General features: G+C 61.0%; 51 protein-coding genes (1 of these 51 only partly in view). 26 read left to right on the top strand and 25 right to left on the bottom strand.

Translation table 11 applies throughout. The features are described 5' to 3' along the window. A protein-coding gene (locus tag AC0J41_RS24110) for a threonine aldolase family protein (RefSeq protein WP_025108555.1) crosses the window boundary here: on the bottom strand, positions 1–765 show its 5' portion. The gene continues 276 nt to the left of window position 1, outside the view; only the first 765 of its 1,041 coding nucleotides appear in the window; the start codon lies at positions 763–765; the stop codon falls past the left edge of the window. Between the two features lie 126 nt (positions 766–891). Between AC0J41_RS24110 and AC0J41_RS24105 the strand changes: the two genes are divergently transcribed. The 8 genes from AC0J41_RS24105 to fdhA all read left to right on the top strand — a co-directional run bounded on the left by AC0J41_RS24105 (position 892) and on the right by fdhA (position 10,948). Beyond that, complete coding sequence (locus AC0J41_RS24105) at positions 892–1,602, top strand: TraX family protein (protein ID WP_473013779.1); 711 nt, start codon at positions 892–894, stop codon at positions 1,600–1,602. A gap of 285 nt (positions 1,603–1,887) precedes the next feature. Then, on the top strand, positions 1,888–3,141 hold the full coding sequence (glyA, locus tag AC0J41_RS24100; RefSeq protein ID WP_003228965.1) for a serine hydroxymethyltransferase: 1,254 nt from the start codon (positions 1,888–1,890) through the stop codon (positions 3,139–3,141). A gap of 20 nt (positions 3,142–3,161) precedes the next feature. Continuing rightward, entirely contained in the window at positions 3,162–4,412 is a 1,251-nt protein-coding gene (locus AC0J41_RS24095; RefSeq protein ID WP_003206307.1) for a sarcosine oxidase subunit beta, read from the top strand. 14 nt (positions 4,413–4,426) lie between these two features. Beyond that, positions 4,427–4,756: a sarcosine oxidase subunit delta gene (locus tag AC0J41_RS24090; RefSeq protein ID WP_473013778.1), complete on the top strand. Its 330-nt coding sequence runs from the start codon at positions 4,427–4,429 to the stop codon at positions 4,754–4,756. Beyond that, the gene (locus AC0J41_RS24085) at positions 4,753–7,770 is read left to right on the top strand and encodes a sarcosine oxidase subunit alpha (protein WP_473013777.1); all 3,018 of its coding nucleotides are present in this window, start codon (positions 4,753–4,755) and stop codon (positions 7,768–7,770) included. The genes AC0J41_RS24090 and AC0J41_RS24085 overlap by 4 nt, the downstream gene beginning before the upstream one ends. A gap of 144 nt (positions 7,771–7,914) precedes the next feature. Next, positions 7,915–8,547, top strand: a complete 633-nt coding sequence (locus AC0J41_RS24080; RefSeq protein WP_025108558.1) for a sarcosine oxidase subunit gamma — start codon at positions 7,915–7,917, stop codon at positions 8,545–8,547. Positions 8,548–8,685: 138 nt separating this feature from the next. Then, complete coding sequence (purU, locus tag AC0J41_RS24075; RefSeq protein ID WP_025108559.1) at positions 8,686–9,543, top strand: formyltetrahydrofolate deformylase; 858 nt, start codon at positions 8,686–8,688, stop codon at positions 9,541–9,543. 205 nt (positions 9,544–9,748) lie between these two features. Continuing rightward, positions 9,749–10,948: a formaldehyde dehydrogenase, glutathione-independent gene (gene fdhA / locus AC0J41_RS24070; protein WP_007962594.1), complete on the top strand. Its 1,200-nt coding sequence runs from the start codon at positions 9,749–9,751 to the stop codon at positions 10,946–10,948. Between the two features lie 63 nt (positions 10,949–11,011). Here the strand turns inward: fdhA and AC0J41_RS24065 are convergent, their stop codons facing one another. From AC0J41_RS24065 to AC0J41_RS24055, 3 genes are all read right to left on the bottom strand, one after another. Beyond that, positions 11,012–11,353 (bottom strand): hypothetical protein, encoded by a 342-nt coding sequence (locus AC0J41_RS24065; protein WP_473013776.1) that lies wholly within the window; start codon positions 11,351–11,353, stop codon positions 11,012–11,014. Between the two features lie 133 nt (positions 11,354–11,486). Continuing rightward, complete coding sequence (locus AC0J41_RS24060; RefSeq protein WP_473013775.1) at positions 11,487–12,161, bottom strand: anti-sigma factor; 675 nt, start codon at positions 12,159–12,161, stop codon at positions 11,487–11,489. Further along, complete coding sequence (locus tag AC0J41_RS24055) at positions 12,158–12,793, bottom strand: RNA polymerase sigma factor (RefSeq protein ID WP_473013774.1); 636 nt, start codon at positions 12,791–12,793, stop codon at positions 12,158–12,160. Before AC0J41_RS24055 ends, AC0J41_RS24060 begins: the two co-directional genes overlap by 4 nt. Before the next feature lie 147 nt (positions 12,794–12,940). Here AC0J41_RS24055 and AC0J41_RS24050 point away from each other — a divergent pair, with 147 nt between their 5' ends. Beyond that, entirely contained in the window at positions 12,941–13,498 is a 558-nt protein-coding gene (locus AC0J41_RS24050) for a DUF2780 domain-containing protein (RefSeq protein WP_025108562.1), read from the top strand. A gap of 1 nt (position 13,499) precedes the next feature. On the opposite strand, the gene AC0J41_RS24045 is transcribed toward AC0J41_RS24050, so the two are convergent. Next, positions 13,500–14,387 carry an acyltransferase gene (locus tag AC0J41_RS24045; RefSeq protein WP_473013773.1) on the bottom strand — a complete coding sequence of 296 codons (888 nt, stop codon included), beginning with the start codon at positions 14,385–14,387 and terminating at the stop codon, positions 13,500–13,502. Positions 14,388–14,697: 310 nt separating this feature from the next. Between AC0J41_RS24045 and rloA2 the strand changes: the two genes are divergently transcribed. The 3 genes from rloA2 (at position 14,698) to creC (ending at position 17,368) form a co-directional block, all read left to right on the top strand. Further along, a complete protein-coding gene (rloA2, locus tag AC0J41_RS24040; protein WP_025108564.1) occupies positions 14,698–15,201 on the top strand; it encodes a retropepsin-like aspartic peptidase RloA2 in 504 nt (167 codons plus the stop codon). Between the two features lie 68 nt (positions 15,202–15,269). Then, a complete protein-coding gene (gene creB, locus AC0J41_RS24035; protein WP_025108565.1) occupies positions 15,270–15,950 on the top strand; it encodes a two-component system response regulator CreB in 681 nt (226 codons plus the stop codon). Beyond that, on the top strand, positions 15,950–17,368 hold the full coding sequence (gene creC / locus AC0J41_RS24030; RefSeq protein WP_473013772.1) for a two-component system sensor histidine kinase CreC: 1,419 nt from the start codon (positions 15,950–15,952) through the stop codon (positions 17,366–17,368). Before creB ends, creC begins: the two co-directional genes overlap by 1 nt. A gap of 28 nt (positions 17,369–17,396) precedes the next feature. Here the strand turns inward: creC and AC0J41_RS24025 are convergent, their stop codons facing one another. Beyond that, complete coding sequence (locus AC0J41_RS24025; protein ID WP_473013771.1) at positions 17,397–18,407, bottom strand: acyltransferase family protein; 1,011 nt, start codon at positions 18,405–18,407, stop codon at positions 17,397–17,399. A gap of 139 nt (positions 18,408–18,546) precedes the next feature. Between AC0J41_RS24025 and creD the strand changes: the two genes are divergently transcribed. Further along, a complete protein-coding gene (gene creD / locus AC0J41_RS24020; RefSeq protein WP_473013770.1) occupies positions 18,547–19,917 on the top strand; it encodes a cell envelope integrity protein CreD in 1,371 nt (456 codons plus the stop codon). 205 nt (positions 19,918–20,122) lie between these two features. Here creD and AC0J41_RS24015 read toward each other — a convergent pair whose 3' ends face one another. The 8 genes from AC0J41_RS24015 to AC0J41_RS23980 all read right to left on the bottom strand — a co-directional run bounded on the left by AC0J41_RS24015 (position 20,123) and on the right by AC0J41_RS23980 (position 29,302). Further along, positions 20,123–20,752, bottom strand: coding sequence for a glutathione S-transferase (locus tag AC0J41_RS24015; protein WP_025108570.1), 630 nt, complete (start codon positions 20,750–20,752; stop codon positions 20,123–20,125). Between the two features lie 161 nt (positions 20,753–20,913). Continuing rightward, a complete protein-coding gene (locus AC0J41_RS24010; RefSeq protein WP_473013769.1) occupies positions 20,914–21,093 on the bottom strand; it encodes a hypothetical protein in 180 nt (59 codons plus the stop codon). Beyond that, positions 21,090–22,214, bottom strand: coding sequence for a PepSY-associated TM helix domain-containing protein (locus tag AC0J41_RS24005; RefSeq protein WP_473013768.1), 1,125 nt, complete (start codon positions 22,212–22,214; stop codon positions 21,090–21,092). Before AC0J41_RS24005 ends, AC0J41_RS24010 begins: the two co-directional genes overlap by 4 nt. A 74-nt stretch (positions 22,215–22,288) precedes the next feature. Then, on the bottom strand, positions 22,289–24,727 hold the full coding sequence (locus AC0J41_RS24000; RefSeq protein WP_473013767.1) for a TonB-dependent siderophore receptor: 2,439 nt from the start codon (positions 24,725–24,727) through the stop codon (positions 22,289–22,291). A 243-nt stretch (positions 24,728–24,970) separates the two neighbouring features. Continuing rightward, positions 24,971–25,942 (bottom strand): FecR domain-containing protein, encoded by a 972-nt coding sequence (locus tag AC0J41_RS23995; RefSeq protein ID WP_473013766.1) that lies wholly within the window; start codon positions 25,940–25,942, stop codon positions 24,971–24,973. Beyond that, positions 25,939–26,457 (bottom strand): RNA polymerase sigma factor, encoded by a 519-nt coding sequence (locus AC0J41_RS23990; RefSeq protein ID WP_473013765.1) that lies wholly within the window; start codon positions 26,455–26,457, stop codon positions 25,939–25,941. The genes AC0J41_RS23995 and AC0J41_RS23990 overlap by 4 nt, the downstream gene beginning before the upstream one ends. Positions 26,458–26,663: 206 nt before the next feature. Further along, on the bottom strand, positions 26,664–27,371 hold the full coding sequence (locus tag AC0J41_RS23985; RefSeq protein WP_473013764.1) for a 3'-5' exonuclease: 708 nt from the start codon (positions 27,369–27,371) through the stop codon (positions 26,664–26,666). Beyond that, positions 27,368–29,302, bottom strand: coding sequence for a putative nucleotidyltransferase substrate binding domain-containing protein (locus tag AC0J41_RS23980; protein ID WP_473013763.1), 1,935 nt, complete (start codon positions 29,300–29,302; stop codon positions 27,368–27,370). The genes AC0J41_RS23985 and AC0J41_RS23980 overlap by 4 nt, the downstream gene beginning before the upstream one ends. Before the next feature lie 259 nt (positions 29,303–29,561). On the opposite strand from AC0J41_RS23980, the gene AC0J41_RS23975 reads away from it, so the two are divergent. Continuing rightward, positions 29,562–30,014: a response regulator gene (locus AC0J41_RS23975; protein ID WP_025108578.1), complete on the top strand. Its 453-nt coding sequence runs from the start codon at positions 29,562–29,564 to the stop codon at positions 30,012–30,014. 121 nt (positions 30,015–30,135) lie between these two features. Here the strand turns inward: AC0J41_RS23975 and AC0J41_RS23970 are convergent, their stop codons facing one another. Next, on the bottom strand, positions 30,136–32,313 hold the full coding sequence (locus tag AC0J41_RS23970; RefSeq protein WP_473013762.1) for a malate synthase G: 2,178 nt from the start codon (positions 32,311–32,313) through the stop codon (positions 30,136–30,138). A 454-nt stretch (positions 32,314–32,767) separates the two neighbouring features. Here AC0J41_RS23970 and AC0J41_RS23965 point away from each other — a divergent pair, with 454 nt between their 5' ends. Continuing rightward, positions 32,768–33,286: a glycine cleavage system transcriptional repressor gene (locus AC0J41_RS23965; RefSeq protein ID WP_007966538.1), complete on the top strand. Its 519-nt coding sequence runs from the start codon at positions 32,768–32,770 to the stop codon at positions 33,284–33,286. A 223-nt stretch (positions 33,287–33,509) separates the two neighbouring features. Here the strand turns inward: AC0J41_RS23965 and rarD are convergent, their stop codons facing one another. The 5 genes from rarD to AC0J41_RS23940 all read right to left on the bottom strand — a co-directional run bounded on the left by rarD (position 33,510) and on the right by AC0J41_RS23940 (position 39,466). Next, positions 33,510–34,397, bottom strand: coding sequence for an EamA family transporter RarD (gene rarD / locus AC0J41_RS23960; protein WP_473013761.1), 888 nt, complete (start codon positions 34,395–34,397; stop codon positions 33,510–33,512). A gap of 196 nt (positions 34,398–34,593) precedes the next feature. After that, positions 34,594–35,568: a serine/threonine protein kinase gene (locus tag AC0J41_RS23955; protein ID WP_473013760.1), complete on the bottom strand. Its 975-nt coding sequence runs from the start codon at positions 35,566–35,568 to the stop codon at positions 34,594–34,596. Positions 35,569–35,791: 223 nt separating this feature from the next. Next, a complete protein-coding gene (locus AC0J41_RS23950; RefSeq protein WP_473013759.1) occupies positions 35,792–37,693 on the bottom strand; it encodes a PhoX family protein in 1,902 nt (633 codons plus the stop codon). Positions 37,694–37,764: 71 nt separating this feature from the next. Continuing rightward, positions 37,765–38,529, bottom strand: coding sequence for a TOBE domain-containing protein (locus tag AC0J41_RS23945; RefSeq protein WP_025108583.1), 765 nt, complete (start codon positions 38,527–38,529; stop codon positions 37,765–37,767). 196 nt (positions 38,530–38,725) lie between these two features. After that, on the bottom strand, positions 38,726–39,466 hold the full coding sequence (locus tag AC0J41_RS23940) for a phosphoribosyltransferase family protein (RefSeq protein ID WP_473013758.1): 741 nt from the start codon (positions 39,464–39,466) through the stop codon (positions 38,726–38,728). Positions 39,467–39,557: 91 nt separating this feature from the next. Between AC0J41_RS23940 and bioB the strand changes: the two genes are divergently transcribed. The 9 genes from bioB to AC0J41_RS23895 all read left to right on the top strand — a co-directional run bounded on the left by bioB (position 39,558) and on the right by AC0J41_RS23895 (position 50,119). Then, entirely contained in the window at positions 39,558–40,613 is a 1,056-nt protein-coding gene (gene bioB / locus AC0J41_RS23935; protein WP_064589529.1) for a biotin synthase BioB, read from the top strand. A 173-nt stretch (positions 40,614–40,786) separates the two neighbouring features. Beyond that, positions 40,787–41,965 carry an 8-amino-7-oxononanoate synthase gene (gene bioF / locus AC0J41_RS23930; protein ID WP_473013757.1) on the top strand — a complete coding sequence of 393 codons (1,179 nt, stop codon included), beginning with the start codon at positions 40,787–40,789 and terminating at the stop codon, positions 41,963–41,965. Next, positions 41,958–42,689, top strand: a complete 732-nt coding sequence (locus AC0J41_RS23925) for an alpha/beta fold hydrolase (RefSeq protein ID WP_473013756.1) — start codon at positions 41,958–41,960, stop codon at positions 42,687–42,689. The genes bioF and AC0J41_RS23925 overlap by 8 nt, the downstream gene beginning before the upstream one ends. Further along, positions 42,682–43,494 carry a malonyl-ACP O-methyltransferase BioC gene (bioC, locus tag AC0J41_RS23920; protein ID WP_473013755.1) on the top strand — a complete coding sequence of 271 codons (813 nt, stop codon included), beginning with the start codon at positions 42,682–42,684 and terminating at the stop codon, positions 43,492–43,494. Before AC0J41_RS23925 ends, bioC begins: the two co-directional genes overlap by 8 nt. Then, the gene (bioD, locus tag AC0J41_RS23915; protein ID WP_473013754.1) at positions 43,491–44,171 is read left to right on the top strand and encodes a dethiobiotin synthase; all 681 of its coding nucleotides are present in this window, start codon (positions 43,491–43,493) and stop codon (positions 44,169–44,171) included. Before bioC ends, bioD begins: the two co-directional genes overlap by 4 nt. A gap of 109 nt (positions 44,172–44,280) precedes the next feature. Next, entirely contained in the window at positions 44,281–44,577 is a 297-nt protein-coding gene (locus AC0J41_RS23910) for a hypothetical protein (protein WP_003228898.1), read from the top strand. Positions 44,578–44,853: 276 nt separating this feature from the next. Further along, positions 44,854–46,659: a phenylacyl-CoA dehydrogenase gene (locus AC0J41_RS23905; RefSeq protein ID WP_025108590.1), complete on the top strand. Its 1,806-nt coding sequence runs from the start codon at positions 44,854–44,856 to the stop codon at positions 46,657–46,659. Positions 46,660–46,851: 192 nt separating this feature from the next. Next, positions 46,852–48,141 carry a GGDEF domain-containing protein gene (locus tag AC0J41_RS23900; protein ID WP_025108591.1) on the top strand — a complete coding sequence of 430 codons (1,290 nt, stop codon included), beginning with the start codon at positions 46,852–46,854 and terminating at the stop codon, positions 48,139–48,141. A 199-nt stretch (positions 48,142–48,340) separates the two neighbouring features. Next, positions 48,341–50,119: an acyl-CoA dehydrogenase C-terminal domain-containing protein gene (locus AC0J41_RS23895; protein ID WP_473013753.1), complete on the top strand. Its 1,779-nt coding sequence runs from the start codon at positions 48,341–48,343 to the stop codon at positions 50,117–50,119. A 227-nt stretch (positions 50,120–50,346) separates the two neighbouring features. Here the strand turns inward: AC0J41_RS23895 and AC0J41_RS23890 are convergent, their stop codons facing one another. Next, on the bottom strand, positions 50,347–51,261 hold the full coding sequence (locus tag AC0J41_RS23890) for a LysR family transcriptional regulator (protein WP_025108593.1): 915 nt from the start codon (positions 51,259–51,261) through the stop codon (positions 50,347–50,349). Positions 51,262–51,430: 169 nt separating this feature from the next. Between AC0J41_RS23890 and AC0J41_RS23885 the strand changes: the two genes are divergently transcribed. Further along, positions 51,431–52,714: an aspartate aminotransferase family protein gene (locus AC0J41_RS23885; protein WP_473013752.1), complete on the top strand. Its 1,284-nt coding sequence runs from the start codon at positions 51,431–51,433 to the stop codon at positions 52,712–52,714. Positions 52,715–52,910: 196 nt separating this feature from the next. Next, the gene (locus AC0J41_RS23880) at positions 52,911–53,069 is read left to right on the top strand and encodes a YqaE/Pmp3 family membrane protein (RefSeq protein WP_003228885.1); all 159 of its coding nucleotides are present in this window, start codon (positions 52,911–52,913) and stop codon (positions 53,067–53,069) included. Between the two features lie 130 nt (positions 53,070–53,199). On the opposite strand, the gene AC0J41_RS23875 is transcribed toward AC0J41_RS23880, so the two are convergent. From AC0J41_RS23875 to pqqC, 4 genes are read right to left on the bottom strand one after another with little or no spacing between them, the layout of a single operon-like run. Beyond that, positions 53,200–55,011 (bottom strand): S9 family peptidase, encoded by a 1,812-nt coding sequence (locus AC0J41_RS23875; RefSeq protein WP_473013751.1) that lies wholly within the window; start codon positions 55,009–55,011, stop codon positions 53,200–53,202. Further along, positions 54,977–56,116 (bottom strand): pyrroloquinoline quinone biosynthesis protein PqqE, encoded by a 1,140-nt coding sequence (pqqE, locus tag AC0J41_RS23870; protein ID WP_473013750.1) that lies wholly within the window; start codon positions 56,114–56,116, stop codon positions 54,977–54,979. The genes AC0J41_RS23875 and pqqE overlap by 35 nt, the downstream gene beginning before the upstream one ends. Further along, positions 56,109–56,384 carry a pyrroloquinoline quinone biosynthesis peptide chaperone PqqD gene (gene pqqD, locus AC0J41_RS23865; RefSeq protein ID WP_025108597.1) on the bottom strand — a complete coding sequence of 92 codons (276 nt, stop codon included), beginning with the start codon at positions 56,382–56,384 and terminating at the stop codon, positions 56,109–56,111. The genes pqqE and pqqD overlap by 8 nt, the downstream gene beginning before the upstream one ends. Then, positions 56,381–57,133, bottom strand: a complete 753-nt coding sequence (gene pqqC / locus AC0J41_RS23860; protein WP_025108598.1) for a pyrroloquinoline-quinone synthase PqqC — start codon at positions 57,131–57,133, stop codon at positions 56,381–56,383. Before pqqC ends, pqqD begins: the two co-directional genes overlap by 4 nt. Between the last annotated feature and the right edge of the window lie 121 nt (positions 57,134–57,254).

Raw genomic sequence — 57,254 nt, 5'->3', positions numbered from 1 at the left:
GTCGTTTTCGAGAATGCCGACCCATGGCGCCGACAGGAAGCGCATTTTCGACGCCAGTTGTCCGGCCTGCTTGCAGCGGTAGTCGAAGTCTTCAGCCAGTTTGTGGTTGAAGAACAGAATGGCCTCACCCACCGCCATGCCGTTTTTCGTGCCGCCGAAGCACAGCACATCGACGCCGGCCTTCCAGGTCAGGTCGGCCGGCGAGCAGCCGAGGAAGGCGCAGGCGTTGGAGAAACGCGCGCCGTCCATGTGCAGGTGCAGGCCCAGTTCCTTGCAGGTGGCGCTGATGGCGCGGACTTCTTCCGGGGTGTAGACGCTGCCGACTTCAGTGGCCTGGGTCAGCGTTACAACGCGTGGTTTGGGATAGTGGATGTCCTGGCGTTTGAGCGCGACTTCACGGATCGACTGCGGGGTGATCTTGCCGTTTTCGGTGCCGGCGATCAGCAGTTTCGAACCGTTGGAGAAGAATTCCGGCGCGCCGCATTCGTCGGTTTCGACGTGGGCGGTTTCCGAGCAGATCACGCTGTGGTAACTCTGGCACAGCGACGACAGCGCCAGCGAGTTGGCGGCGGTGCCGTTGAAGGCGAAGAACACCTCGCAGTCGGTTTCGAACAGTTTGCGGAAATGATCGGACGCGCGTGCGGTCCACTCATCGTCACCATAGGCGCGCTGGTGGCCGTGGTTGGCCTGTTCCATGGCAGCCCAGGCTTCAGGGCAGATACCGGAGTAGTTGTCGCTGGCGAATTGTTGGCTCTTGTCGGTCATGGCCGGCTTCCGTGGTCGAGACTCTTGTGAAGGCTCGTGGTCAATGATGGTGCGCACTTTACCGAAGATCTTCCGGGGAGCACACGGGATGTCGCTGTCAGAAAATTACCAGTTGGCGACCCGATTATGCACGTGACTAAACGCGACGGCGCGCTGGATTTGCTCAAGTGGCTGGCGTTGTTGAGCATGCTGCTCGATCACCTGCGATATGTCGGGATCAGCGCCGATTGGCTGTATGTTCCGGGGCGGATGGCCTTCCCGTGGTTCTGTCTGGCGATGGCGGCGAATCTCGCGCGTGCCGGCGCGCAGAAAACGCAATGGCGCTATCTGGGCTGGCTGCTGCTGTTCAGTGCAGTCAGCGAGATTCCCTACCGCTGGTACATTCCTGATCCAGACACCTTGAACGTGATGCCCACGCTGGCGCTGGGGTTGCTGGTGGCGCGGGGCTGGCAGGATCGCACGCTGCTGTCGCGACTGTTGGGCGTCGGTGCCTTGGTGCTGGCGGCGCTGTTTTCGCAGTGGCTGATGTTCGGCGTGTCGGGTGTGCTGTTGCCGCTGGCGTTGCTGCTGGTGATTGGTCGGCGCTGGTATTTCAGTCTGCTGCCGGGGCTCGTGTGTCTGGCGGGCAATCAGTGGCAGGTGCTGTATGAGGCGGCGCAGTTCGGCAACTACGTGGCGGTGTTCGGCATCGCGGCATGTCTGATTGCGCCAATGCTCGGGCTGTTCTTGTTGCGACACGCCAGGTCTCTCCATCCGCCGCCCATGCGCCGTTGGGCCTACGCACTCTATCCCGCGCATTTCCTCTTGCTGCTTGCCATCCGCCAGCTCTTCACATAACCCCTGTGGGAGCGGGCTTGCTCGCGAAAGCGGTGGTTCAGTCAACGGAGAGGGTGAATGACAATCCGCCTTCGCGAGCAAGCCCGCTCCCACAGGGGATCTGCGCCGATTCGATGAATGTGTCGGGCAAGCCATTTCGAACCATGTCGTAAACGCACCTTTGCGTGGCGTCCGTAGGCATTTGAGCTGTCTGCGCCGGTCATACCATCGCATCAAAGGGCACTGTCGCAAGACCGCGGCCTGACCAAGACAAAATGGCGCACCGACGCCGCCGGGAGAGACGCGATGTTCAGCAAGCAAGACCAGATCCAGGGTTACGACGATGCACTGCTGGCGGCGATGAATGCCGAGGAGCAACGTCAGGAAGATCACATCGAGCTGATCGCGTCGGAAAACTACACCAGCAAACGCGTCATGGAAGCGCAAGGCAGCGGCCTGACCAACAAATACGCCGAAGGTTATCCGGGCAAGCGCTACTACGGCGGCTGCGAGCATGTGGATAAAGTCGAAGCGCTGGCCATCGAGCGCGCCAAGCAACTGTTCGGCGCCGATTACGCCAACGTCCAGCCGCACTCCGGTTCGTCGGCCAACAGTGCCGTGTACCTGGCGCTGATCCAGCCGGGCGACACCATCCTCGGCATGAGCCTGGCCCACGGCGGTCACCTGACCCACGGCGCCAAAGTGTCGTCCTCGGGCAAGCTGTACAACGCGGTGCAGTACGGCATCAACACCGACACCGGTTTGATCGATTACGACGAAGTCGAGCGTCTGGCCGTCGAGTGCAAGCCGAAGATGATCGTCGCCGGTTTCTCCGCCTACTCCAAGACCCTGGACTTCCCGCGCTTCCGGCAGATCGCCGACAAGGTTGGCGCATTGCTGTTCGTCGACATGGCCCACGTGGCCGGTCTGGTGGCCGCCGGTCTGTACCCGAACCCGCTGCCGTACGCCGACGTGGTCACCACCACGACTCACAAGACCCTGCGTGGTCCGCGTGGCGGGCTGATCCTGGCCAAGTCCAACGAAGAGATCGAGAAGAAGCTCAACGCGGCGGTATTCCCCGGCGCTCAGGGCGGCCCGCTGATGCACGTCATCGCCGGTAAAGCGGTGTGCTTCAAGGAAGCGCTGGAGCCAGGCTTCAAGGCTTATCAGCAACAAGTGATCGACAACGCCAAGGCCATGGCCAGCGTGTTTATCAAACGTGGCTACGATGTAGTGTCCGGCGGTACCGACAACCACCTGTTCCTGGTCAGCCTGATCCGTCAGGGCCTGACCGGTAAAGACGCCGACGCCGCCCTTGGCCGCGCGCACATCACCGTCAACAAGAACGCTGTGCCGAACGACCCGCAGTCGCCGTTCGTGACCTCGGGCCTGCGCATCGGCACCCCGGCAGTCACCACGCGTGGCTTCAAGGTTGCCCAGTGCGAAGTGCTGGCCGGCTGGATCTGCGACATCCTCGACAACCTCGGTGACGCCGATGTTGAAGCGAATGTGGCCAAGAACGTCGCGGCACTGTGCGCCGACTACCCGGTTTATCGCTGAGCGGTTTGGAGTAAATGACTATGCAACGCTATTCGGGCTTCGGCCTCTTCAAACACTCCCTCAGCCACCACGAAAACTGGCAGCGCATGTGGCGCACGCCCACGCCGAAGAAGGTCTACGACGTGGTCATCGTCGGCGGTGGCGGGCACGGTCTGGCAACCGCCTACTACCTGGCCAAGGAACACGGCATCACCAACGTGGCCGTGGTCGAGAAAGGCTGGCTGGGCGGCGGTAACACCGCGCGCAACACCACCATCGTGCGTTCCAACTACCTGTGGGACGAGTCGGCGCACCTCTACGAACACGCGATGAAACTCTGGGAAGGCCTGTCCCAGGACCTGAACTACAACGTGATGTTCTCCCAGCGCGGCGTCTACAACCTGTGCCACACCCTGCAGGACATCCGTGATTCCGAGCGTCGGGTCAGCGCCAACCGCCTCAACGGCGTCGACGGCGAGCTGCTCAATGCCAAGCAAGTGGCTGACGAAATTCCGTACCTCGACTGCTCGAAAAACACCCGTTACCCGGTGATGGGCGCAACCGTTCAGCGTCGCGGCGGCGTCGCTCGTCACGATGCCGTGGCCTGGGGCTTTGCCCGTGCCGCCGACGCCTTGGGCGTGGACTTGATCCAGCAGACTGAAGTGATCGGTTTCCGTAAGGAAAACGGTGTGTGCATCGGTGTTGAGACCAACAAGGGTTTCATCGGCGCCAAGCGCGTCGGCGTGGTCACCGCCGGTAACTCCGGGCACATGGCCAAACTCGCCGGTTTCCGTCTGCCGATCGAATCCCACCCGCTGCAGGCGCTGGTGTCCGAGCCGATCAAACCGATTATCGACAGCGTGATCATGTCCAACGCCGTGCACGGTTACATCAGCCAGTCCGACAAGGGCGACCTGGTGATCGGCGCCGGTATCGACGGCTACAACGGCTACGGCCAGCGCGGTTCGTACCCGGTGATCGAGCACACCATCCAGGCCATCGTCGAGATGTTCCCGGTGCTGTCGCGCGTACGCATGAACCGCCAGTGGGGCGGCATCGTCGACACCACCCCGGACGCTTGCCCGATCATTTCGAAAACCCCGGTACCGAACATGTTCTTCAACTGCGGTTGGGGCACCGGTGGCTTCAAGGCCACACCTGGCTCGGGCAACGTGTTTGCCGCAAGCCTGGCCAAGGGTGAAATGCACCCATTGGCTGCACCGTTCTCCATCGACCGTTTCCACAACGGCGCACTCATCGACGAACACGGCGCTGCTGCCGTCGCCCACTAACAGGAGAAATCCCCATGTTGCATATCTTCTGTCCTCACTGCGGCGAACTGCGCTCCGAAGAGGAATTCCACGCATCCGGTCAGGCGCACATTCCGCGCCCGCTCGACCCTGGCGCCTGCACTGATGAAGAGTGGGGCGACTACATGTTTTTCCGCGACAACCCGCGCGGTCTGCACCACGAGCTGTGGGATCACGTCGCCGGTTGCCGCCAGTACTTCAACGTCACCCGCGACACCGTGACCTACGAGATTCTCGAAACCTACAAGATCGGCACCAAGCCGCAATTCACCGACAAGGCTGACACTGCGAAAACAGCCACGCCGGCGCTGGGAGAGAAGGTATGAGCCAGACCAATCGCCTGTCCAACGGTGGACGGATCGACCGCAACAAAGTGCTGAGCTTCACCTTCAACGGTCAGAACTACAAAGGCTTCGAGGGCGACTCGCTGGCCTCGGCGCTGATCGCCAACGGCGTCGACATCATCGGCCGCAGCTTCAAGTATTCGCGTCCTCGCGGGATCTTCGCCGCTGGCGCCGAAGAGCCGAACGCGGTGCTGCAGATCGGTGCGACCGAAGCCACGCAGATTCCCAACGTGCGCGCCACGCAACAGGCGCTGTATCAAGGTTTGGTCGCCACCAGCACCAACGGCTGGCCGAGCGTCAACAACGACATGATGGGCATTCTCGGCAAGGTCGGCGGCAAGCTGATGCCACCGGGTTTCTACTACAAAACCTTCATGTACCCGCAATCGTTCTGGATGACTTACGAGAAGTACATTCGCAAGGCTGCCGGCCTGGGCCGCTCGCCGACCGAAGTCGATCCGGACACCTACGACTACATGAACCAGCACTGCGACGTGCTGATCGTCGGCGCCGGCCCTGCCGGTCTGGCGGCTGCCCTGGCCGCTGCGCGCAGCGGTGCCCGGGTGATTCTTGCCGATGAGCAAGAGGAGTTCGGCGGCAGCCTGCTTGATTCCCGCGAAAGCCTCGACGGCAAACCGGCGGTGGAGTGGGTTGCCAGCGTCATCGCTGAATTGAAGAACACCCCGGACGTGCTGCTGTTGCCGCGCGCCACGGTCAACGGCTACCACGACCACAACTTCCTGACCATTCACGAACGCCTCACCGATCACCTCGGTGACCGCGCGCCAATCGGCCAGGTGCGTCAGCGCATCCACCGCGTTCGCGCCAAGCGTGTGGTGTTGGCGACCGGTGCGCACGAACGTCCGCTGGTCTACGGCAACAACGACGTGCCGGGCAACATGCTCGCCGGTGCGGTCTCGACTTACGTACGCCGTTACGGCGTGGCGCCGGGCAAGAAACTGGTGCTGACCACCAACAACGATCACGCCTACCGCGTGGCACTCGATTGGCTCGACGCCAGTCTGCAAGTGGTGGCCATCGCTGATGCGCGCAGCAACCCGCGTGGTGCGCTGGTGGAAGAAGCCCGCGCCAAAGGTATCCGCATCCTCACCGGCAGCGCCGTGATCGAAGCCCGTGGCAGCAAACGCGTTACCGCTGCCCGCGTCGCCGCAATTGATGTCAAAGCACATGCCGTGACCAGTCCGGGCGAGTGGCTCGACTGCGACGTGATCGCCAGTTCCGGTGGTTACAGCCCGGTCGTTCACTTGGCATCGCACCTCGGCGGCAAGCCGACCTGGCGTGAAGACATCCTCGGTTTCGTACCGGGCGAAGCACCGCAGAAGCGCGTGTGTGTCGGCGGCATCAATGGCGTTTACGGCCTCGGTGATTCGCTGGCCGATGGTTTCGAAGGTGGCGCACGCGCTGCCAGTGAAGCCGGTTTCGGTGTGGTTGAAGGTACGCTGCCCAAAGCGCTGAGCCGTCTCGAAGAAGCGACCCTGGCGCTGTTCCAGGTGCCGCATGAGAAGGGCACCTCGCGTGCGCCGAAACAATTCGTCGACCTGCAGAACGACGTCACCGCCGCCGCCATCGAACTGGCGACCCGCGAAGGTTTCGAGTCGGTCGAACACGTCAAACGTTACACCGCGCTGGGCTTCGGCACCGATCAGGGCAAGCTTGGCAACGTCAACGGCCTGGCGATTGCCGCCCGTTCGCTGAACGTGACCATCCCGCAGATGGGCACCACGATGTTCCGCCCGAACTACACGCCGGTGACCTTCGGCGCTGTGGCCGGGCGTCATTGCGGGCACATCTTCGAACCGGTGCGTCACACCGCGCTGCATGCCTGGCATGTGAAGAACGGCGCCGAATTCGAAGACGTCGGTCAGTGGAAGCGTCCTTGGTACTTCCCGAAAAACGGCGAAGACCTGCATGCAGCAGTCAAGCGCGAATGCAAGGCTGTGCGCGACAGCGTCGGCCTGCTCGACGCCTCGACCCTGGGCAAGATCGACATTCAAGGCCCGGATGCCCGCGAGTTCCTTAACCGCGTGTACACCAACGCCTGGACCAAGCTCGACGTGGGCAAGGCCCGCTATGGCCTGATGTGCAAAGAAGACGGCATGGTCTTCGATGACGGTGTGACGGCGTGCCTGGCCGACAACCATTTCGTCATGACCACCACCACCGGCGGCGCAGCTCGCGTACTGCAATGGCTGGAGCTGTACCACCAGACCGAATGGCCGGACATGAAGGTCTACTTCACCTCTGTCACCGACCACTGGGCAACCATGACCCTGTCCGGCCCGAATAGCCGCAAGCTGCTCAGCGCTGTGACGGATATCGACCTGAGCAACGAAGCCTTCCCGTTCATGACCTGGAAAGAAGGTCTGGTTGGCGGTGTGCCGGCACGGGTGTTCCGCATCTCGTTCACCGGTGAGCTGTCGTACGAAGTCAACGTGCAGGCCGACTACGCGATGGGTGTGTTGGAGAAGATTGTTGAGGCAGGGAAGGCCTTCAACCTGACGCCATATGGCACCGAAACCATGCACGTGCTGCGCGCCGAGAAGGGTTTCATCATCGTCGGTCAGGACACTGACGGCTCGATGACCCCGGACGATCTGAACATGGGCTGGTGTGTGGGGCGCACCAAACCGTTCTCGTGGGTCGGCCAGCGCGGCATGAACCGTGAAGACTGTGTGCGTGATCAGCGTAAACAACTGGTGGGCTTGAAGCCGATCGATCCGAACGTGTGGCTGCCGGAAGGTGCGCAACTGGTGTTCAACACCAAGCAGGCGATCCCGATGACCATGGTCGGCCACGTCACCTCCAGTTACGCGCACAACTCCCTTGGTTATTCGTTTGCCATGGGGGTGGTCAAGGGCGGTCTGAAGCGCATGGGCGAGCGGGTGTTTGCACCGCTGGCCGATGGCAGCGTGATCGAGGCGGAGATTGTTTCTTCGGTGTTCTTCGATCCGAAGGGTGATCGGCAGAACATTTGATGGCCTCAAGAACTGTGGGCGGGCGGCTATTCGCGAGCAGGCTCGCTCCCACATTCGACCGCGTTCCCCTGTGGGAGCGAGCCTGCTCGCGAAAGCGGTAGAGCCGCCACCGCAGGAACCAACAGAATTCAGCAAAGGTGCTTTATGACCACAGCCAACGTGTACCAACAACGCCCGACCACCGGTGCCCGTGCCGAATCGTCGCTGCACCATGCCGACCTCGCCAGCCTGGTCGGCAAGGGACGCAAGAACGCCGGCGTGATCGTGCGTGAAAAGAAACTCCTCGGTCACCTGACCATTCGTGGCGATGGCCACGATGCCGCCTTCGCCGCTGGCGTGCACAAGGCCCTGGGCATTGAGTTGCCCGGCGCGCTGAGCGTGATCGTCAAAGGCGAAACCAGCCTGCAATGGATGGGCCCGGACGAGTGGCTGCTGATCGTGCCGAGCGGTGAAGAGTTCGCCGCCGAGCAGAAACTGCGTGAAGCGCTGGGCGATCTGCACATCGCGATCGTCAACGTCAGCGGCGGCCAGCAAGTGCTCGAACTGAGCGGGCCGAACGTGCGTCAGGTGCTGATGAAATCCACCAGCTACGACGTGCACCCGAACAGCTTTCCGGTCGGTAAAGCAGTCGGCACGGTGTTCGCCAAGTCGCAGCTGATGATTCGCCATACGGCGGAAGACACCTGGGAATTGCTGATTCGTCGCAGCTTCTCGGATTACTGGTGGCTGTGGCTGCAGGATGCGTCCGCCGAATACGGGCTTAGCGTCCAGGCTTGAGGTGAATTGCGTCGAGCTAGCTTGCGTGTAGGGCCTGAGAATTTTGCCCCCTCACCCCAACCCTCTCCCCCAAGGGGGCTAGGGTGAGGGGAAAAAATCCCCCTGACACCCCGAACACAGAACAGGAGTCACCGCACCATGAGCCGCGCCCCAGACACATGGATTCTGACCGCCGACTGCCCCAGCGTCCTCGGCACCGTGGACGCGGTGACGCGTTTTCTGTTCGAGCAGGGTTGCTACGTCACCGAGCACCACTCGTTCGATGACCGGCTCTCGGGCCGCTTCTTCATTCGCGTGGAGTTCCGTCAGCCTGACGGCTTCGACGAACAATCCTTCCGTGCAGGCTTGGCCGAACGCGGACAGGCCTTCGGCATGATCTTCGAACTGACCGCGCCGAACTATCGGCCGAAAGTGGTGATCATGGTCTCCAAGGCCGATCACTGCCTCAACGATTTGCTCTATCGCCAGCGCATCGGCCAGTTGTCGATGGACGTGGCGGCGGTGGTGTCCAATCACCCGGACCTCAAGCCGCTGGCCGACTGGCACCAGATTCCCTACTACCACTTCCCCCTCGACCCCAACGACAAGCCGTCGCAGGAGCGTCAGGTGTGGCAGGTGATCGAAGATTCCGGCGCCGAACTGGTGATCCTCGCCCGCTACATGCAGGTGCTGTCGCCGGAGTTGTGCCGCAAGCTCGACGGCAAGGCGATCAACATTCACCACTCGTTGCTGCCGGGGTTCAAGGGGGCCAAGCCGTATCACCAGGCCTACAACAAAGGCGTGAAACTGGTGGGCGCCACGGCGCATTACATCAACAACGATCTCGATGAAGGGCCGATTATTGCCCAGGGCGTCGAGGCGGTGGATCACAGTCATTACCCCGAGGATCTGATTGCCAAGGGGCGCGATATTGAAGGCCTGACCCTGGCCCGGGCCGTTGGGTATCACATTGAGCGGAGGGTGTTTCTCAACGCTAATCGCACGGTCGTTCTTTAGATCGCTTTCGCGAGCAAGCCCGCTCCCACAGTTTGATCTCAGGTGTGACAGAGATCTTTGTTTCAACACAAATCCCCTGTGGGAGCGGGCTTGCTCGCGAGGGGGCCATAACTGACAACGCAAAACCAACAAGCAAAACCCGAGCACTTAACGCGCTGCCTGCCTGGGCAACGCGGTTCCATAAAAACAACAGCGAGGTGAAAGCATGTCTGGCAATCGTGGTGTGGTGTATCTCGGCGCTGGCAAGGTCGAAGTACAGAAAATCGACTATCCGAAAATGCAGGACCCGCGCGGCAGGAAGATCGAGCACGGTGTCATCCTGCGTGTGGTGTCCACCAACATTTGTGGCTCCGACCAGCACATGGTGCGTGGCCGTACCACGGCGCAGACCGGTCTGGTGCTGGGCCATGAAATCACCGGCGAAGTGATCGAAAAGGGTTCCGACGTCGAGAACCTGAAAATCGGCGACCTGGTCTCCGTACCGTTCAACGTGGCTTGCGGGCGCTGCCGTTCCTGCAAGGAGCAGCACACCGGTGTCTGCCTGACCGTCAACCCGGCCCGTGCCGGCGGTGCCTACGGTTACGTCGACATGGGCGACTGGACCGGCGGCCAGGCCGAATACGTGCTGGTGCCGTACGCTGACTTCAACCTGCTGAAACTGCCGGACCGCGACAAGGCCATGGAGAAAATCCGTGACCTGACCTGCCTCTCCGACATCCTGCCGACCGGTTATCACGGCGCGGTCACTGCGGGCGTTGGCCCAGGCAGCACCGTTTACATTGCGGGCGCCGGCCCGGTCGGTCTGGCCGCTGCTGCTTCGGCGCGTCTGCTGGGCGCTGCGGTGGTGATCATCGGTGACGTCAACACCATCCGCCTGGCGCACGCCAAGGCCCAGGGTTTTGAAGTGGTCGATCTGTCCAAAGACACGCCTTTGCATGAACAGATCGCCGCATTGCTGGGCGAACCGGAAGTTGATTGCGCGGTGGATTGCGTGGGCTTCGAGGCCCGTGGCCACGGTCATGACGGAGTGAAATCAGAAGCCCCGGCCACCGTGCTCAACTCGCTGATGGGCGTGGTGCGTGTGGCGGGCAAGATCGGTATCCCGGGGCTGTACGTGACCGAGGACCCGGGCGCCGTGGACGCCGCCGCAAAAATGGGCAGCCTGAGCATTCGCTTCGGCCTCGGTTGGGCTAAATCCCACAGCTTTCACACCGGCCAGACCCCGGTGATGAAGTACAACCGCCAGCTGATGCAGGCCATCATGTGGGACCGCATCAACATTGCCGAAGTGGTGGGCGTGCAGGTCATCAGCCTTGATCAGGCGCCGGAAGGTTACGGCGAGTTCGATGCTGGCGTGCCGAAGAAGTTTGTGATTGATCCGCATCGGTTGTTCAGTGCGGCGTAAGTAAAAAAGGGCGACCCACGGGTCGCCCTTTTTATGTGATGCCTGCCGCTGAAAGCGTCAAATTCAATTGGATTTGAGTTTCAGATATGGAGTGGAATTCTCGCCGTTTTCAACGATCTTTTTCCCACCATAACTACAGATCGAGCCGTCTAGGCTTTCTGCTTTCAGTTCGTATTTCGGTGCCAAGAAGTCGTCTCGGGTTGACAGAGTTTCGCCGGTCCATGTTTTGCCTTCGAAACTGGCGGTGTATTTGAAACCGGTGTTGTTCGGCTTTGGAACGCTGCTGTCCGTATAGGCCGATGATTTGATGGTATTGACCGGAGGACAGCTTTCGACACCGGCTGCGTAAGCGTTCGTAGTAGCTGCGCCAATGATAAAAAGCGCCATTGCGATCGACTTGTTCATTTCCACACTCCTGTATGTATGTATGTTTGTTTGGAGTGCCCAGCATGGGAAGTTAACCCTATTCGCACTACTGTCAGGTTTGACAGGTTGTTATATCTCCTCGCGATAAAAAGACTTTGTACTCATAACTTGATCACAGTGCAGCCAAAGCACCCTGATAAAGGACTGGGCCCGTCGGCTGTCCGGTCGGCGAACCACCCTTCGGCTCCAGACTGACCGCCAGCGCAATCGGCTTGCCGATCAACACTTTCTGCGCCTCGCTCAGCTCAACCTTGCCTTTGCCGCCTGCCGGGATCACACCGAGCGAGATCGGTTTGCCATCGGCCGGGATTGCCCACAGTTCCAGGCTGCGATCAGGTCCAACCGCCGCCAATGTCAGCGGCTCCACTTGCAGATAGTCCGCATGCGCCTCGACCTTCAGCGCCGGTTGCGCGTCGGCGGTCAGCAGGGTGGCGCGATAGCGGGCGTCGTCGCGGTTGTACAGCGAGCCGAGGAACACCAGCACGACGATCGAACAGGCCGCGACGCTGACCCGCAGCCAGTTCCAGAACGGGCGTTTTTGCGGGACGTGCAGCACTTGCGGCTCGATCCGCGCGGTAATGCGTTGCCACACGCGATCGGGTACCGGCTGTTCCGGCACCACGTCGGTCAGGCTGGCGAGGCTTTCCTGCCATTGCGCCAGCTCGGTTCGCAGGGCCGCGTCGTCCAGCAGCAATTGTTCGAAGCGCCGCCGCGCCGCCGAAGACATCAGGCCGATGGCGTAATCGGCAGCGAGGGCGCGGCGCAGGGCCGGGGTCTGGTAGTTCATGATTCAAGGCACCTGCGCAGACGCTCCATGCCCCGGCGAATCCATGATTTCACCGAACCCAGTGGTGCGGCCAGGTGTTCGGCCAGTTCCGAGCAGGACAGGCCCTGAAAGTAGGCGACGGTGATCGACTGGCGCTGCTGGCCCTCGAGGGTGTCCAGGCAGCGGTGCAGGGCGCTGGCTTCACGGCTGCGGTTCAACAGTTCATGCGCCGAAGGGCTTTCGTCCGCGAGGGCGTCCTGTTCGACATCGGTCAGCGGCCGCTCGCGAAGTTTGCGCAATTGATCGATGGCTTGATGGCGGGTGATGTTGATCATCCAGGTCAGCGGCGCCGACAAATGGGCTTCGTAGCGCGAAGCGTTGTTCCAGATGCGCACGAAGCTTTCCTGCAAGACCTCTTCGGCCAGATCCGCACGGCCCATGAAGCGTAGGGCCACGCCGTGCAGGCGCGGGCCGACGCTGCGGTACAGCGTTTCGAAGGCGCGACGATCACCCAGTGAGCACTGGGCCAACAGCTGGCGCAACTGATCGGTGTCGGCGATGGAAATGACGTCTCTCCAGGCAAAGGGCGGGCGACGAGGACTGATCTCGGGCTGTTCACAGGCTAGTTCAGCAAAAGCGCTTGTGCCATTCATCGCGGCCATTCCAGGGTTTCACGATTTATATACGTGGCTATGCTGAAAATGGATGCGCGGGCGAGGAACATGCCGCCGCATAACCGGTCAAACCGGCAGTTTCGCCGCCCATTGAAGGGTGGTTTCACAGCGCAAGAGGATGTCTGAATGAAGATTTCACGCGGTATTGCAATGGCTTCGCTGATGACCCTTGCGGCCAGCCCGGTGTTCGCCGGTTTCAGCCTGGACGATGTGACCAAGGCTGCTGCAAGCATGCAGGGCGGCAACGCCGCCACTGCCGCCGCGCCGACCTCGGAAACCGCCGGTCTGCTGCAAGCTGTCACCGGTCTGGGGGTTACGCCTCAGCAAGCCGTCGGGGGCACCAGCGCCATGCTTGGCCTGGCCAAGAACCAATTGAGCAGCACCGATTATTCGCAGTTGGCCAAAGAAGTGCCGGGCATCGACAAACTGTCGGGCGGTAGCGGCAACATGGCGGCATTGAGCGGCTTGCTGGGCTCGTCGGGCAAGTCAGCCGGTCTGGAAAACGCACTGGGCAACGTCAAGAACACCAGTGACCTGAACAATGCCTTTGGCGCATTGGGCATGGACAGCGGCATGGTTGGCCAGTTTGCTCCGGTGCTCCTCAAGTATCTGGGTGATCAAGGCGTCGGCGGCCCGCTGCTGCAAAGCCTGGGCAGCATCTGGGGCGCCGGCACCGGTAGCTGATTCAGGCGCGCTCGCCGCGTAATTCGGCGATGCGCTGATCCTTCTCGGTCCAGAGTTGGTTGACCCAGCTCTGGACCTTCTCGCGAAACACCGGATCATTCTCGTAGTCGCCCTGCGCCAGCGCCGGGTCGAGTTCGCGGGTCTTGATGTCGATGATCACCCGCGGCACGTTGCCGCTGATCAAATCCCAGAATCCTGGAATCTTCTGCTGTGGATAAACCACGGTGACATCGAGAATTGCATCCAGTTGTTCGCCCATCGCCGCGAGGACAAACGCCACGCCGCCCGCCTTGGGCTTGAGCAGGTGCTTGAACGGTGACTGCTGCTGCGCGCTTTTCGCTGCGGTGTAGCGGGTGCCTTCCAGATAATTGACCACGGTCACCGGCTGACGCTTGAACAACTCGCAGGCCTGTCTGGTGATCTCCAGATCCTTGCCCGCCAGCTCCGGATGTTTGGCCAGGAACGCCTTGGTGTAGCGCTTCATGAACGGGTAATCCAGCGCCCACCACGCCAGCCCCAGGAATGGCACCCAGATCAGCTCTTTCTTGAGGAAGAACTTGAAGAACGGCGTGCGCCGGTTGAGGGCCTGGATCAGCGCCGGAATGTCGACCCACGACTGGTGGTTGCTGACTACCAGATACGAGGTGTCACCGCGCAGGTCTTCGCCGCCGCGAATGTCCCACTGAGTGGGGATGCACAGGCGAAAGATCAGTTTGTCGATCTCGGCCCAGGTCTCGGCGATCCACATCACCGCCCACGACGCATAATCACGCCAGCGCCCGGGCGCGACCAGCTTGAGCAGAGCAAAGACCATCAACGGCCCGATCAGGATCAGGGTGTTGAGCAACAGCAGCAGGGTGACGAAACAGCCGGTGAGCAGGCGGCGCATAAGCAACTCTATGAAGGCGGATGGGCGCGCCATGATAAGTGGCTTCGGGCGACAGGCCAAATCGGGGGTGACGAATGTTTCACTTTCGGGCCGGTATGCTTTGCTCAAAAGTTGTGTTGAATGTGCTGGCCTCTTCGCGAGCAAGCCCGCTCCCACATTGGATCTACTGTGTACATGCTGTCTTCAGCACACCACCAATCCCCTGTGGGAGCGGGCTTGCTCGCGAAGGCGGACTTGAGGCGAACCAATTGCCCGCCCGCTGTCTAAAATCTCGCGTCTGACGCCCTCATTTTTCAAGGAAGCCCTCTACGTGAAATCCCTCCTTGCACTGTTTGCCCTCGTTGCCCTGCCGGTCATGGCCGCCGAGCCGACCCTGTACGGGCGTTATGAATACATCGCGCTGCCGGAAATCGGCGGCGAGGTGCTCAAGGCCAAGATGGACACCGGCGCGCTGACCGCCTCGCTGTCGGCCAAGGACATCGAGACCTTCACCCGCGACGGCGAGAACTGGGTGCGCTTTCGCCTCGGCACCAAGGACGCCAGCAACAAGGTCTATGAACACAAGGTCGCGCGGATCAGCAAGATCAAGAGCCGCGCAGATGAGGAGGACGACAGCGATGCCACTGAAGTCGCCAAGCGCCCGGTGGTCGATCTGGAACTGTGCCTGGGCAACGTCAAGCGTACCGTCGAGGTCAACCTGACCGACCGCAGCAACTTCAACTACCCGTTGCTGATCGGTGCCAAGGCCCTGCGCGAGTTCGGCGCGGCCGTGAACCCGGCGCGGCGCTTTACCGCCGACAAGCCGGACTGCTAAGTGGTCTCATTGACGTAACGTCGGGCTTGGGGCACCGTTCCCGCACTTTACCCATGGGCTCGGATGCCATGCCTCATATCCTGATTGTCGAAGACGAAGCGGCGATTGCCGACACGCTGATTTTTGCCCTGCAGGGCGAGGGGTTCACCACCACGTGGCTGAGCCTCGGCGCGGCGGCGCTGGAGCATCAACGGCAGACGCCGGCCGATCTGATCATTCTCGATATCGGTCTGCCGGACATCAGCGGTTTCGAAACCTGCAAACAGCTGCGGCGCTTCAGCGAAGTGCCGGTGTTGTTCCTCAGTGCCCGGGACGCCGAGATCGACCGCGTGGTGGGGCTGGAGATCGGCGCCGACGACTACGTGGTCAAGCCGTTCAGCCCACGGGAAGTCGCGGCGCGGGTACGGGCGATTCTCAAGCGCATGGCACCGCGTCCTGCGGTGGAGGCCACTTCGGCGGTGTTTCGCATCGATCCCGAGCGTGTGCTGATCAGCTATCGGGGGCAGCCACTGAGCCTGACCCGCCACGAATTCCGTCTGTTGCAGTGCCTGCTCGAACAACCGCAGCGAGTGTTCAGCCGCGAGCAGTTGCTCGATGCGCTGGGCGTGGCGGCGGACGCCGGTTACGAGCGCAGCATCGACAGCCATATCAAAAGCGTGCGCGCCAAACTGCGTCTGGTGCGTGCCGACGCCGAGCCGATCCAGACCCATCGCGGCCTCGGTTACAGCTACAGCCCGGGGCACAGCTGATGTCGCTGGGGCTGCGGATTTTTCTGGTGTATGTGCTGTTTGTCGGCCTGACCGGTTACTTCGTGCTCAATACGGTGATGGAGGAAATCCGCCCCGGTGTGCGCCAGTCCACCGAAGAAACCCTGGTCGACACGGCTAATCTGATGGCGGAAATCCTGCGTGATGATTTCAAGGCCGGGACGCTCAGCGAGAACCGCTGGCCCGAATTGCTGCGTGCCTATGGCGAGCGTCAGCCGCAGGCGACGATCTGGGGCTTGCCGAAAAACCAGGTCAACCACCGCATCTACGTCACCGATGCCAAGGGTATTGTGGTGCTGGATTCCAGCGGGGTGGCGGTCGGTCAGGATTATTCGCGCTGGAACGACGTCTACCTGACCTTGCGTGGCGAGTACGGTGCGCGGTCGAGCCGCAGCGATCCCAACGATGCGAACTCTTCGGTAATGCACGTCGGCGCGCCGATTCGCGATAACGGCAAAATCATCGGCGTGGTCACTGTGGCCAAGCCCAACAGCTCATTGCAGCCTTATGTCGATCGTACCGAGCGGCGCTTGCTGTTCTATGGCGCCGGGCTGATCGGCCTGGGTTTGCTGTTCGGCGCCTTGTTGTCATGGTGGCTGAGTCGCGCGCTGCACCGCTTGACCGGGTACGCCCAGGCCGTGAGTGAGGGGCGGCGGGTCGAGGTGCCGCATTACCGTGGCGGTGAGCTGGAACAACTGGCCACGGCGGTGGAGCAGATGCGCACCCAGCTGGAGGGCAAGGCTTACGTCGAACGCTACGTGCACACCCTGACTCACGAATTGAAAAGTCCGCTGGCGGCGATTCGCGGTGCGGCAGAGTTGCTGCAGGGTGACATGCCCACCATCCAGCGCCTGCGCTTTGTCGGCAACATCGACAGTGAAAGTGAGCGGATGCAGCAGTTGATCGAGCGGCTGCTGAACCTGGCGCAGGTGGAGCAGCGTCAGGGGCTGGAGGAGCGGGTAGCGGTGCCGCTGGCAGCGTTGCTCGACGAATTGGTGCGGGCGCAGGCATCGCGAATCGAAGGTCGACGGCTCAAGATCGAGCAGACGATTGCACCGGATCTGTTGCTGATCGGCGAGCCGTTTCTGCTGCGTCAGGCGCTGGGTAATCTGCTGGAGAATGCGCTCGATTTCACCCCGATTTCAGGGAGGCTGCGCTTGAGTGCCGAACGTGTCGGGGAGCAGGTCGAGTTCCACCTGTTCAATGAGGCAGCGCCGATTCCCGAGTACGCTTTACCGCGCTTGTGTGAGCGCTTCTACTCGTTGCCGCGCCCGGACAGCGGCCGCAAAAGCACCGGGCTGGGGCTGAACTTTGTCGCAGAAGTCGCCCAATTACATGGTGGTCAGCTGTCGATCAGCAACGTTTCGGGCGGAGTACTGGTGGTGCTGAGCCTGCCCTGATGCGTCGCGGGCAGGCTCACGCACAAGCTCAGGGTTGAGACGATACCGACTCAGTACGCGGGCGCTTCGCCCGATGGGCAAAACGCAATGCCGGTTGCTCGACCAGGCGCCAGGAGACGATAGCCAGAGCGATCACGATCAGCGCAGATACGAGCATGGACGGTACGAAGGTCAGGGATGTCTTGTTGATGACCAGTTGCTGTACCGGGAATGCATAAAGATAAATCCCGTAAGAAATATCAAAGCGACCCCGGATACTTTTGTCGACGTAAAGCAGGCCCAGGCTCAGGGTGGCGAGGCAACATCCCAACGTGGCCAGCACTGCGGCCAATGGGGTGCCGACGCTGAGGTAAATCAATCCGAGGCTCACCGCCAGCGTGATCGCCAGGATGCGGCGATCGCTGAAATGCTGTTTGTGAAAGGCAATCACCGAGCCGGCAAAAAAGGCGATGCCGGCACTGCTGTATGTCGCCAGTTTTTGTGCCTGCGCGCCGGATACTTCATTGCCCAGGATATAGGTTGCCAAGGCAAACACCGCCAGCAGAATCCACGGCACCAGCGCTTTTCGATACAGGCCGAGAGCGGCCGCCAGCAGCAGGTAAAAGCCGAATTCGATCTTCAATGTCCAGAGACTGCCGTTGAAGGACTCGCTGAAAATAAAACCATTGGTAATGGGTTCGATATTGGCCCGACCGAAAACCGAGATACGCAGAAAGTCGATCGCGGCATTTGAGCCGGTGACATAACCCTCGGCAAACAGGGCGCCGGCGATGTAAGTCATCGCGAACGCGCAGAGGATCAATGCCGGAAATATGCGGGCCACGCGTTTGGTCAGATAGTCGGTAAAGCTTGCGCAGTTGACGAAGCTGCGGGTGATCAGCAGGCCGGAGATCGCAAAGAACGCAGTCACGGCGATTCCCCCCAGTGAATTGAAGCCGGCAATGCCCGGCTCCGGCAGTCCCCAGAGCGCAAAGTGATGACTTACCAGCACCATGAGTGCTGCAAAGTGCCTGATCAAATCAAAAGAGTTGTTACGCAACGTACTGTCCTTATCTTCAACATTGCCGGATTTGTGAGGAAGCGTTTTACAGGTATTTCCACACAAAACCCACACGACCTCCATATCAGGAACACACAACGCTCTCAGACTCGCTCCATTCCAACAAGGGAGCGTTCTCATGAATCGAAGTCTGACCATAAAACTGGGGGCCATTGCCCTGCTGATCCTGCTGTTGCTGATACCACTGCTGATGATCGACGGCATCATCGACGACCGCCAGCAATTGCGCGACGGCGTGCTGGAAGACATCGCCCGCAGTTCCAGCTACAGCCAGCAACTGAGCGGGCCGGTCATGGTGGTGCCGTATCGCAAGGTAGTGCGCACCTGGAAGACCAACGAGAAAACCAATCAGCGCTATGAAGAACTCGGCGAAGAGCGTGGGCGGCTGTACTTCTTGCCGGAGCGCTTCGAGCTCGATGGCCAGGTGCAGACCGAGCTGCGCAATCGCGGTATTTACGAGGCGCGGTTGTTCCATGCCGACAATCGCATCACCGGGCATTTCTCGTTGCCGGCGCAGTTGGGCATCAAGGAAGACTTTGCCGATTACCAGTTTGATGCGCCGTTTCTGGCGGTGGGCATCAGCGACATTCGCGGCATCGAAAATGCGCTGAAACTGGAGCTCGACGGCCAGCGCCTGGACTTTGTGCCCGGCACCCAAGTGGGATGGCTCGGCGAGGGCGTGCGGGTCACGCTGCCAGCGCTGGACACTGGTAAAGCCACAGAACTGGCCTTCGGCTTTGACCTGCGTCTGCAAGGCACCGGTACGTTGCAAGTATTGCCGGTGGGCAAGACCAGCCACGTCAGTCTTGCCGCCAACTGGCCGCACCCCAGCTTCATCGGCAACTTCCTGCCAGCCAAGCGCGAGATCAGTGATCAGGGTTTCAGCGCCGATTGGCAGACCTCGTTTTTCTCCACCAACCTGCAAGAGGCGATGAACCGCTGCGTCGTGGGCAAGGACTGTGAGGCGTTCAGCGGGCGTAGCTTTGGTGTGAGCTTCATCGACCCGGTGGATCAGTACCTGAAGAGTGATCGGGCGATCAAATATGCGCTGCTGTTCATCGTCCTGACGTTCGCCGGTTTCTTCCTGTTCGAAGTGCTCAAGAGCCTTGCGGTGCACCCGGTGCAATACGCGCTGGTCGGTGTTGCGTTGGCGTTTTTCTACCTGTTGTTGCTGTCGTTGTCGGAACACATCGGCTTTGCCCTGGCGTATCTGCTGTCAGCCAGTGGCTGTGTGTTGCTGATCGGGTTTTACGTGTGCCACGTGCTGCACAGCGTGCGCCACGGTTTGAGTTTTTCTGCCGGGTTGGCGGCGTTGTATGGCCTGCTGTATGGGCTACTGAGCGCTGAGGATTACGCGCTGCTGATGGGTTCGTTGCTGCTGTTCGGTTTGCTCGGGGTGTTCATGGTGCTGACGCGCAAACTGGATTGGTACGGGATCGGGCAGAAATCGGCCAAACCACTGGAGTTTGATGTGGGGGCGATGCAATGAGCGGGTCGTTGGGTCTGCGCGAGGATCAGCGCTGGAAGGATGAGTTGGTGACGCGGATTATCGGGTTTCTGCCTGTAGAAGCGAGTGAGTGCATTCGCGAGCAAGCCCGCTCCCACAGGAATTGTGCTGGGTCAGATTTCTCTGTCATACGTAAAAATGTGGGAACGGGATTGCTCGTGAAGGGGCCAGAACTGGCGCCGCCGATTTAAGGCTTGGGCATTGTGGCGACCATGGACGGCCGCTGGCTCACTTCGAAATACCAGTTGGCCAATTGCGGATTGGCGGTGCGCCAGTCCAGGTCCGGATGGCGCAGATCGATGTATCCCAACGCGCAGGCCACGCTGATCGCCGCCACATCGAAATGGCTGGTCAGCTCGGCGATGGCGTCGCTTTCCAGAAAGGCCAGGGCGCGACGGATCTTGTCGCGCTGGGCATCGAGCCATTCGTCCCAGTGTTTTTCCGGGGCGCGAAGCACCAGTTCGTAGCGCACCGCTACCGAGGCGTCCATGATCCCGTCGGCCATCGAGGCCAGGGTCAGGCGCCGCCAGCGGGCCGAGCCTTCGCGGGGGATCAGCGGATTGCCGACGTGCTGCTGGTCGAGGTATTCGAGGATCACGCGGCTGTCATGGATGACGCTGCCATCGGCCAGGCGCAGGGCCGGGATCTTGCCCAGCGGGTTGTCGGCGTTGAGCGCCGGATCCGGACTGACCGGGCTGAGCACGCAGTCTTGCAGGGCGACGCGATCCTGCTGGCCGGTCTCGTGTAACAGCACCATCACTTTGCGCACGAACGGGGAGAGCGTGTTGTGAAACAGGGTCATGCTGGGGGCGGACATTGGCAAACCTCGGTGGTCATCGAAGAGCAGGAGGTTAGCCTAGTCAGATACAGGGCGACTGGCGAGGGATTTGGTGGTGTTCATCAGGCCGCCTTCGCGAGCAGGGATTTGTGAACGGACCCAATCCAATGTGGGAGCGAGCCTGTCAGGCAAAACAGAAATCACCCGCGCCGCAACAAGCCTCTTACGGCCAGAAATGCCGGGACACCCAACCCGACCCAGCTCAACGCGTCCCAGATTCCGTCCCCCAGCAGCGCCGAAAACAAACCCGCTGCACTCAACAGCGCAATCACCAGCGGCGTACTGAAGACCTTCCAGAAATTCGACTGACGCGGCTTCATGCAGCAGCCTCCACCGGCAGCGGTTTTGCCGCTTTGCGCCGTACGACCCAGAGGTACACGCCACTGCCGAGCACGATGATGGTCAGCACATCGAGGGCCGCCCAGAGGATTTTCATCGGCATGCCACCGTAGTCACCGAAGTGCAACGGCTGCGACATGCCCATGGCGTCCATGTACCACGGCCGCTCGGCCACAGCGGTGACGTGCAGAGTGCTGGCGTCAATCAATACCGGCGTCAGCAGGTGCGAGGTCAGGTGCGTGCCGCCTTTCATGAACACCGCGTAATGGTGCTCGCTGGAGAACCGTGTGCCGGGAAACGCGATAAAGTCCGGGTTCATCCCCGGTGCCACGTCCCGGGCGATGTCCAGCAGGCGGGTGGCCGGGGCCAGTTGGGTGAGCGCTGGCGCGTCGCGGTAGGGCGCGACCATGGCGGTCAGCGAGTCATTGCGCCATGCGGCGATGATCAGATCGGCGCAGGCGCTGATCACCCCGGTCACACCGACCACCAGCGCCCAGGTCAGCGTGACGACGCCAATCAGGTTATGCAGGTCGAGCCAGCGCAGGCGGGTGGACTTGTCCTGGCGCACGGTGCCGAACGGCAAGCGGCGCATGAACGGCAGGTACAACACCGTCCCCGAAATAATCGCGACCACAAACAGCAAACCCATGAAGGCCAGCAGCAATTTGCCCGGCAGCCCGGCAAACATGTCCACGTGCAGGCGCAGGATGAACAGCATCAGGCCGCCGTTGGCCGAAGGCGTTTCCAGCGCTTCACCGGTGCGCGCATCGAGCATGAAGGTGTGCGAGGCGTTCGGCTCGGTGCCGGCGGTCTTCGCCATGATCGTCAGTACGGCGTCGGGTTCGTCGTCTTCGAAACCGAAGTACTGCACCACTTCGCCGGGACGATGTTTTTCTGCCGCCTCCACCAGTTGCGCCAGGTTCAGGTGCGGCGTGTCAGCCGGCATCTCGCGCAGTACCGGCGCATCGCCGAGCAGGTGCTCGATCTCGTGATGGAAGATCAGCGGCAGGCCGGTCAATGCCAACAGCAGCAAAAACACGGTGCAGATCAGGCTGGTCCAGGTGTGGATGAACGACCAGCGGCGAATTGTTTTACTTTTCATTTCATGACCTTCAAAAACACCGAAGCCGTCCACGGAGGACGGCTTGGTGACAGGACCGGTTTCAGCTCACGCCCTTACCACTTGTAAGTCGCGCTGGCGACGACGCTGCGCTGGTCGCCGTAGTAGCAGTAGTAGCCGTCGCAGGTGGAGATGTAATCCTTGTCGAACAGGTTGGTGGCGTTGATCGCGACCGAGGCACCTTTCATGCTGTTGTCGAGGCGGCCGAGGTCGTAGTGCACGGAGGCGTCGAACACGGTGTAGGCATCGGCCTTGCCCAGCCAGGTGTTGGCCTTGTCGCCATAAGTGTTGCCGGTGTAACGCACGCCACCACCAACACCGAAACCGTCGAGCATGCCGCTGTGCCAGGTGTAGTCGGTCCACAGCGAAGCTTGCTGGTTGGGCATCAGTTGCAGGCGATTGCCCTTGTCCACGCCATTTTGTATTTCGGACTTGGCCAGGGTGTAGGCGGCGATGACTTTCAGGTTATCGGTAACGTCGGAGACCGCTTCCAGTTCCAGGCCTTTGACTTTCACTTCGCCGGCCTGGGTGGTGATGGTCACGTTGTTGACGATGTTGTTGACCGAGACGTTCTTCTGAGTCAGGTCATACACCGCTGCGCTGAGCAGGGTCTTGCTGCCCGGTGGCTGGTACTTGATGCCCAGTTCCCATTGTTTGCCTTCGGTCGGTTTGAGCGAACCGGTGGAGGTGGAATCGGCACCGCTGGTTGGCTGGAAGGATTCGGCGTACGACAGGTACGGAACGAAGCCCGAGTCGAACACATAGCTGAGTGCCGCGTTGCCGCTGAAGGCTTTGTCGCGCTGGGTGTTGGTGGCATCGCCCTTGTTGATGAACTTGGTGCTGGTGTGTACCCAGTCTTCACGACCGCCCAATGTCAGGCGCCATTGATCGAGGGCCATTTGGTCCTGCACGTACAGACCGGTCTGGTAGGTCTTCTGGTCGTAATCGTAAAACGCGCTGGAGCGTGGCGGCCGGGTGATCGGCTGGCCGTAGATCGGGTTGTTGACGTTGATGTCCGGCGCAGTACCGAAGATCGACGTGTATTGGGTGTTGCTGCGCTGATGATCCAGGCCGAGCAACAGCGTATGGCGGATGTCGCCGGTGGCGAAGTCGGCCTGGAAGTTGTTGTCCACGGCGAACTGGCTGATGTCCTCATCGGCGTTGGTGGTGCCGCGACCGACATTGCCCTGATCGTCAACCGTGTAACCTGCGTAATGCGGGTTGTAGCTGTTCACGGTCACGGTCTGGAACGACAGGTCCGACTTGGTGTAACGCAGGTTCTGCTTGAACTGCCAGACGTCGTTGAGGCGATGCTCAAAGGCATAGCCGAGCGCGTAGTAGGTGCGGTCGTAGTAGTCGTAGTCAGGATCACCCAGATTCTTGTGATGGGAAATCTTGCCGAACGGCATGTCGATCTTGGTGCCCTGGATCGGGTAGAACTGGCTGGTAACGCCGGTATCGTCGCGGGTGAACTGACTCAGCAGGGTGAGCCTGGTGTCGTCGTCGATGTTCCAGGTCAGGCTCGGCGCAATGTTGTAGCGCTTGTTCTCGATGTGATCGATCTGTGTGTCGCTGTCACGCACCACACCGCTGAGGCCGTAGAGAAACTGGCCGGCGTCGTCGAGCTTGCCGGTGCTGGCGAAGTTGATCTGGCGATGGTTGTCGCTGCCGTACTGCAACTGGATTTCACTGCTGGCGTCGCTGCTCGGACGCCGGCTGACCATGTCCAGCAGGCCGCCCGGTGGGGTCTGGCCGTACACCGACGAGGCCGGACCGCGCAGCAGGGCGAGGCGGTCGAGGTTCCAGGTTTCCTGTTTCGGGTTGGCGTACACGCCTTTTGGCAGCGGCAGGCCATCGAGGAACTGAGTTGGCTCGAAGCCACGCACGCGCAGCCAGTCGGCGCGGGTGTCGCTGCCGTAGCTACTGGCGGTGATGCCCGGCATGTAGCGCACGGCGTCATCGAGGCTGTGCACGCTGCGGTCGTCCATTTGCTGGCGGGTCGCGACGGAGATCGAGCGCGGTGCTTCGACCAGCGCGGTGTCGGTCTTGGTGCCGGCGGCGGTGCGGGTGGCGGTGTAGCCTTCGACCGGGCCCCAGGCGCTTTCAAGATTTTCCACGCCGATCACAGCAGTTTCCGGCAGCGCCAGTGTCCCTTCCGGCACGGCGACCAGGGTGTAGGTGCCGGTGCCGCTTTGTTCCAGTTGCAGGCCGGTGCCTTGCAGCGCCGCGCGCAGAGCTCCGGCGGCGTCGTACTGGCCTTTGACCGGCGCCGAGGTCTTGCCGGCTGCCAGCGACGGGCTCAGCGACAGCGCGAGGCCGCCCTGGCTGGCGATCTGGTTCAGCGTGGTCGACAGTGGCGCTGCCGGCAAGTTGTAGGCGCGCACGCTGGAAGCCTGCTCAGCGGCGAGCAACGGGCTGCTGATCAGCGGTGCGCCGAAAGCGATGGCCGCAGCCAGCAGACTGGGGCGCAACAAGGTGTCTAGCGAACGGGACATGCGAAGGCTCCTGAATGGAAATATTTCTCAATTGCCTGTGTGCCGGACGAGAATTGAAAAGTGATAGGGCTGGATGAAAATAATTTCGATTAACGGGGGAGTGGGACTGCGCAAGTATTCGGCAAACCCTTTTCCAAGGTGATGCCAATGGCCCATTCGCGAGCAAGCCCGCTCCCACAGGGGAGTGCATTCCAATGTGGGAGCGAGCCTGCTCGCGATAGCTGTTTCCCGGACAACGAATTTTTAAGGCTTGGTATCAGCCTTCGCCACCGTGACCCAATACGGCGTGTGCTGCTCGATCTGCACCGGCAAGGTCGGCAGCAGGGCGCTCAAGGCCTTGTCGGTGTCGTGCAGCGGGAAGCTGCCAGTGATGCGCAAGTCAGCCACTTCCGGCGTTACGCCCAGATACCCGCGGCGATAACGTCCGAGTTCATGCAGCAGGTCTTCCAGTCGCGCGTTATCCACCACCAGCATGCCGCGGGTCCAGGCATCGGCGCCGGGGGTGAGGGTGGCGACTGCATCGAGACCGTCGTCGCGAATCAACACTTGCTGGCCTTCGCGCAGGATCTGCTCTTCGGGGTGGCTTTGTGGATGCGCCGCCACAGCCGACTGCAACACGCTCAGGCGCGTACCTTGCTCCTCGCGTTTGACCAGAAACCGCGTGCCCAGCGCACGCATGCTGCCTTCGCGCGTTTGGACGATGAAGGGCCGCGCATCGCCATGGCCGGTCTCTACCAGAATCTCGCCTTCCTGCAGGACGATCAGCCGTTGCCTGGCATCGAAGCGCACATCCACCGCACTGTGGGTGTTGAGGTTGAGCAGGGTGCCGTCGGCCAGACGCACCGTGCGCTGCTCGCCGGTTGCCGTGCGTTGATCGGCGAGCCAGTAATCCAGCGGCAGGTAACGATCACCGACCAGCAGTGCCAGACCGACCACCGCGACAATGCTCGCCAGACCACTGCCCAGCTTGCGCACCCGGCGGCGAATGCCTTCGCGTGATTGCAACAACGCGCTGCGAGCCGGACCGTTGGCCACGCTGAAACGCTGATCGAGCATGCCCAACTGGCGCCAGGCCCGAGCGTGCTCTTCATGGGCTGCATGCCACTTGGCGAACTCTTCACGCTCCAGGGGACTGCTGGAGTCCAGCGATAACTGCCAGGCGATCGCCGCATCCAGCACCTGGGCCGAGACCGGTTTGGAGCTGGCCGGGCTCATGTCGGCTCCCCGTACAGGGCGATGTAGCACTGACGAATCCCCTGAGTGAGGTATTGCCGCACACGCGGCACCGAGACGCCGAGCTTCTCGGCGATCTCGGCATGGCCGAGGCCGTCGAGGCGGTTATAAAGGAAAGCGGCGCGGGCCTTGGTCGAGAGTTTGCCGAGCAGACGGTCGATAGCCTTGAGGTCTTCGAGGATCAGTTGCTGTTCTTCCACCGAAGGTTGTTCGCCTTCGGGGATCAGCATCAATTCGGCGAGATAGGCCTGCTCCAGCGCAGCGCGGCGGAAGTAGTCGAACAACAGACCTTTGGCGATCGCCACCAGAAACGCCCGGGGTTCGCGTGGCGTCAGCAGTTCATCGCGGCCGAGCAGACGCACGAAGGTGTCCTGGCTGAGGTCTTCGGCTCGCTGCGGGCAAGCCACGTTGCGCCGCAACCAGCTCAGCAGCCAACCGCGATGGTCGCGATACAACGCACCGACGAGTTCACTGTGAGGGCTTGGGACTGACGACACCAGACGCACCGATTGGGAAATGTTAACCAACGAGAATTGTTCGCGATTCTCGCAGAGGTGGGAATGGTTAGCAATTGGCCACTGGTCGGGTGGTATCAGTAAAACCGCATCATCGTTCTTCGCGAGCAAGCCCGCTCCCACAGAGGGAATGCATTCCAGTGTGGGAGCGGGCTTGCTCGCGAAGAGGCCAGTACAGGCATGATGAACTAGAAGGACGGCGCCTGCTGTCGACGTTTCCACTGACTCAAACGCTGCTGCAGATTCAACGGGCTATGAATCTGCTGCCGCCGCGCCCGGCTGAACAGAATCAACGCCAGCTCTGCGGTGGCCAACGCGTCGGCACTCGCGTTGTGGCGCTCGAACACTTCAAGCTTGAACCAGTCGATCCACTCATCCAGCCCGGCCTCGCGGATATTCGCCTGCGGGCACAGCAGCGGCGCCATGTCCGCGACATCCAGAAACACATTTTGCAGCTTGTAGCCCAAGTGCTCCTTCAGCGCGCGCCCGAGCATGTGCTGATCGAAGGGGGCATGAAACGCCAGCACCGGGCTGTCGCCGATGAATTCCAGGAGCTCCAGCAACGCCTCGGCCGGGTCGCTGCCGGCGGCAATCGCATTCGGCCCCAGGCCATGAATCAACACGCTCGGGCCGAGCTTCAGCTCCCGACATTGCAGAGTGCGTTCGAACTGCTGGCTGAAGTCGATCGCGCCGTCTTCGATGACCACGGCGCCGATCGACAGCACGCGATCCTTGTTCAGGTTCAGACCGGTGGTTTCCAGATCGAGCACCACCCAACGCTGTTGGCGCAGGCTGCATTCGCGCAGTTCGCTGATCGCTGGCAGCTGTGCCAGACGCTGTTGCAGGTCTGCCGACAGCAGAGGACTGGCCGGTCGCAGCCACGAGAACAGGCTCATAGCTGATACCGCAAGGCCAGGCTGCTTTGCAGACGCTGGGCCTGGCGCAGGGATTCACGCAGGATGCGTCGGTCCAGATGATTGAGGCTGTCCGGATCGACCCGGTTCGACCAGGGCAGGTTCTCACGGGTCTGGATCTGGTGTTGCTGCATCCGCGTCTGCTGGATGAAGTGGTAAGCCTCTTCGTACGCCGCGCCGTCGAGCCGTTCGATGACGTCTTTTTCTACCAGCTGACGCAAACGCTCCAGAGTGTTGTTGGTTTCGATGCCATGCGCCAGGGCCAACAGGCGTGCGCCGTCAACGAAGGGCGTCAGGCCTTGAACCTTGAGGTCGAGGGTGGCTTTCTCGCCGTTCTTGCGCGCCAGCACAAATTCGCGAAAGCGCCCCACGGGCGGCCGATTGCGCAAGGCGTTCTCGGCCATCATGCGCTGGAACAAACGGTTGTCGCCGACCTGATCGAGAATCCCCCGGCGCAGTTGCGCACAACCTTTCTCGTCGCCCCAGACCACCCGCAGGTCGAAGTAGATGCTCGAGCCGAGCAGGTTCTCCGGTGTGGCCTCGCGGATGAACGCCGCAAAGCGCCGCGCCCATTCCGCCCGAGACAGGCACAGCTCGGGGTTGCCGGCCATGATGTTGCCTTTGCACAGGCTGAAACCGCACTGCGCCAGACTGTGGTTGATCTGCTGGGCGATCGGCAACAGTTTGCCGCGAATCTCCGCCGCATGCGCCGCGTCCCGCGCTTCGAACAAAATGCCGTTGTCCTGATCGGTATGCAGGGTCTGCTCGCGCCGGCCCTCGCTGCCGAAGCACAACCAACTGAACGGCACGCCGGGGTCGCCTTTTTCGGCGAGGGTCAGTTCGATCACCCGACACACCGTGTGGTCGTTGAGCAGGGTGATGATGTGCGTGATCTGCGTCGAAGACGCACCGTGAGCCAGCATGCGCTCGACCAGTTGGCCGATCTCGCCGCGCAGGCTCACCAGTTGCTCCACGCGCTGGGCACTGCGGATGGTGCGGGCCAGATGCACCAGGTTGACCCGTTGCAGGGAAAACAGATCGCGCTCGGACACCACCCCACACAGGCGTTGTTCTTTCACCAGGCAGACGTGGGCAATGTGCCGTTCAGTCATGGCAATCGCGGCATCGAAAGCGCTGTGATCCGGCGAGAGGAAAAACGGTGAGCGGGTCATGTGCCGGTCGATGGCTTCGCTGAAATCACCGTTGCCATTGGCAACCACTTCGCGCAGGTCGCGCAGGGTGAAAATCCCCAACGGCGCCTTGTGATCATCCACCGCGACGATGCTGCCGACCTGTTGCTCGTGCATCAGCTTCACCGCTTCACGCAGTGGCGTTTCGGGGCTGCAGGTCACAGGATGACGCATCGCCAATTCGCCAAGGCGAGTGTTGAGCGAATACTGGGTGCCGAGGGTTTCCACGGCTTTTTGCTGGACTTGCTGGTTGACCCGATCGAGCAGGCTGCTGACCCCGCGCAGGGCGAAGTCGCGAAAGCTGTTGGACAGGGCGAACAGTTTGATGAACGCCGGTTTGTTCAGTTGCAGGCAGAAGGTGTCTTCGCTCGCCAGATGCTCGGTACGGGTCGCCCGTTCGCCAATCAGCGCGGCGAGGGGGAAACACTCGCCGGTGGTGATTTCAAAAGTGGTTTCGGTGCCTGGCTTGGTGATGTGCTGACGTTCGCCAACCACGCGGCCCTGTTTGACGATATAGAAGTGTTCGACCGGCCCGTCGGCGGGCTTGATGATGCTTTCGCCCTGGCCGTAGAAGCGCAGCTGACATTGTTCCACCAGATAAGCCAGGTGGGCGTGTTCCATCTGATTGAAGGGCGGGAAGCGCTGGAGGAATTGCAGGGTGCCCTGAATGTTCTGCAACACCGCGGTTTTCCCTGCCTGGGTGAAGGCGTCCGCTTTACTCATAACCATTACCGCAGTCTTTTTTGAATTGTTGTTGTCGGATCGTTGCAGCCATGGTCGGCCCCTGCGTGCGGGGTGCCCATTGGACGTAAGTCTAGGTTTGCGCTGCCGTTCGGCACATTTGGGAAGAGCCCTACAAAAACACTCGGAAATTCTGCCGTCAGCCTCTTGGAAAAAAATCCGACGAAGTGCACATTGAAGCTCTGCTTAGCGATGTCTGACGACTGTGCCAGGTGATTGATTTGAAAACGTAGAGAACGCCATGTCCGACCACGATATTTTGAGCGACGCCGAGCGTGAAGCGCTTAGCGCTGTCATGCTCGAACCCGATCTGCCGCCGCAGCGTGTATTGATCGTCGATGACGACAAGGACGCCCGGGAGCTCTTGTCGGAGATTCTCGCGTTGGATGGCATTCGTTGCATGACCGCTGCCAGCGGCGAAACTGCGTTGAAAATGCTCGACGACAAACCTTCGATCGGACTGGTCATCACTGACCTGCGCATGGGCGAGGGCAAGGTCGATGGCCTCGACCTGATCCGCCAGGTACGTGAATCGGTGCGGGCGGCGATGCCGATCATCATTGTCTCGGGTGACGCGGATGTGAAAGACGCCATTGCGGCGATGCACCTGAGCGTGGTGGATTTTCTGCTCAAGCCAATTGATACGGCGAAGTTGCTTGGTCTGGTCAAACACGAACTGGGCATCGAACCCTGACGCTCAAGCAGCACCGACCCCCTCCCACAATGGTTCACCAGTGGTAGCAAGATTTTAATCGGCCAACAAAAAGCCCTGATCGAAAGATCAGGGCTTTTTCATGTCCGGCTATCAGCGCAGGTTACAGGCCGTTGGCCTTCTTGAACTCGCGACGACGACGGTGCAGCACTGGCTCGGTGTAGCCGTTTGGCTGTTTGGTGCCTTCGATCACCAGTTCGACCGCCGCCTGGAAGGCGATGTTGCTGTCGAAGTTCGGTGCCAGCGGACGGTACAGCGGGTCGTTGGCGTTCTGACGGTCAACCACCGGCGCCATGCGCTTGAGGCTTTCCATCACTTGCGCTTCAGTCACGATACCGTGGCGCAGCCAGTTGGCGATGTGCTGGCTGGAGATACGCAGCGTTGCACGGTCTTCCATCAGGCCGACGTCGTTGATGTCCGGCACCTTCGAGCAACCCACGCCCTGGTCGATCCAGCGCACCACGTAACCGAGAATGCCCTGGGCGTTGTTGTCCAGTTCGTTCTTGATCTGCTCAGGTGTCCAGCTTGGGTTGACCGCCAGCGGGATGGTCAGGATGTCGTCCACCGAAGCGCGGGCACGTTTGGCCAGCTCGGCCTGACGGGCGAACACGTTGACCTTGTGGTAGTGCAGCGCGTGCAGCGCAGCGGCGGTTGGCGACGGAACCCAGGCGGTGTTGGCGCCGGCCAGTGGGTGAGCGATTTTCTGCTCAAGCATTGCCGCCATCAGGTCCGGCATCGCCCACATGCCTTTACCGATTTGCGCACGACCTTGCAGGCCGGTGCTCAGACCGATATCGACGTTCCAGTTTTCGTAGGCGCCGATCCACTTTTCGGCCTTCATGTCGGCCTTGCGCACCATCGGGCCGGCTTCCATGGAGGTGTGGATTTCGTCGCCGGTGCGGTCGAGGAAACCGGTGTTGATGAACACCACGCGCTCGCTGGCAGCCTTGATGCACGCCTTGAGGTTGACCGTGGTGCGGCGCTCCTCGTCCATGATCCCGACTTTCAGCGTGTTGCGCTTCAAGCCCAGCACGTCCTCGATGCGACCGAACAGCTCGTTGGTGAACGCGGCTTCTTCCGGGCCGTGCATCTTCGGTTTGACGATGTAGACCGAGCCGGTGCGAGTGTTGCGACGCGAGGTGTTGCCGTTGAGGTTGTGCATCGCCGCGAGGCAAGTCACCAGACCGTCGAGGATGCCTTCCGGCACTTCGTTACCGTCTTTGTCGAGGATCGCGTCGATGGTCATCAGGTGACCGACGTTACGCACGAACAACAGCGAACGGCCGTGCAGGGTCACTTCGCCGCCGTTCGGCGCGGTGTAAGTGCGATCCGGGTTCATGGTGCGGGTGAAGGTCTGGCCGCCCTTGGACACGGATTCCGCCAGGTCGCCCTTCATCAGGCCGAGCCAGTTGCGATAGATCACCACTTTGTCGTCGGCATCGACGGCGGCCACGGAGTCTTCGCAGTCCATGATGGTGGTCAGTGCTGCTTCCATCAGGATGTCTTTGACGCCGGCAGCGTCAGTCTGGCCAACCGGGGTGCTGGCGTCGACCTGGATTTCGAAGTGCAGACCGTTGTGTTTCAACAGGATCGCGATTGGCGCATTGGCGTCGCCCTGGAAGCCGATCAGTTGCGCGTCGTTGCGCAGGCCACTGTTGCTGCCGCCCTTGAGGGAGACCAGCAGTTTGCCGTCAACGATCTTGTAAGCGGTGGAATCGACGTGTGAGCCGGCGGCCAATGGCGCGGCCTCGTCGAGGAACGCACGGGCGAAGGCGATAACCTTGTTGCCACGCACCTTGTTGTAGCCTTTGCCTTTTTCCGCGCCACCGTCTTCGCTGATCGCGTCGGTGCCGTAGAGGGCGTCGTACAGCGAACCCCAGCGGGCGTTCGAGGCATTGAGGGCGAAGCGGGCGTTCATCACCGGCACCACGAGTTGCGGGCCGGCGGTACGGGCGATTTCGTCATCGACGTTTTGCGTCGTTGCCTGGAAATCAGCCGCTTCTGGCAGCAGATAACCGATTTCCTGCAGGAAAGCTTTGTAGGCTACAGCGTCGTGCGCCTGGCCGGCGTGCTCCTGATGCCAGGCGTCAAGGCGAGCCTGGAAGTCATCGCGTTTGGCGAGTAGGGCTTTGTTCTTCGGCGCCAGGTCATGAATGACCTTGTCGGCACCTTCCCAGAATTTTTCGGCGGTGAGGCCGGTACCGGGAATGGCTTCGTTGTTCACGAAGTCGAACAGGACTTTGGCGACCTGCAGGCCACCGACTTGAACGTGTTCAGTCATTGCTTGCCTCACTCTGCTCAGCTATTTCGCTTTTCAGCTCTTCAATTTAACAATGAAGCCTCTGGCCATTTAAACCACAAACCTTCCGACCAGTACATGCCATTGCTGGCGGCTGGGCTGGGACCAATCAACGGCTTGGGGGCCTTGCTGACGGGGCTTTCAAGGTTGCGAACGTGCCTTGGGCAGACATCGATCCAGCGTTATGTAGTGCGCGCTGCGGCATACTACATGATGAGTTGCGCTTGTGAAAATCAGACTAATTACGTCGTTCTGCGACCTCATGACGCATTGCGGTCACGTCGCGGAACGGGATGTTCTCAAAAAACCAAAGGATTGTTCCAGCTAAATATAAAAAGTTGTACACGATTTGTGTTTTCGAGCGTCTGAGGCACCCGCTCATCCCTTGCCTATACTTGCCTTTCTATAACAAAAGTCATGACAAGAGGGCTGCGCCATGGACCATCTCGTACTCACTGTCTTTGCGCCGGACAAGCCCGGGCAGGTCGAGCGCATCGCCCAGTGCATTGCCGAGCACGGCGGCAACTGGCTGGAAAGTCGCATGTCACGGATGGCCGGGCAGTTCGCGGGGATTCTGCGGGTGGGCGTACCGGCGGAGGCTTACGACGAATTAGTCGATTCCCTACAGGCGCTGTCGGCGCAGGGCATTCGCGTACTGATTGCCGAGAGTGGCATCGAGCAATCCTGCACCTGGAAACCGATCGCCATGGAGCTGGTCGGTAATGATCGACCGGGAATCGTGCGCGACATCACTCGCTTGCTCAGCGAGCAAGGCGTAAACCTTGAACGACTGGTGACTGAAGTGCGTCCGGCGCCGATGAGCAGCGAGCCGTTGTTCCACGCCGAAGCGATTCTGGCGGTGCCACTGACCTTGTCGCTGGACGTGCTGCAATCACGCCTGGAAACCCTGGCTGATGATCTGATGGTCGAACTGGTGTTGCGCACAGATGTTTAAGCGCCGCCCGGGTTATCCAGTTTTAACGTGCACCTGCCTGTGGATAACCTGTAGAGACCGGGCGCAACGCCAGGCTGGCCGTGGCTTGCCGGGAACTGATCAAAAAACCGCCAGCATTCAGTGACTTGCGCACAAACGGCGGGGATCACGCTGTGGATAACCTTGGGAAGGAACGTTGCAGGCCACGAGAACCGTGGCCTGCGAAGCTTTGTGCGTTTTTTGATCAGCTGCGCCGACGCAAACTGATCACCGCATCGACGCTATAAACGGCCAGACCGGCCCAAATGAAGATGAATGCGATCAGGGTACTGGACGACATGTGCTCGCCGAACAGCAGTACTGCTTGCAACAAGACCAAGGTCGGAGCGAAGTATTGCAAGAAGCCGATCGTGGTGTAGGGCAAGTGTCGGGTGGCAGCGTTGAAGCACACCAGCGGCACCAGCGTCACCGGGCCGGCCGCCACCAGCCACCAGGCTTGGGAGGTGCTCCAGAACGCCGGTTGTGCACTGGTCGCAGTCGGGTTGAACAACAGCCAGGCCAGAGCAATCGGCACCAGCATCCAGGTTTCCACCACCAGTCCGGGCAAGGCTTTGACCGGCGCCTGTTTACGGATCAGCCCGTAAAAACCAAAGGTCAGCGCCAGCACCAGCGACACCCACGGCAGACTGCCGACCTGCCATACCTGCTGCGCCACGCCGATGGCTGCCAGCCCCACGGCGACCCACTGCATGCGTCGCAAACGCTCACCGAGAATCAACATCCCCAACAGCACGTTGACCAGCGGGTTGATGTAGTAACCGAGGCTCGCTTCGAGCATGCGCCCGTTGTTCACCGACCACACGTAGGTCAGCCAGTTGGCCGCGATCAGGGTGCCGCTCAGGGCCAGGATCGCCAGGCGCTTGGGGTTGTCGAGCAACTCGCGCAACCAGCCGGGGTGCTTCCACACCATCAACAGCAAGGCGCCGAACAGCGCCGACCACAGCACCCGATGAATGATGATCTCGACAGCCGGGACTTCGGCGATGGCTTTGAAGTAGATCGGGAACAGACCCCAGATGATGTAGGCACTCAGGCCCAGAATGTACCCGCGGCGCGGGTTGGCGGCTTGCATGCAGAATCCTTGCTCAGACAGCTGACAAAGCAGGGATTGTAAGGAGATTTGTTGGCAAATGAGTTTTGAATTTGTGAACACAGGACAAAATTGTGGGAGGGGGCTTGCTCCCGAAGGCGGTATGTCAGCCAACATTTATGTTGAATGTCAGTCCGTCTTCGGGAGCAAGCCCCCTCCCACATGGATTTGTGGGTCATCAGAAGAGTTTCAGGGGTTCTTCGTTGAGCGCCGACAGCTGTTCGCGCAACGCCAGTACCTGATCGCCCCAATAACGTTCCGTACCGAACCACGGGAAGCTGTGCGGGAACGCCGGGTCGTCCCAGCGCCGGGCCAGCCAGGCGCTGTAATGCATCAGGCGCAGGGCGCGCAGTGGCTCGATCAGCGCCAGTTCGCGTGGATCGAAGTCGTGGAATTCGTTGTAGCCGTCCATCAGTTCGGACAGCTGCCCCAGGCATTCCTGACGGTCGCCGGCCAGCATCATCCAGATGTCCTGCACCGCCGGGCCCATGCGGCAGTCGTCGAGGTTGACGATGTGAAACATCTCGTCGCGGCACATCATGTTGCCGGGGTGGCAGTCGCCGTGCATGCGGATGTTCTGGTGCGGCGTGTTGGCGTAGGCATCTTCCACGCGTTTAAGCAGATCGCGGGCGACGGATTCATATGCCGGCAGCAGGCTTTTGGGAATGAAGTTGCCTTCGAGCAAGGTGTTCAGCGAGGCATGGCCGAAGTTCTGCACGGCGAGGGCTTCGCGGTGTTCGAACGGTTTGGTCGCGCCGACCGCGTGAATGCGCCCCAGCAACTGGCCGAGTCGATACAGCTGATCGAGATTGCCCGGCTCCGGGGCACGGCCGCCGCGACGAGGAAACAGGGTGAAACGGAAACCAGCGTGTTCGTGCAGGGTCTGGCCGTTGTGGATCAGCGGCGCCACCACGGGAATCTCGACGTCGGCCAGCTCGAAAGTGAATTGGTGCTCTTCGAGGATCGCCTCGTTGGTCCAGCGCTGCGGGCGGTAGAACTTGGCGATCAGCGGTTCAGAGTCTTCAATGCCGACCTGATAGACGCGGTTTTCGTAGCTGTTGAGCGCGAGGATGCGCGCATCACTCAGGAAGCCGATGCTTTCGACGGCATCGAGCACGAGATCGGGTGTGAGGGTTTCAAACGGGTGGGCCATGCTGACTCCTGCGCGCGGCAGGCTGCCGCGTCCGGCCCAGCATGGTAGCGCAGACTGTAGGGGTTGAGGGTTTTGCCTTGGGCAGTGGATGGTCGGTAAGGGCCCCTTCGGGAGCAACCCCCTCCCACAGTAGATCTCTGGTGTGTGGAAGACTGTATCCACGCAGGAGTTTCACTGTGGGAGGGGCGGTGCGACGATTCGACGTGATCGCGAAGTCGATGGATCAGGCGCCGACTATTCCACCGTCCTCGCGGGTAATCGCCATCACCGAAGACCGCGGTTTGCCATTCGGCAGATGCTCAGGGAAGGTCGAACCACCGTTCTCCCCAGGATGCTGAATCCCGACAAACAGGGTTTTCTGGTCCGGCGAGAAGCTGATCCCGGTAACTTCACAGCCAATCGGCCCGACCATGAATCGGCGAATTTCACCGGTCTTGGGGTCAGCGCAGAGCATCTGGTTGTTGCCCATCCCGGCAAAATCCCCGGCGTTGCTTGAATCACCATCGGTAAGAATCCACAGGCGTCCGGCCTTGTCGAAGCCTAAACCATCCGGGCTGTTGAACATGTTTTGCGCGGTGATGTTCGACGAGCCACCCTTCGGCGTGCCGGCATGCACCCCCGGATTGCCGGCCACCACGAACAGGTCCCAGGCGAAGGTTTTTGCGGCGTGATCGTCGCGGTCGGTGCGCCAGCGCAGGATCTGCCCGTAGACGTTCTTCGCGCGCGGATTCGGCCCGCCCACCGGTTGCCCGTCCTCGCCGCGTTTGGCGTTGTTGGTCAGGGTGCAATAAACCTGGCCGTCTTTCGGACTGACCACGATCCACTCCGGGCGATCCATGCGCGTGGCGCCGACCACACTGGCGGCGAGGCGCGCGTGGATCAGCACTTCGGCCTGATCGGCGAAACCGCTGCTGGCGTCGATGCCGTTCTTGCCGTGGGTCAGTTCGATCCACTGGCCCTGGCCTTTCGGGTGATCGGGGTTGCTGTCGCCGTTATCAAACTTCGCCACGTACAGGGTGCCGTGGTCGAGGATGTCGCGGTTGGCTTTCGGGTTGCGGTGGTTGATGCGGTCGCGGCTGACGAATTTGTAGATGAACTCGCCACGCTCGTCGTCGCCCATGTACACCACGGCGCGCCCGTCGTCGGTCTCGGCCAGCGCGGCGTTTTCGTGTTTGAAGCGGCCGAGCGCGGTGCGTTTGACCGGGGTCGATTGCGGGTCGAACGGGTCGATCTCGACCACCCAGCCGTGACGGTTGAGTTCGTTGGGGTTCTTCGCCATGTCGAAACGCGGGTCAAACGGGTGCCAGTTGATCTCGCGGCTGGCAGCCGACACGCCGTAGCGCTTCTGCGCCGGATCGAACTGCTGCTGGGCGTTGCTGCTGCCGAAGCAGTCGGTGAAGTTCTCTTCGCAGGTCAGATAAGTGCCCCACGGCGTCTTGCCGTTGGCGCAGTTCTGGAAGGTACCGAGGACTTTCTTGCCGTGTTTGTCGGCGGCAGTTTTCATCAGATCGTGGCCGGCGGCCGGGCCGCTGATGCGCAGCGGCGAGTTGCCGTGAATCCGCCGGTTGTAACGCGAGCCCTGGACGAACTGCCACTGGCCGTTCTTGCGCTGCACTTCGATCACCGACACGCCTTCGCAGGCCAGCGCCTTGCGCACGTCTTCGGCCGATTGCGGCATGCCGCCGTGCGGATAGAGGTAGCGGTAGTTGGTGTATTCGTTGTTGATCGCCATCAACGCGCGGTTTCTGTCGTCGGGGAAGGCGAACAGGCTCATGCCGTCGTTGTTGTCACCGAACTGCACTTCCTGGGCAGCGGCGGTGCCATTGCCGCTCGGGTCGAAGGCCGGGCCGTTCTTGTGCAGCGGTTGCCCCCAACTGATCAACACCGAGGACCGGTAGCCCTTCGGCAGGCTGATGACGTCGGTGGTCGCGGCTGGAATGCTCTCGAAACCCAGCAGACGACTGTTGCCGGCGCTGACGCTTGAGGCCAGTACGCTGCGGCTGAGCAGGTTGCCGCCGAGGAACATGGCCGCGCCGCAGAGCGCGCCGGCGCTGATGAAACCGCGACGGCTGAGGCCGACCATCTTTTCCAGATCAGTGGATTGGTTTTCTTCTAATAGGCTCACATCAGGCTCCCTGCTTGGTTTTGGCAGCAACCTTAATGGGGGGCGATGAAGCTTTTGTTGCAGAAAGTCCGTTACAGCGGTGCGCCGATCAGCACATTGGACGGCGAGAACTGTACCTGCACCGGTTGCTCGACACTCAGCCCGCGAGTGCGAAGCTGCAGCGGCTCTGCCAGAGCGCAGAGTGTCTGGCCATTGGGCAGGGCGATGCGCACTTCGCTGGGGCCATCCTCGGCATCGAGAATAGCCTCGATGGTGCCGTTCAGAAGATTGTGTCCGGATGTTGCGGCTTGATCTGCAGCCAGTAATTCAAGCCAGCCGGCCTTGATCAGTGCCACTACTTCGGTGCCCGGTTGCAGCTCCAGGTGCACCGTGCTGTCGTGGGTGATCTGCGCATCGATGCACAGGCCTTCGGCCAGTTCGAGGCGGATCAAGTCATTGCGTCCCGCGCCTTCGATGGCCACGACCTTGCCGTGCAACTGGTTGCGGGCGCTGGTGCGCAGCATCAGCCGACCGAGCAGATCGAGATCGCTGGCGTCTTCGGCGGCCTCCAGGACCTGAGCCTGCAAGGCTTGCAGCTTTTGATACAGACGCAGCACCCGTTCGCCTTCGCTGGACAACCTGGCGCCACCACCGCCCTTGCCACCGACGGCGCGCTCCACCAGCGGTTTCTGCGCCAGGTTGTTCAGCTCATCGATCGCATCCCAGGCCGCCTTGTAACTCAGCCCGGCGCTTTTCGCGGCGCGGGTGATCGAGCCCTGCTCGGCAATATGCTGCAGCAACGCGATGCGCTGCGGACGACGGACGATGTGCTGGGACAACAGGGAGGGCAGGGACATGAATGGGCGCTTTTTCGCGGTGGCGGTGGAATAGGAAGTTGGCGGTTTGAACCCTAAGAGTCAAGCCACACGCTGTCTCCCCTGTGGGAGCGGTGTTGCCCACGAAGGCGGGGTGTCAGTCACCATAGGTTCTGGCTGTGCGGGCCTCTTCGCGAGCAAGCCCGTTCCCATAGGGGGGAATTGCGATGGTTTCAGATTATTGGGTATCTCCCGGTTTTGGCGTGCGGGCCAGGCAGTAAACGTCGACTCTCGCCGCCCCTGCGTCCCTCAACAGTCGCGCCAATGCCTGAGCCGTTGCACCGGTGGTCAGCACATCATCGATCAACGCGACATGCCGACCGTTGACATCAACGTCGGGCGCCAGGGCGAAGGCGTTACGTAAATTGCGTTTGCGCGCCTTGGCGTCGAGGTCCTGCTGGGCATCGGTGTCGTGTGTCCGCCGCAGGGCATGTTCCTCAAAAGGCAGATCGAGCTGTTGGCTCAGCCATCGCGCCAACATCGCCGCCTGATTGAACCCGCGCTGACGCAGGCGTTTGTTTGCCAGCGGCACCGGCAACAACACGTCGGGACGCGGCAATCCTTCTTCGAAGCGATGTTGCAGGTATTGTCCGGCAACGTCGGCGAGCAGGTGACCAAACGGCCATTTCGCGTTGTGTTTAAAGCGCGTAATCAGGCTGTCCACCGGGAAGTCATAACGCCACGGCGCAATGACCTGTTCGAACGCTGGCGGCTCTAGCAGGCACTCGCCGCAGGTCAGGCCAGTGCCGGGTAATGGCAGGGCGCAGGTCTGGCAGTGGTCGCCGAGCCAGGGCAATTCGGTTTCGCAGGCGACGCAGATTGGCATTTCTGCTTCTGCGGGCTCATCGCACAGCAAGCAGAATTGTGCGTTTTTTAAACAGATGTAAACCTCTTGTTCGTATCGTGGTTGACAGCGCATGGCTCTTCCTTAAATATGCCGAACATCCGTGTCGCGCCTGTGGGTATTCCATTCCCGCAGCCGCCAGCCAAGCATAACCAAGGAACTGCCCATGAGCGCCAGCACCTCTGCCACCCTGCGTCACGACTGGTCTTTAGCCGAAGTCAAAGCCCTCTTCGTACAGCCATTCAACGACTTGCTGTTCCAGGCACAGACGGTGCACCGCGCGCATTTCAACGCCAACCGTGTGCAGGTTTCGACCCTCCTGTCGATCAAGACCGGTGCTTGCCCGGAAGATTGCAAATACTGTCCGCAGTCCGGTCACTACAACACCGGCCTGGAAAAAGAAAAGCTGATGGAAGTGCAGAAGGTCCTCGAAGAGGCTGCCCGCGCCAAGGCCATCGGCTCGACGCGTTTCTGCATGGGCGCAGCGTGGAAACACCCGTCGGCCAAAGACATGCCGTACGTGCTGAAGATGGTTGAAGGCGTGAAGGCCATGGGCCTGGAAACCTGCATGACCCTTGGCCGTCTCGACCAGGAGCAGACGGCGGCGCTGGCCAAGGCCGGTCTGGATTACTACAACCACAACCTCGACACCTCGCCCGAGTTCTACGGCAGCATCATCACCACCCGCACCTACAGCGAGCGCCTGCAAACCCTGGCCTACGTACGTGAGTCGGGGATGAAAATCTGCTCCGGTGGCATCCTCGGCATGGGCGAATCGCTGGATGACCGCGCCAATCTGCTGATTCAACTGGCCAACCTGCCGGAGCATCCGGAATCGGTGCCGATCAACATGCTGGTGAAAGTCGCTGGCACGCCGCTGGAAAACGCTGATGACGTCGACCCGTTCGACTTCATCCGCATGCTGGCGGTGGCGCGCATCCTCATGCCGCAATCCCACGTGCGTCTGTCCGCTGGCCGCGAGGCGATGAATGAGCAGATGCAGGCGCTGGCGTTCTTTGCCGGTGCCAACTCGATTTTCTACGGCGACAAACTGCTCACCACCGCCAACCCGCAGGCCGACAAGGACATGCAACTGTTCGCCCGCCTGGGCATTCAACCGGAAGCGCGTGAAGAGCATTCCGATGAAGTGCATCAGGCCGCGATCGAGCAGGCGCTGGTGGAGCAGAAGAGCAGCGAGCAGTTCTATAACGCTGCGGTCTGAAGCGCGCCCCGAGTTTTACTGAAGGAACACAACACCCTGTGGGAGCGGGCTTGCTCGCGAATGCGCTGGATCAGTCAGCCTTTTTGTTGAATGTCAGTACGCATTCGCGAGCATGCCCGCTCCCACATTAACTGTGCACCTTCTGCCCATGTGATCTGACTTTCGAGGCCTGCATGTCTTTCGATCTCGCCGCACGCCTTGCTGCCCGCCGTGCCGAAAACCTCTATCGCCAGCGCCCGCTGCTCGAATCCCCGCAGGGGCCTGAAGTGGTGGTCGACGGCCAGCCGCTGCTGGCGTTCTGCAACAACGACTATCTGGGCCTGGCCAATCACCCGCAGGTAATCGAAGCCTGGCGCGCCGGTGCCAGTCGCTGGGGCGTCGGTGGCGGGGCGTCGCATCTGGTGATCGGCCACAGCGGTCCGCACCATGCACTCGAAGAAGCACTGGCCGATCTCACGGGCCGACCGCGTGCGCTGTTGTTCACCACCGGTTACATGGCCAATCTCGGCGCGGTCACGGCGCTGGTCGGGCAGGGCGATACCGTGCTCGAAGACCGGCTCAACCACGCCTCGCTGCTCGATGCGGGCCTGTTGTCGGGCGCGCGTTTCAATCGGTATCTGCACAATGACGCCGGCAGCCTGGCCAAGCGCCTGGAGAAAGCCACCGGCAACACGCTGGTGGTCACCGACGGGGTGTTCAGCATGGACGGCGACATTGCCGACCTACCGGCATTGGCTCGGGAAGCGAAAGCCAAGGGCGCGTGGTTGATGGTCGACGATGCTCATGGCTTCGGCCCGTTGGGCGCCAATGGCGGCGGAATCGTCGAGCATTTCGGCTTGAGCCAGGACGATGTGCCGGTGCTGGTCGGCACCCTCGGCAAGGCGTTCGGCACCGCGGGCGCATTTGTTGCCGGCAGTGAGGACCTGATCGAAAGCCTGATCCAGTTCGCCCGACCGTACATCTACACCACCAGTCAGCCACCGGCGCTGGCCTGTGCGACGCTGAAAAGTCTGGAGTTGCTGCGCACGGAACATTGGCGCCGAGAACATTTGCAGACGCTGATCCGTCAGTTCCGCCATGGCGCTGAGCAAATCGGTCTGCAGTTGATGGACAGCTTCACCCCGATCCAGCCCATCCTGATTGGCGATGCCGGTCGCGCCGTGCGCCTGTCGCAGATGCTGCGCGAACGCGGATTGATGGTCACCGCAATCCGCCCGCCCACCGTGCCCGCCGGCAGCGCGCGTCTTCGCGTGACCCTGACCGCCGCCCACAGCGAAGCGCAGGTGCAGCTATTGTTAGAGGGACTGGACGATTGCTTTGCCCAACTGTCGCCGGAGCCAAGCCATGCGTAATCGCCTGATTCTGCTGCCCGGCTGGGGGCTCGGTGTTTCGCCGCTGGAGCCTTTGGCGGCGGCGTTGCAGGGGCTCGACGAGCATCTGCATGTCGAGGTCGAGCCGTTGCCGGAACTGGACTCCCGCGATTTGCAGGAATGGCTCGACGAACTCGATGAGCGTATTCCTCAGGATGCCTGGCTGGGTGGCTGGTCGCTGGGCGGCATGCTTGCTTGTGAATTGGCGGCGCGGCGTGGCGAGCGTTGTTGCGGTGTGCTGACGCTGGCGAGCAATCCATCCTTCGTTGCCCACGGGCAGTGGCCGAGTGCGATGCCGGGCGAGACGTTCGATGCGTTTCTCGCCGGCTGCACGGCCGATCCGAAAACTACCCTCAAGCGTTTCTCGCTGCTGTGTGCCCAGGGTACGCAAGACCCGCGCGGTTTGTCGCGACTGATGCTCGGCGGTGCGCCGAACACGGCGCCGGCGGTATTGATGGCCGGGCTCCAGTTGCTCGCGCAAATGGACACGCGGGATGCGCTGCAGGCCTTTCGCGGCCCGCAGTTGCACCTGTTCGCCGGGCAGGACGGATTGGTGCCTGCGGAGGCAGCGGGTGAATTGTTCGCGCTGCTGCCGGACATCGAAATCGGCCTGATCGAACAGGCCAGTCATGCGTTTCTTCTGGAGGACCCCCACGGCGTGGCGGGTGCGATCCAGGCTTTTCTACATGAGTGCGGTGATGACTGATTTGTCTGTTGTTGCGCTGCCCGGCGGCTTGCCCGACAAGCGCCAGGTCGCGGCCTCTTTTTCCCGTGCAGCGGCCAGTTACGACAGCGTCGCCGAGTTGCAGCGTGATGTCGGTTCGCAGTTGTTGCAACGCTTGCCGACGGGTTGGGTGCCATCACGTTGGCTGGATCTGGGCTGCGGAACCGGGTATTTCACTCGTGCATTGGCTGAGCATTTTATCGCGGGGCAGGGGCTGGCGCTGGACATCGCCGAGGGCATGCTCGAACACGCGCGGCCGTTGGGTGGCGCCGAGCATTTCATCGCCGGTGATGCCGAGCGTCTGCCGCTGCGGGAGGCGACGTGTGATCTGATTTTCTCCAGCCTCGCGGTGCAGTGGTGTGCGGACTTCGAGTCGGTGCTCAGTGAGGCTTTTCGCGTGCTGAAACCCGGTGGGATTTTTGCGTTTGCTAGTCTTTGTGTAGGGACGTTGTACGAACTGCGTGATAGCTGGCGTCAGGTCGATGGCCTGGTGCACGTCAACCGCTTCCGCGAATTCGCCCGTTATCAGCAGTTGTGCTCGGACAGTGGTCTGCGCACGGTGAGTCTGCAGAATCAGGCGCATGTGCTGCATTACCCGGATGTGCGCAGCCTGACCCACGAACTCAAGGCACTGGGCGCGCACAATCTGAACCCCGGTCGGCCGGGTGGTTTGACCGGGCGGGCGCGGATTCTCGGTCTGGTCGAGGCTTATGAGCAGTACCGTCAGGCACAGGGATTGCCGGCGACCTATCAGGTGGTTTACGCCGTGTTGGAGAAGCCCTTATGAGCGCAGCCTATTTCATCACCGGGACTGACACTGATGTCGGCAAGACGACTGTGGCTGCCGGGTTGCTGCATGCGGCACGGACGGCAGGACTGAGTACGGCGGCGGGTAAACCGGTGGCCTCTGGCTGCGAAGTGACGCCCAAGGGGCTGCGCAATGCCGATGCGCTGGCGCTGCTGGCCGAATGTTCGGTGCCGCTGACGTATCAACAGGTCAATCCGGTGGCATTCGAGCCGGCTATCGCTCCGCATCTGGCAGCGCGCGAGGCGGGCGTGGCGCTGACGGTGCAATCGTTGCTGGCACCGATGCGCGAGATTCTCGCCATGAATGCCGACTTCACCCTTATTGAAGGCGCGGGTGGCTGGCGGGTACCGTTGGCGGATCAGGCCAATCTCTCGGACCTGGCGATTGCATTGAAGCTGCCAGTGATTCTGGTGGTGGGTGTGCGGTTGGGCTGCATCAGTCATGCCTTGCTGACGGCGGAGGCGGTCGCTCGCGATGGGCTGCAACTGGCCGGATGGGTGGCCAATATCATTGACCCGAAGACATCGCGGCTGGAGGAGAATCTGGCGACGCTGGCCGAACGGCTACCGGCACCGTGCCTGGGGCGCGTGCCGAAATTGAAGTCACCCAGCGCCGAGGCAGTGGCTGATCATTTGCAGCTGGATTTGCTCGATTAATGTTTTTGGCTATGACAAGGCACTGTGCCATCAGTATTTTTGACGAGTGTTTTTCTGGCGCGTCTGCTTCAATGGCAACCATTGATCCTTCCCAAGGATGAGAACTCCCATGGAAATCTCCGGTAACACAGCTTTTTATGCGGGTTTGAGCACCATTCAGACCGGGCAGAACCGCGTCGATCAGGCCGCCAGCCAGATTGCCAACAACACCATCGAGCGTTCGGTCACCAGCCAGTCTTCCGAGGCGCAAGTGGATCGTCTGCGCGGTATCGACCGCAGCCAGCAGATGGATCCGGGCAGCGCCATGGCCGAGATGGCCCAAGGCAAGTTCCAAGTGGAGCTGGGCACCAAAGTCGCCAAGGCTTCCGATGAAATGCTCGGGACGATCATCGATACGTTTGCCTGATTTTTCTCGCCTCCTGTTTGCTGAACGCCGTGCCTTGTCGCGGCGTTTTTCGTTGTAAGTCCTTCTCCCTCAACTAATCTTTTCTATCGCCCATGACGCATTGCCGTGCATGGCGGTTTGCTGTGTCCGGCGGTTTGAAAGCAGTGATGACGAACGGCAAAAGATCGATGCTTGACAAGATTTCGGCGTAAACGTATGTTTCAAACAACTGTTTGACCGTCACAACAAATCAACACGGTCGTTCATTCCCGGTTACATCAGCAGAGGTTTATCGCTATGCCTGACTACAAGGCCCCCTTGCGTGATATTCGCTTCGTTCGTGACGAACTGCTCGGCTACGAAGCGCACTATCAGAGCCTTCCGGCTTGCGCCGACGCAACGCCGGACATGGTTGACGCCATTCTCGAAGAAGGCGCCAAGTTTTGTGAGCAGGTACTGGCACCGCTGAACCGCGTGGGCGACCTCGAAGGCTGCACCTGGAGCGAGTCCGGCGTGAAAACCCCGACTGGCTTCAAAGAGGCGTACAAGCAATTTGTCGAAGGCGGCTGGCCAAGCCTGGCGCATGACGTAGAGCACGGCGGCCAAGGTCTGCCGGAGTCGCTGGGTCTGGCAGTCAGCGAAATGGTTGGCGAGGCCAACTGGTCGTGGGGCATGTACCCAGGCCTGTCGCACGGCGCGATGAACACCATCTCCGAGCACGGTACCCCTGAGCAGCAGGACGCTTACCTGACCAAGCTGGTTTCCGGCGAGTGGACCGGCACCATGTGCCTGACCGAGCCGCACTGCGGCACCGACCTGGGCATGCTGCGCACCAAAGCCGAACCTCAGGCTGATGGTTCCTACAAAGTCTCCGGCACCAAGATTTTCATCTCGGCCGGCGAACACGATATGGCCGACAACATCGTCCACATCGTACTGGCTCGCCTGCCGGATGCTCCGGCTGGCACCAAAGGCATTTCCCTGTTCATCGTTCCAAAGTTCCTGCCCAATGCTGATGGCACCCTCGGTGCACGCAACGCAGTGAGCTGCGGTTCGCTGGAACACAAGATGGGTATCCACGGCAACGCCACCTGCGTGATGAACTTCGACGGCGCCACCGGTTTCCTGATCGGCCCGGCGAACAAAGGCCTGAACTGCATGTTCACCTTTATGAACACCGCTCGTCTGGGTACCGCGCTGCAAGGTCTGGCCCACGCCGAAATCGGTTTCCAGGGCGGCCTGAAATACGCTCGCGATCGTCTGCAAATGCGCTCCCTGACTGGCCCGAAAGCGCCGGACAAGGCCGCTGACCCGATCATCGTGCACCCTGACGTGCGCCGCATGCTGTTGACCATGAAGGCATTCGCCGAAGGCAACCGCGCGATGGTGTACTTCACCGCCAAGCAGGTCGACATCGTCAAATACGGCGTCGACGAAGAAGAGAAGAAGAAGGCCGACGCGCTGCTGGCGTTCATGACGCCAATCGCCAAGGCATTCATGACCGAAGTCGGTTTCGAATCCGCCAACCACGGCGTGCAGATCTACGGCGGCCACGGCTTCATCGCCGAGTGGGGCATGGAGCAGAACGTTCGCGACAGCCGCATTTCGATGCTGTACGAAGGCACCACTGGCATTCAGGCACTCGACCTGTTGGGCCGTAAAGTGCTGATGACTCAAGGCGAGGCTCTCAAAGGCTTCACCAAGATCGTCCACAAGTTCTGCCAGAACAACGAAGGCAACGAAGCCGTCAAAGAGTTCGTCGCACCGCTGGCGGCCTTGAACAAAGAGTGGGGCGAGCTGACCATGAAGGTCGGTATGGCTGCCATGAAAGATCGCGAAGAAGTCGGCGCGGCTTCCGTGGACTACCTGATGTACTCCGGTTACGCCTGCCTGGCCTACTTCTGGGCCGACATGGCGCGTCTGGCAGCCGAGAAGCTGGCAGAAGGCACCGGCGACGCAGCGTTCTACACTGCCAAGCTGCAAACCGCGCGCTTCTACTTCCAGCGCATCCTGCCGCGTACCCGCACTCACGTGGCCACCATGCTGTCGGGCGCCAACAACCTGATGGACATGAAGGAAGAAGACTTCGCGCTGGGCTACTAAGCCTTAACGCGGTCTGACGAAAACCGCTGCTCCCTTGGGGGCAGCGGTTTTTTTGTTTCAAAATCGCTCAGAAACCCGGGTTTTCTGCCGTTAAAGAGACTGCGTGTGATCTGGATCACATTGTGTGTGCTTAACTGGCCACATTGCAGGCACAATGCCATCTCTTTGATATGACGGGTCGGAGCTTTACCCTTGCCGCGTTCTTCCGCTGTACGTTTCAGTCATTTTCTACCTTCACTGCTGTTGTTACTCGCGGGGTTGGCGGCTGCGTACGTCAAAGACCTCAATGTGTTCTTCACTTCGCTGTTCAACGTGCTGCCGACTCTGGTGTTGCTGTTGGGCGGTGCTTACTGTGCGGTTTACCGACGTCAACGTGAACTGTTTCTGATGCTCACGGTGTACATCGCCTACTTTTTGCTCGACACCCAGACCGACTATTACCGCGACAACGGCAAAGTGCGCGAAGACGCCGCCGTGGTGTTCCATCTGGTCTGCCTGCTGCTGCCGTTGCTGTTCGGGCTGTTCGCCGCGTGGCAGGAGCGTACCCATCTGTTTCAGGACATGGTCGCGCGCTTCGCCGTGCTGCTGGCCTTTGGCAGTGTTGCCCTCGGACTTGAGCAGAGTTATCCGCAGGCGCTGCTGATGTGGCTCTCGGAGATCCGCTGGCCGGCGCTGCACGGCGCCTGGATGAGCCTGATCCAGATGTCCTATCCGGTGTTCCTCTCGGCGTTCCTGCTGCTGGCCTGGCAATACTGGCGCAATCCGCGCCCGCTGCATGCGGCGCAACTGGTCGGGTTGCTCGGCGTGTTCTGGATGCTGCCGAAAACCTTCATCCTGCCGTTTACCCTGAACATCATGTGCAGCCAGGTGATGCTCATGATTGCCGCTGCCGTGGCGCACGAGGCTTATCAAATGGCCTTCCGCGACGAGCTCACCGGGTTGCCGGGACGTCGCGCGCTGAATGAGCGCATGCAGCGTCTGGGGCGCAACTATGTGCTGGCGATGAGCGATGTCGATCATTTCAAGAAATTCAACGATACCCACGGTCACGATGTGGGTGACCAGGTGCTGCGGCTGGTCGCCAGCAAGCTGTCGAAAATCAGCGGTGGCGGTAGGGCGTATCGCTATGGCGGTGAGGAGTTTGCCCTGGTGTTTGCAGGCAAAACCCTTGAGGAGTGCATGCCGCACCTGGAAGTGATTCGCGAGTCGATTGCCTCCTACAACATTCAGCTGCGCAATCAGGAAAACCGTCCACAGGATGATCAGCAAGGACGGCAGCGGCGATCAGGTTCCGGCGCGTCCAGCGTGTCGGTCACGGTCAGTATCGGCGTCGCTGAACGCCTTGAGCAGCGCACCCCCGAAGAAGTGCTCAAATCCGCCGACCAGGCCCTCTACAGCGCCAAGGGTGCGGGCCGAAACTGCGTGATGGCATTCGGTCAGAACCGTCGCGGTGCGGTACGCATGGACGCTGCGGCAGGCTGAACTGTGCTCTGCTCAATGGCCGCTCTTCACTAATAAGCCCGCTGATTGCGGGCTTTGTTTTTAGTTGAATTGCTGGTGACTGAAAATAACAAATCAGTCACTGCCTGACCCTATGTGTCGCAAAAGTTGTTGAGGTACACTCGGCCTCAACGAAAACACTCTTCCACGAATCACCTGTTTAGATCTTGCGAGGTTTGCCATGGCTGACTACAAAGCGCCGCTGCGCGATATGCGCTTCGTCCTCAATGAAGTATTCGAAGTCGCCAAACTCTGGGCCGAACTGCCGGCATTGGCCGAGACCGTCGATGCCCAAACCGTAGAGGCCATTCTCGAAGAGGCCGGCAAGGTCACCAGCAAAAGCATCGCGCCGCTGAGCCGTGCAGCTGACGAAGAAGGTTGCCACTGGAAGGACGGCGCCGTCACCACGCCGGCCGGTTTCCCACAGGCTTATCAGACTTACGCCGAAGGCGGCTGGGTTGGCGTCGGTGGCGATCCGGCCTACGGCGGCATGGGCATGCCCAAAGCCGTTTCGGCGCAAGTCGAAGAGATGGTCAACTCCGCCAGCCTGTCCTTCGGTCTGTACCCGATGCTGACCGCCGGTGCCTGCCTGTCGATCAACGCCCACGCCAGTGAAGAGCTGAAAGCGGCGTACCTGCCGAATATGTACGCCGGGATCTGGGCCGGCTCCATGTGCCTGACCGAGCCGCATGCCGGCACCGACCTGGGCATCATCCGCACCAAGGCCGAACCTCAGGCCGACGGTTCCTACAAGGTCAGCGGCACCAAGATCTTCATCACCGGCGGTGAACACGATCTGACCGAAAACATCATTCACCTGGTGCTGGCGAAACTGCCGGACGCACCGGCCGGCCCGAAAGGCATTTCACTGTTTTTGGTGCCCAAGCTCATGGTCAATGCCGATGGCAGCCTGGGCGCGCGCAACCCGGCGACCTGCGGTTCGATCGAACACAAGATGGGCATCCAGGCGTCCGCGACCTGCGTGATGAACTTCGACGAAGCCGTGGGTTATCTGGTCGGCGAGCCGAACAAGGGCCTGGCGGCGATGTTCACCATGATGAACTACGAGCGTCTGGGCGTCGGCATTCAAGGCCTGGCGAGCGGCGAGCGTTCCTATCAGAACGCCGTTGAATACGCCCGCGATCGTCTGCAGAGCCGTTCGCCGACCGGCGCGCAGAACAAGGACAAGGTCGCTGACCCGATCATCGTCCACCCGGACGTGCGTCGCATGCTGCTGACCATGAAAGCGTCGAACGAAGGTGGCCGTGCATTCTCCACCTACGTGGCGATGCAGCTCGATACCGCCAAGTTCAGTGAAGACGCCACGACCCGCAAACGTGCGGAAGATCTGGTGGCCTTACTGACTCCGGTGGCCAAGGCGTTCCTCACCGACCTGGGCCTGGAAACCACCGTCCACGGCCAGCAGATTTTCGGCGGTCATGGTTACATCCGCGAGTGGGGCCAGGAGCAACTGGTGCGTGACGTGCGCATCACCCAGATCTACGAAGGCACCAACGGCATTCAGGCGCTGGACCTGGTCGGGCGCAAGATCGTGGGCAGTGGCGGCGCGTTCTACAAGCTGTTCGCTGACGAGATTCGCCACTTCACCGCGACGGCCAGCGCTGACCTGGGCGAATTCACCAAGCCGTTGAACGATGCCGTCGGCACGCTTGACGAGCTGACTGCGTGGCTGCTGGATCGGGCGAAGACCAATCCGAACGAAATCGGCGCGGCCTCGGTCGAATATCTGCAAGCGTTTGGCTACGTTTCCTACGCCTACATGTGGGCACTGATGGCCAAAGCTTCGCTGGGCAAGGAAGCGCAGGACGATTTTTACGCCAGCAAGCTGGGCACCGCACGGTTCTATTTCGCCCGTCTGTTGCCGCGTATTCACTCGTTGAGCGCGTCGGTGAAGGCTGGCAGCGAATCGCTGTTCCTGCTGAGCGCTGAGCAGTTCTGATGATGTAACGTCATGTAAGCATTTTCTTACATGACGTGCTGCTGTTCTCCCATAGGCGTAGATTGGATCCACAGCTAATCTACAACTCATGGACGTCGCGCAGGAAGCGCAAAGCAACAACACGGACACGTAGGATTCTGCCAGGGTGGCGGAGTGAAATGGATGTCAGGGAAACAGTCTGCAAAGCCCCGCTTCGGCGGGGTTTTCTTTTGCCTGAAGAAAAGTGTTCAGGCCAGGGGATCCAGCGCCGGTTTCACTTCACGTTCCATCACTTCCTCCAGCAATGTCCGTAGCAGCGCCAAAGAGGCCTGCTGGCGTTGCACGTCGCGACACACCAGGCCAACCTTCAGCGGCACCCGTGGCTCACTCAGTGGCTTCCACAGCAGATCCTGATCGTCGTATTCTTTTTGCGAGCGCCCCGGCAGCACCGTCGCCAGCTTGGTGTGCGGCAAACTGTCGAGAATCCCCACCATATTGTTCAGCTCGGCCTGCACCTGCGGACGACGGCCGAGGCTGCTCAGTTGCGCCTGCCAGATCTGCCGGATCTGGAACTCTTCACCCAGCAATAACATCGGCAACTCGGCGGCCTGACGCATCGAGACCTTCTTGAACTCACGCAATGGATGATCTGCCGGGATCACCAGCGTCAGCTCATCTTCGTACAGCATCACGCCATGCAGCCCGGGCTGTCGCGGTGGCAGATAGCTGATGCCGATGTCCAGCGAACCATTGAGCAATCGTCGCTCGATCTCAAGTCCGGTCAATTCATAAATCTGCACCACCAGATGTGGCTGCGCCTTGCGCACCCGCTCGAGCATCTGTGGCACGAGGCTGGTGTGTACGGTTTGCAGCACACCAATCGCCAAGGTGCGCACCGCCTGGCCCTTGAAGTTGCCCAGCGCCTCACGCGCCCGTTGCAGTCCATCGAGCAGCGGCAGGGCGTGGTTGTACAACGTGTGTGCAGCCAGGGTCGGCAGCAGGCGTTTGCTGCTGCGTTCGAACAGGGTGACATCGAGGTTCTGTTCGAGCTGGCGGATCTGCTGTGACAGCGCCGGTTGCGAGATCGACAGACGCTCGGCAGCCCGGCCGACATGACCTTCTTCGTAGACCGCGACGAAATAACGCAGTTGTTTGAAATCCATAAGTAATGCTTATCGAAAATGCTGGTAAATCGAAATGGCCCGAAGCCTTCTGTAAGCCTAGTCTAACCGCAATCACAGGGCTTACAGGGCCAGAGAGCGCGATGAATAGCGTTTGCTTCGACAGTGTTTACATAGGCAGTTCAAAAAACCTCGAACGAGGTTTTTTTCAATGAATCTGTTCAGTTTGCGGCGCCAGACGCCAAGTCTTGATGACCTTGCGTTCGAGGCCAACCCACCCGAGGCAGGCGAGAGCCTGAATGCCGAACACCTGATGCCCAGCGTCGAACGCCCGCAGCAGGTATTCGTGCGCGGCCAGGGCTCGTGGCTGTGGGACAGCAATGACCGCGCCTATCTGGACTTCGCCCAGGCCGGCGGCGCCAACAGTCTGGGGCACAGTCCTTCGGCACTGGTCAAAGCCATTGCCAGCCAGGCTCAGGCGCTGATCAATCCCGGTTTCAATCTGCACAATCGCGGCATGCTCAGCCTCTCCGAGCGCTTGTGTGCCAGCACCTCAAGCGATCAGGCCTATTTGCTCAACAGCGGCAGCGAGGCCTGCGAGGCGGCGATCAAACTGGCACGCAAATGGGGCCAGCTGCATCGTGGCGGCGCGTCGCGGATCATCGTGGCGAAGCAAGGCTGTCACGGGCGCAGTCTGGCAACGATTTCGGCGTCGGACAGTTGCAACCTTCACAACCGCTTTGCTCCGCTGTTGCCGGGTTTCGATCGGGTGCCATTCAACGACCTGCCGGCGCTGCATGCGGCTGTCGATGCGCAAACCGTGGCTATCATGCTCGAACCGATCCAGAGCGATGCCGGGGTGATTGCGGCCACCGAGCATTACCTCAAAGGCGTTGAGCGGCTGTGCCACGAATTGGGCATTCTGCTGATTCTCGACGAAGTACAGACCGGTATCGGTCGCTGTGGCACCTTGCTCGCCGAACAGTCCTACGGCGTCCGCGCGGACATCGTCGTGCTCGGCAAGGGGCTCGGTGGTGGCGTGCCGCTGGCGGCGCTGCTGGCGCGGGGCAAGGCTTGCTGTTTCGAGGCAGGCGAACTGGGCGGCACCCATCACGGCAACGCCCTGATGACTGCGGCCGGTCTGGTGGTGCTCGACAGCGTGCAGGACCGGGCGTTTCTGCAGCAAGTCAACGACCATGGCCAGTACCTGCGCGAAGGCCTCGCGAGGTTGGCACACCGTTACGGCCATGGCGAATTGCGTGGGCAAGGGTTGTTCCGGGGCTTGAGCCTGTCCGAAGATTCTGCCGATGCCGTGGTCCATGCAGCCTTGCATGAAGGCCTGCTGCTCAACGCGCCACAAGCCAATTGCCTGCGCTTCACGCCGGCGCTCACCGTCAGCAAGGCCAATATCGACGAGATGCTCCTGCGCCTGACCCGCGCCTTCTCGCGGGTGCGCACCGCGCAATTGCAGTGTCGCAAAGGGATTGCCGTCTGATCCGAAGTTTCCCACCTGATTTCAAGAACCGTCTCGCGGTATAACGCACGCCTCACGCCTGATTCTTTTGACGTGGGGCGTTTTTTTGTCCTGGGTAGTGGCGATCAAATAGCAACGGCACTGAACCCTGACGAACGGCACGGGTCGATTAGCTTGTATGGCTCAAGTGAGCCAACCCCCAATCAGGAGCTGACCCATGGACTTCATTCGTATCATCATCGCCATTCTGTTGCCGCCACTGGGTGTGTTTCTGCAGGTCGGGTTTGGCGGGGCGTTCTGGTTGAACATTCTGCTGACGCTGTGTGGCTACATACCCGGGATCGTGCATGCGGTGTACATCATCGCCAAGCGTTGATTTAGCGCTGCCCGGCAGACAGCTTTCGCGAGCAGGCTCGCTCCCACAAGGGATTTGTGAACACCATCGATCCAAGGTGGGAGCGAGCCTGCTCGCGAATGAGGCGACGCTACTTTGAGAGCGGCGCAGATCAGTCCGCCAACCCCATTACCCGCCGATAAAACGTCCACTCCTGCTCCAGCGCATGCGCCTGATTCACTGCACGGCGAAAGCCGTGGCGCTCATCAGCGTAATAATGCGCCTCGACCGCAATGCCGTTGCGCTCCAGTGCCGTGACCATCTCGCGGGTCTGCTGTGGCACGACGACGGCGTCCAGTTCGCCCTGAAAGAAAATCACCGGCACACCAATCTTGCTCGCGTGCAGCAATGGCGTGCGGGCGGCATAGCGCTCGGCGTCCTGCTCGGGATCGCCGATCAGCCAGTCGAGGTAATCGCCTTCGAACTTGTGTGTCGCGCGGGCCAGTGCCACCGGGTCGCTGACGCCATACAAGCTGGCACCCGCGCGGAACACCTGCTGGAACGCCAGCGCACACAACGTGGTGTAACCCCCGGCGCTGCCGCCGCGGATGAAGGCGCGCTCGCCATCGATCAAACCTTGTTCCGCCAGATACGCCACCACCGCGCAGGCGTCCTCGACATCCACGTCGCCCCAGCTCAGGTGCAGGGCCTGGCGATATTCGCGGCCATAACCGCTGCTGCCACGGTAGTTGAGGTCGGCGACGGCGAAACCGCGTTGCGTCCAGTATTGAATGCGCGGGTCGAGCATCGGATAGCAAGCCGAAGTCGGGCCGCCGTGGATGAACACCACCAGCGGTGGTCTGGCTTCGTCGTTCATCGCCGGATAGAAGAAGCCGTGGGCCTCGCCCGAGCCGCTCGGATAGCACAACGTTTGCGGACGGCTGATGCGTTCGACGGGCAGTGGCGCCACGCCGCCGGCCAGTACGTTGACTTCGCGAGTAGCGCGATCAATCGCGATGACCGCCGAAGGGCTGATCGGCGAAGCGGCAATGCAGTAGATAAATTGCTGATCCAGCGCCAGATGGCGGAAGCGGCTGTAATCGCCGGTGAAGTCTTCGTTGCCGAGCAGCAGCCGGCCAAAACCGCCTTCGCTCCAACTAGCCAAAAACAAATCCTCGACAGGCAGCCAGGTGCAGCCGCCCAGTTGCCACGGCGCGGGCGCATGATCGGCCTGCGCGGCTGGCAATGGTTTCAAGCCGTCGGAGGTTTCAACCCATGGCTGCCAGAATCCACCGCGATCGGTCAGGCAATACAGGCGATTTTCGCCATCGAATCGCGGTTGCTGAATGGACTCTTCAATCTCGGCACCCGCCACGCATCGCGGGGAACTGAATGCACCGTCAGTCAGGCGCTCAGCCACCATCAAACGCGTTGAGGTCCACGGCTGATGCGGCCGGCTCCACTCGATCCAGGCCAGTCGCGAACCGTCGGCGCTGATGATCGGCGCAGCGTAAAAATCCGCGCCTTCTGCCAGCAAATACCGGGTGCCCTCAGCCAGATCAATCGCTACGAGCCGGTGTTGGTCGCACAGTTCCTCAACCGCCAGCACCTGCCCGTCGGCAACGTGCAGATCGCCATAACGGCACTCGCTGGATGTCAGCGCTTGAGGCGCGCCTTCCAGCGTTTGCCGATACAGCTGCTGGTCTGCCTCATTGACGAAAACCACCCCGTCCGGCGTCAGATCAAACGCGCCACCGCCATATTCGTACACCCGGCTACGCACGCTGAAACCCGCAGGCGTCAGACATTTCGCCACGCCGTCGCGCCACTGCCAGATCCTGCACGCGGCATCTTCCGGGCGATATTCATTCCAGAACAAACCCTTGGCACCGAGTTGCAGTTCGGCGAAATCCATTCCGGCGGCGACGGCTTGCGAGGCGCTGAAAGGCTCAGCCCTTGGCGATGAGGCGTGAGTTTCGTTCATTACGGAAGGCCAGTTGTTCGATGGTCTGGGTGGCGTGCTCGGCTTCTTCGCGGGCCTTGAGGATCACGTCGTGATGTTCGGATTTGCTGCACACCGGGTCGGCATTGCTTGCGTCCCCCGTGAGCATGAACGCCTGGCAGCGGCAGCCGCCGAAGTCTTTTTCTTTCTCGTCACACGAACGGCACGGCTCGGGCATCCAGTCGTAACCGCGAAAGCGGTTGAAGCCGAACGAGTCGTACCAGATGTGCTGCATGCTGTGATCGCGCACATTGGGAAATTGTACCGGCAACTGTCGGGCGCCATGGCAGGGCAGGGCAGTGCCGTCCGGGGTGACCGTCAGAAAGATGCTGCCCCAGCCGTTCATGCAGGCTTTCGGGCGTTCTTCGTAGTAGTCCGGGGTGACGAAAATCAGCTTGCACGGATGCCCTTCGGCTTCCAGTTTGGCGCGGTATTCGTTGGTGATGCGCTCGGCGCGCACCAGCTGTTCCTTGGTCGGCAACAGGCCGACACGATTGAGCTGCGCCCAACCATAGAACTGGCAGGTGGCGAGTTCGACAAAGTCGGCCTCAAGCGCGATGCACAGCTCGATGATGCGGTCGATCTTGTCGATGTTGTGCCGATGGGTGACGAAGTTCAGCACCATCGGATAGCCGTGGGCCTTCACCGCCCGGGCCATTTCCAGCTTCTGCGCGAAGGCTTTTTTTGAGCCGGCGAGCAAATTGTTCACTTGCTCGTCACTGGCCTGGAAGCTGATCTGGATGTGATCGAGGCCCGCCTTCTTGAAGTCGCTGATTTTCTGCTCGGTCAAGCCGATGCCAGAGGTGATCAGGTTGGTGTAGAAACCCAACTGCCGCGCTTCACGGATCAGATCGGCAAGGTCCTGGCGCACCAGCGGCTCGCCACCGGAAAAGCCCAGTTGCGCCGCGCCCATCTCCCGCGCTTCGCGGAAGACCTTGATCCACTGCTCGGTGCTCAGCTCTTTGCCCTGCTCGGCGAAATCCAGCGGATTGGAGCAGTACGGGCACTGCAGCGGGCAGCGGTAGGTCAGCTCGGCGAGCAGCCACAGCGGCAGGCCGACGTCAGGCTTGGGCGGCAGATCAGTCAAGGGTGATCCAGTGCTGTGCACGGGCAACCTCCATGAATTGCTCGATGTCGTCACCGAGCTCGGGCACGCCGGGGAACTGCTCATCGAGTTTGGCGATGATCGCTGCGACATCGCGTTCACCGTCGATCAATCCACCGATCAGCGCGGCGCTGTCGTTGAGCTTGATCATGCCCTCGGGGTAGAGCAGCACGTGACCTTTTTGCGCCGGTTCGTACTGGAAGCGGTAGCCGGGACGCCAGGTCGGTGTCTTGCTGCGATCGAAACTCATAGGGTGATTCCTTTGTGCCAGACCCGTTGTGCGGTGACGCTGTGATACGGCGGGCGGTTCAGTTCGTAGGCCATGCTCATGGCATCGAGCATGCTCCAAAGAATGTCCAGTTTGAACTGGAGAATTTCCAGCATGCGCTCCTGGCCTTCGCGGGTCTTGTAGTGCTCGAGCGTGATCGCCAGCCCATGCTCGACATCACGCCGTGCCTGACCGAGGCGGGTGCGGAAGTACTCGTAGCCGGCCGGGTCGATCCACGGGTAATGCTGCGGCCAGCTGTCGAGACGCGACTGGTGGATCTGTGGCGCGAACAACTCGGTCAGCGAGCTGCTGGCGGCTTCCTGCCAACTGGCCCGGCGGGCGAAGTTGACGTAGGCATCGACGGCAAAACGCACGCCGGGCAATACCAGCTCCTGAGAGCGCAGTTGATCCGGGTCGAGGCCGACCGCTTGACCGAGGCGCAGCCAGGCTTCGATACCACCGTCTTCACCGGGGGCGCCGTCGTGATCGAGCAGGCGTTGAATCCACTCGCGACGGATCTCGCGATCCGGGCAATTGGCGAGAATCGCCGCGTCTTTCAGGGGGATGTTCACCTGATAGTAGAAGCGGTTGGCGACCCAGCCCTGAATCTGTTCGCGGGTGGCCCGGCCTTCATACATCGCCACATGATAGGGGTGGTAGATGTGGTAATAGGCGCCTTTGGCACGCAGGGCTGCTTCGAATTCGGTGGGGGACATTGGCGTGTCAGTCATGTCTGTTCTCCGGGAACAACCGTTGGATTCAGTGTTGTCTGGTCGGGCCTCATCGCGAGCCGGCTCACTCCTACAGGTGATCGCGTCCAATGTAGGAGTGAGCCTGCTCGCGATAGACCGC

Source organism: Pseudomonas sp. Arb-4-2C, assembly GCF_055755015.1.
Note: the sequence above shows the minus strand (reverse complement) of the source record. Positions and strands in the feature narration are given on the sequence as shown.

Coding starts and splice junctions, on each gene's coding strand:
- AC0J41_RS24105 (WP_473013779.1), top strand. CDS start 892: ATGCACGTGACTAAACGCGACGGCGCGCTGGATTTGCTCAAGTGGCTG.
- glyA (WP_003228965.1), top strand. CDS start 1,888: ATGTTCAGCAAGCAAGACCAGATCCAGGGTTACGACGATGCACTGCTG.
- AC0J41_RS24095 (WP_003206307.1), top strand. CDS start 3,162: ATGCAACGCTATTCGGGCTTCGGCCTCTTCAAACACTCCCTCAGCCAC.
- AC0J41_RS24090 (WP_473013778.1), top strand. CDS start 4,427: ATGTTGCATATCTTCTGTCCTCACTGCGGCGAACTGCGCTCCGAAGAG.
- AC0J41_RS24085 (WP_473013777.1), top strand. CDS start 4,753: ATGAGCCAGACCAATCGCCTGTCCAACGGTGGACGGATCGACCGCAAC.
- AC0J41_RS24080 (WP_025108558.1), top strand. CDS start 7,915: ATGACCACAGCCAACGTGTACCAACAACGCCCGACCACCGGTGCCCGT.
- purU (WP_025108559.1), top strand. CDS start 8,686: ATGAGCCGCGCCCCAGACACATGGATTCTGACCGCCGACTGCCCCAGC.
- fdhA (WP_007962594.1), top strand. CDS start 9,749: ATGTCTGGCAATCGTGGTGTGGTGTATCTCGGCGCTGGCAAGGTCGAA.
- AC0J41_RS24065 (WP_473013776.1), bottom strand. CDS start 11,353: ATGAACAAGTCGATCGCAATGGCGCTTTTTATCATTGGCGCAGCTACT.
- AC0J41_RS24060 (WP_473013775.1), bottom strand. CDS start 12,161: ATGAACTACCAGACCCCGGCCCTGCGCCGCGCCCTCGCTGCCGATTAC.
- AC0J41_RS24055 (WP_473013774.1), bottom strand. CDS start 12,793: ATGAATGGCACAAGCGCTTTTGCTGAACTAGCCTGTGAACAGCCCGAG.
- AC0J41_RS24050 (WP_025108562.1), top strand. CDS start 12,941: ATGAAGATTTCACGCGGTATTGCAATGGCTTCGCTGATGACCCTTGCG.
- AC0J41_RS24045 (WP_473013773.1), bottom strand. CDS start 14,387: ATGCGCCGCCTGCTCACCGGCTGTTTCGTCACCCTGCTGCTGTTGCTC.
- creB (WP_025108565.1), top strand. CDS start 15,270: ATGCCTCATATCCTGATTGTCGAAGACGAAGCGGCGATTGCCGACACG.
- creC (WP_473013772.1), top strand. CDS start 15,950: ATGTCGCTGGGGCTGCGGATTTTTCTGGTGTATGTGCTGTTTGTCGGC.
- creD (WP_473013770.1), top strand. CDS start 18,547: ATGAATCGAAGTCTGACCATAAAACTGGGGGCCATTGCCCTGCTGATC.
- AC0J41_RS24015 (WP_025108570.1), bottom strand. CDS start 20,752: ATGTCCGCCCCCAGCATGACCCTGTTTCACAACACGCTCTCCCCGTTC.
- AC0J41_RS24010 (WP_473013769.1), bottom strand. CDS start 21,093: ATGAAGCCGCGTCAGTCGAATTTCTGGAAGGTCTTCAGTACGCCGCTG.
- AC0J41_RS24005 (WP_473013768.1), bottom strand. CDS start 22,214: ATGAAAAGTAAAACAATTCGCCGCTGGTCGTTCATCCACACCTGGACC.
- AC0J41_RS24000 (WP_473013767.1), bottom strand. CDS start 24,727: ATGTCCCGTTCGCTAGACACCTTGTTGCGCCCCAGTCTGCTGGCTGCG.
- AC0J41_RS23995 (WP_473013766.1), bottom strand. CDS start 25,942: ATGAGCCCGGCCAGCTCCAAACCGGTCTCGGCCCAGGTGCTGGATGCG.
- AC0J41_RS23985 (WP_473013764.1), bottom strand. CDS start 27,371: ATGAGCCTGTTCTCGTGGCTGCGACCGGCCAGTCCTCTGCTGTCGGCA.
- AC0J41_RS23980 (WP_473013763.1), bottom strand. CDS start 29,302: ATGAGTAAAGCGGACGCCTTCACCCAGGCAGGGAAAACCGCGGTGTTG.
- AC0J41_RS23975 (WP_025108578.1), top strand. CDS start 29,562: ATGTCCGACCACGATATTTTGAGCGACGCCGAGCGTGAAGCGCTTAGC.
- AC0J41_RS23970 (WP_473013762.1), bottom strand. CDS start 32,313: ATGACTGAACACGTTCAAGTCGGTGGCCTGCAGGTCGCCAAAGTCCTG.
- AC0J41_RS23965 (WP_007966538.1), top strand. CDS start 32,768: ATGGACCATCTCGTACTCACTGTCTTTGCGCCGGACAAGCCCGGGCAG.
- rarD (WP_473013761.1), bottom strand. CDS start 34,397: ATGCAAGCCGCCAACCCGCGCCGCGGGTACATTCTGGGCCTGAGTGCC.
- AC0J41_RS23955 (WP_473013760.1), bottom strand. CDS start 35,568: ATGGCCCACCCGTTTGAAACCCTCACACCCGATCTCGTGCTCGATGCC.
- AC0J41_RS23945 (WP_025108583.1), bottom strand. CDS start 38,529: ATGTCCCTGCCCTCCCTGTTGTCCCAGCACATCGTCCGTCGTCCGCAG.
- AC0J41_RS23940 (WP_473013758.1), bottom strand. CDS start 39,466: ATGCGCTGTCAACCACGATACGAACAAGAGGTTTACATCTGTTTAAAA.
- bioB (WP_064589529.1), top strand. CDS start 39,558: ATGAGCGCCAGCACCTCTGCCACCCTGCGTCACGACTGGTCTTTAGCC.
- bioF (WP_473013757.1), top strand. CDS start 40,787: ATGTCTTTCGATCTCGCCGCACGCCTTGCTGCCCGCCGTGCCGAAAAC.
- AC0J41_RS23925 (WP_473013756.1), top strand. CDS start 41,958: ATGCGTAATCGCCTGATTCTGCTGCCCGGCTGGGGGCTCGGTGTTTCG.
- bioC (WP_473013755.1), top strand. CDS start 42,682: ATGACTGATTTGTCTGTTGTTGCGCTGCCCGGCGGCTTGCCCGACAAG.
- bioD (WP_473013754.1), top strand. CDS start 43,491: ATGAGCGCAGCCTATTTCATCACCGGGACTGACACTGATGTCGGCAAG.
- AC0J41_RS23910 (WP_003228898.1), top strand. CDS start 44,281: ATGGAAATCTCCGGTAACACAGCTTTTTATGCGGGTTTGAGCACCATT.
- AC0J41_RS23905 (WP_025108590.1), top strand. CDS start 44,854: ATGCCTGACTACAAGGCCCCCTTGCGTGATATTCGCTTCGTTCGTGAC.
- AC0J41_RS23895 (WP_473013753.1), top strand. CDS start 48,341: ATGGCTGACTACAAAGCGCCGCTGCGCGATATGCGCTTCGTCCTCAAT.
- AC0J41_RS23890 (WP_025108593.1), bottom strand. CDS start 51,261: ATGGATTTCAAACAACTGCGTTATTTCGTCGCGGTCTACGAAGAAGGT.
- AC0J41_RS23885 (WP_473013752.1), top strand. CDS start 51,431: ATGAATCTGTTCAGTTTGCGGCGCCAGACGCCAAGTCTTGATGACCTT.
- AC0J41_RS23880 (WP_003228885.1), top strand. CDS start 52,911: ATGGACTTCATTCGTATCATCATCGCCATTCTGTTGCCGCCACTGGGT.
- AC0J41_RS23875 (WP_473013751.1), bottom strand. CDS start 55,011: ATGAACGAAACTCACGCCTCATCGCCAAGGGCTGAGCCTTTCAGCGCC.
- pqqD (WP_025108597.1), bottom strand. CDS start 56,384: ATGAGTTTCGATCGCAGCAAGACACCGACCTGGCGTCCCGGCTACCGC.
- pqqC (WP_025108598.1), bottom strand. CDS start 57,133: ATGACTGACACGCCAATGTCCCCCACCGAATTCGAAGCAGCCCTGCGT.